This is a genomic window from Labilibaculum sp. (genome assembly GCF_041595635.1).
Lineage (GTDB): Bacteria > Bacteroidota > Bacteroidia > Bacteroidales > Marinifilaceae > Labilibaculum.
This window is the reverse complement of record NZ_JBFHJW010000006.1, coordinates 1-57,671: the sequence shown is the minus strand read 5'-3', so window position 1 is coordinate 57,671 and position 57,671 is coordinate 1. Positions and strand designations below refer to the sequence as shown.

At 35.5% G+C, this 57,671-nt stretch carries 51 protein-coding genes, 1 tRNA gene, 1 pseudogene and 1 riboswitch (1 of these 54 running past the window's edge); of the genes and pseudogenes, 35 read left to right on the top strand and 18 right to left on the bottom strand.

Annotated elements, in window-relative coordinates:
• From ABYT26_RS03260 to ABYT26_RS03240, 5 genes are all read left to right on the top strand, one after another.
• On the top strand, positions 1-238 hold the 3' end of the coding sequence (locus ABYT26_RS03260) for a DUF819 domain-containing protein (protein ID WP_372751462.1). It extends 1,022 nt beyond the left edge of the window; 238 of the gene's 1,260 nt are visible here — the last part of the coding sequence; its start codon lies beyond the left edge, outside the window; it ends in the stop codon at positions 236-238.
• 552 nt (positions 239-790) lie between these two features.
• On the top strand, positions 791-1,483 hold the full coding sequence (locus ABYT26_RS03255; protein ID WP_372751461.1) for an SIMPL domain-containing protein: 693 nt from the start codon (positions 791-793) through the stop codon (positions 1,481-1,483).
• A gap of 155 nt (positions 1,484-1,638) precedes the next feature.
• Positions 1,639-2,373, top strand: coding sequence for a lysophospholipid acyltransferase family protein (locus ABYT26_RS03250; RefSeq protein WP_372751460.1), 735 nt, complete (start codon positions 1,639-1,641; stop codon positions 2,371-2,373).
• A 12-nt stretch (positions 2,374-2,385) separates the two neighbouring features.
• Positions 2,386-3,261 (top strand): patatin family protein, encoded by an 876-nt coding sequence (locus ABYT26_RS03245; protein ID WP_372751459.1) that lies wholly within the window; start codon positions 2,386-2,388, stop codon positions 3,259-3,261.
• Between the two features lie 246 nt (positions 3,262-3,507).
• Positions 3,508-5,970, top strand: a complete 2,463-nt coding sequence (locus ABYT26_RS03240; RefSeq protein WP_372751458.1) for a TonB-dependent receptor domain-containing protein — start codon at positions 3,508-3,510, stop codon at positions 5,968-5,970.
• Positions 5,971-6,034: 64 nt separating this feature from the next.
• Here the strand turns inward: ABYT26_RS03240 and ABYT26_RS03235 are convergent, their stop codons facing one another.
• From ABYT26_RS03235 to ABYT26_RS03220, 4 genes are all read right to left on the bottom strand, one after another.
• Positions 6,035-6,778 carry a sulfite exporter TauE/SafE family protein gene (locus tag ABYT26_RS03235; RefSeq protein WP_372751457.1) on the bottom strand — a complete coding sequence of 248 codons (744 nt, stop codon included), beginning with the start codon at positions 6,776-6,778 and terminating at the stop codon, positions 6,035-6,037.
• A gap of 90 nt (positions 6,779-6,868) precedes the next feature.
• Positions 6,869-7,483 (bottom strand): MarC family protein, encoded by a 615-nt coding sequence (locus ABYT26_RS03230; RefSeq protein WP_372751456.1) that lies wholly within the window; start codon positions 7,481-7,483, stop codon positions 6,869-6,871.
• Between the two features lie 334 nt (positions 7,484-7,817).
• On the bottom strand, positions 7,818-8,267 hold the full coding sequence (locus ABYT26_RS03225; protein WP_372751455.1) for a methionine-R-sulfoxide reductase: 450 nt from the start codon (positions 8,265-8,267) through the stop codon (positions 7,818-7,820).
• Positions 8,268-8,498: 231 nt separating this feature from the next.
• Positions 8,499-8,873 carry a response regulator gene (locus tag ABYT26_RS03220; protein ID WP_372751454.1) on the bottom strand — a complete coding sequence of 125 codons (375 nt, stop codon included), beginning with the start codon at positions 8,871-8,873 and terminating at the stop codon, positions 8,499-8,501.
• A 364-nt stretch (positions 8,874-9,237) separates the two neighbouring features.
• Between ABYT26_RS03220 and ABYT26_RS03215 the strand changes: the two genes are divergently transcribed.
• Together ABYT26_RS03215 and ABYT26_RS03210 are read left to right on the top strand one after the other, a co-directional pair.
• On the top strand, positions 9,238-9,468 hold the full coding sequence (locus tag ABYT26_RS03215; protein ID WP_372751453.1) for a putative signal transducing protein: 231 nt from the start codon (positions 9,238-9,240) through the stop codon (positions 9,466-9,468).
• 11 nt (positions 9,469-9,479) lie between these two features.
• Positions 9,480-10,250 carry a transporter gene (locus ABYT26_RS03210; RefSeq protein WP_372751452.1) on the top strand — a complete coding sequence of 257 codons (771 nt, stop codon included), beginning with the start codon at positions 9,480-9,482 and terminating at the stop codon, positions 10,248-10,250.
• Between the two features lie 128 nt (positions 10,251-10,378).
• Here ABYT26_RS03210 and rarD read toward each other — a convergent pair whose 3' ends face one another.
• Both rarD and ABYT26_RS03200 read right to left on the bottom strand, forming a co-directional pair.
• On the bottom strand, positions 10,379-11,281 hold the full coding sequence (rarD, locus tag ABYT26_RS03205) for an EamA family transporter RarD (RefSeq protein ID WP_372751451.1): 903 nt from the start codon (positions 11,279-11,281) through the stop codon (positions 10,379-10,381).
• Positions 11,282-11,442: 161 nt separating this feature from the next.
• On the bottom strand, positions 11,443-12,123 hold the full coding sequence (locus tag ABYT26_RS03200) for a Crp/Fnr family transcriptional regulator (RefSeq protein ID WP_372751450.1): 681 nt from the start codon (positions 12,121-12,123) through the stop codon (positions 11,443-11,445).
• 417 nt (positions 12,124-12,540) lie between these two features.
• Between ABYT26_RS03200 and ABYT26_RS03195 the strand changes: the two genes are divergently transcribed.
• The 15 genes from ABYT26_RS03195 (at position 12,541) to cbiD (ending at position 30,827) form a co-directional block, all read left to right on the top strand.
• Complete coding sequence (locus tag ABYT26_RS03195) at positions 12,541-13,107, top strand: DsrE/DsrF/DrsH-like family protein (RefSeq protein WP_372751449.1); 567 nt, start codon at positions 12,541-12,543, stop codon at positions 13,105-13,107.
• Positions 13,108-13,143: 36 nt separating this feature from the next.
• Entirely contained in the window at positions 13,144-13,392 is a 249-nt protein-coding gene (locus tag ABYT26_RS03190) for a sulfurtransferase TusA family protein (protein ID WP_372751448.1), read from the top strand.
• Positions 13,393-13,394: 2 nt separating this feature from the next.
• Positions 13,395-13,802: a hydrogenase iron-sulfur subunit gene (locus ABYT26_RS03185; protein ID WP_372751447.1), complete on the top strand. Its 408-nt coding sequence runs from the start codon at positions 13,395-13,397 to the stop codon at positions 13,800-13,802.
• Between the two features lie 5 nt (positions 13,803-13,807).
• On the top strand, positions 13,808-15,109 hold the full coding sequence (locus ABYT26_RS03180) for an FAD-dependent oxidoreductase (protein ID WP_372751446.1): 1,302 nt from the start codon (positions 13,808-13,810) through the stop codon (positions 15,107-15,109).
• Positions 15,106-17,040, top strand: a complete 1,935-nt coding sequence (locus ABYT26_RS03175; RefSeq protein ID WP_372751445.1) for a 4Fe-4S binding protein — start codon at positions 15,106-15,108, stop codon at positions 17,038-17,040. Before ABYT26_RS03180 ends, ABYT26_RS03175 begins: the two co-directional genes overlap by 4 nt.
• 11 nt (positions 17,041-17,051) lie before the next feature.
• The gene (locus ABYT26_RS03170) at positions 17,052-17,342 is read left to right on the top strand and encodes a winged helix-turn-helix domain-containing protein (RefSeq protein WP_372751444.1); all 291 of its coding nucleotides are present in this window, start codon (positions 17,052-17,054) and stop codon (positions 17,340-17,342) included.
• Positions 17,329-18,384, top strand: coding sequence for a 4Fe-4S dicluster domain-containing protein (locus ABYT26_RS03165; RefSeq protein WP_372751443.1), 1,056 nt, complete (start codon positions 17,329-17,331; stop codon positions 18,382-18,384). Before ABYT26_RS03170 ends, ABYT26_RS03165 begins: the two co-directional genes overlap by 14 nt.
• 241 nt (positions 18,385-18,625) lie before the next feature.
• The gene (locus ABYT26_RS03160; RefSeq protein WP_372751442.1) at positions 18,626-18,841 is read left to right on the top strand and encodes a hypothetical protein; all 216 of its coding nucleotides are present in this window, start codon (positions 18,626-18,628) and stop codon (positions 18,839-18,841) included.
• A gap of 127 nt (positions 18,842-18,968) precedes the next feature.
• The gene (locus ABYT26_RS03155) at positions 18,969-20,933 is read left to right on the top strand and encodes an ATP-binding protein (RefSeq protein WP_372751441.1); all 1,965 of its coding nucleotides are present in this window, start codon (positions 18,969-18,971) and stop codon (positions 20,931-20,933) included.
• A gap of 314 nt (positions 20,934-21,247) precedes the next feature.
• Positions 21,248-22,894, top strand: a complete 1,647-nt coding sequence (locus ABYT26_RS03150) for an AMP-binding protein (protein WP_372751440.1) — start codon at positions 21,248-21,250, stop codon at positions 22,892-22,894.
• Positions 22,895-23,122: 228 nt separating this feature from the next.
• A riboswitch (cobalamin riboswitch) is annotated at positions 23,123-23,324 on the top strand.
• A 425-nt stretch (positions 23,325-23,749) separates the two neighbouring features.
• A complete protein-coding gene (cobI, locus tag ABYT26_RS03145) occupies positions 23,750-24,454 on the top strand; it encodes a precorrin-2 C(20)-methyltransferase (RefSeq protein ID WP_372751439.1) in 705 nt (234 codons plus the stop codon).
• 6 nt (positions 24,455-24,460) lie between these two features.
• Entirely contained in the window at positions 24,461-25,864 is a 1,404-nt protein-coding gene (cobJ, locus tag ABYT26_RS03140) for a precorrin-3B C(17)-methyltransferase (RefSeq protein ID WP_372751438.1), read from the top strand.
• Positions 25,857-27,065 carry a precorrin-6y C5,15-methyltransferase (decarboxylating) subunit CbiE gene (gene cbiE, locus ABYT26_RS03135; protein WP_372751437.1) on the top strand — a complete coding sequence of 403 codons (1,209 nt, stop codon included), beginning with the start codon at positions 25,857-25,859 and terminating at the stop codon, positions 27,063-27,065. Before cobJ ends, cbiE begins: the two co-directional genes overlap by 8 nt.
• A gap of 54 nt (positions 27,066-27,119) precedes the next feature.
• A complete protein-coding gene (cobM, locus tag ABYT26_RS03130) occupies positions 27,120-28,949 on the top strand; it encodes a precorrin-4 C(11)-methyltransferase (RefSeq protein WP_372751436.1) in 1,830 nt (609 codons plus the stop codon).
• Between the two features lie 57 nt (positions 28,950-29,006).
• Positions 29,007-30,827, top strand: coding sequence for a cobalt-precorrin-5B (C(1))-methyltransferase CbiD (cbiD, locus tag ABYT26_RS03125; RefSeq protein ID WP_372751435.1), 1,821 nt, complete (start codon positions 29,007-29,009; stop codon positions 30,825-30,827).
• A gap of 110 nt (positions 30,828-30,937) precedes the next feature.
• Here cbiD and ABYT26_RS03120 read toward each other — a convergent pair whose 3' ends face one another.
• Positions 30,938-32,236 carry a glycosyltransferase family 4 protein gene (locus ABYT26_RS03120; protein ID WP_372751434.1) on the bottom strand — a complete coding sequence of 433 codons (1,299 nt, stop codon included), beginning with the start codon at positions 32,234-32,236 and terminating at the stop codon, positions 30,938-30,940.
• Between the two features lie 225 nt (positions 32,237-32,461).
• A tRNA-Arg gene (locus ABYT26_RS03115) sits at positions 32,462-32,535 on the bottom strand.
• Positions 32,536-32,874: 339 nt separating this feature from the next.
• Between ABYT26_RS03115 and ABYT26_RS03110 the strand changes: the two genes are divergently transcribed.
• The 3 genes from ABYT26_RS03110 to ABYT26_RS03100 all read left to right on the top strand — a co-directional run bounded on the left by ABYT26_RS03110 (position 32,875) and on the right by ABYT26_RS03100 (position 35,534).
• Positions 32,875-33,474 (top strand): YceI family protein, encoded by a 600-nt coding sequence (locus tag ABYT26_RS03110; RefSeq protein WP_372751433.1) that lies wholly within the window; start codon positions 32,875-32,877, stop codon positions 33,472-33,474.
• Positions 33,475-33,654: 180 nt separating this feature from the next.
• Complete coding sequence (locus ABYT26_RS03105) at positions 33,655-34,842, top strand: alpha/beta hydrolase-fold protein (RefSeq protein WP_372751432.1); 1,188 nt, start codon at positions 33,655-33,657, stop codon at positions 34,840-34,842.
• Positions 34,843-34,982: 140 nt separating this feature from the next.
• Entirely contained in the window at positions 34,983-35,534 is a 552-nt protein-coding gene (locus ABYT26_RS03100) for a heme NO-binding domain-containing protein (protein ID WP_372751431.1), read from the top strand.
• Here ABYT26_RS03100 and ABYT26_RS03095 read toward each other — a convergent pair.
• The 5 genes from ABYT26_RS03095 to ligA all read right to left on the bottom strand — a co-directional run bounded on the left by ABYT26_RS03095 (position 35,526) and on the right by ligA (position 41,032).
• Positions 35,526-36,947: a COG3014 family protein gene (locus ABYT26_RS03095; protein ID WP_372751430.1), complete on the bottom strand. Its 1,422-nt coding sequence runs from the start codon at positions 36,945-36,947 to the stop codon at positions 35,526-35,528. The two genes, ABYT26_RS03100 and ABYT26_RS03095, sit on opposite strands and share 9 nt — an antisense overlap.
• 56 nt (positions 36,948-37,003) lie before the next feature.
• Positions 37,004-37,588: a penicillin-binding protein activator LpoB gene (locus ABYT26_RS03090; protein WP_372751429.1), complete on the bottom strand. Its 585-nt coding sequence runs from the start codon at positions 37,586-37,588 to the stop codon at positions 37,004-37,006.
• 179 nt (positions 37,589-37,767) lie between these two features.
• Complete coding sequence (locus tag ABYT26_RS03085; RefSeq protein WP_372751428.1) at positions 37,768-38,289, bottom strand: hypothetical protein; 522 nt, start codon at positions 38,287-38,289, stop codon at positions 37,768-37,770.
• Positions 38,290-38,414: 125 nt separating this feature from the next.
• Positions 38,415-39,020: a 3'-5' exonuclease gene (locus tag ABYT26_RS03080; RefSeq protein ID WP_372751427.1), complete on the bottom strand. Its 606-nt coding sequence runs from the start codon at positions 39,018-39,020 to the stop codon at positions 38,415-38,417.
• The gene (gene ligA / locus ABYT26_RS03075) at positions 39,020-41,032 is read right to left on the bottom strand and encodes an NAD-dependent DNA ligase LigA (protein ID WP_372751426.1); all 2,013 of its coding nucleotides are present in this window, start codon (positions 41,030-41,032) and stop codon (positions 39,020-39,022) included. Before ligA ends, ABYT26_RS03080 begins: the two co-directional genes overlap by 1 nt.
• 345 nt (positions 41,033-41,377) lie before the next feature.
• Here ligA and ABYT26_RS03070 point away from each other — a divergent pair, with 345 nt between their 5' ends.
• From ABYT26_RS03070 to ABYT26_RS03040, 7 genes are all read left to right on the top strand, one after another.
• On the top strand, positions 41,378-43,441 hold the full coding sequence (locus tag ABYT26_RS03070) for a PAS domain S-box protein (RefSeq protein ID WP_372751425.1): 2,064 nt from the start codon (positions 41,378-41,380) through the stop codon (positions 43,439-43,441).
• Between the two features lie 213 nt (positions 43,442-43,654).
• A complete protein-coding gene (locus tag ABYT26_RS03065) occupies positions 43,655-43,999 on the top strand; it encodes a hypothetical protein (RefSeq protein WP_372751424.1) in 345 nt (114 codons plus the stop codon).
• 24 nt (positions 44,000-44,023) lie between these two features.
• Positions 44,024-44,737 (top strand): LiaI-LiaF-like domain-containing protein, encoded by a 714-nt coding sequence (locus ABYT26_RS03060; protein ID WP_372751423.1) that lies wholly within the window; start codon positions 44,024-44,026, stop codon positions 44,735-44,737.
• Positions 44,738-44,742: 5 nt separating this feature from the next.
• Positions 44,743-45,795, top strand: coding sequence for a sensor histidine kinase (locus tag ABYT26_RS03055; RefSeq protein WP_372751422.1), 1,053 nt, complete (start codon positions 44,743-44,745; stop codon positions 45,793-45,795).
• Positions 45,796-45,798: 3 nt separating this feature from the next.
• The gene (locus ABYT26_RS03050; RefSeq protein ID WP_372751421.1) at positions 45,799-46,551 is read left to right on the top strand and encodes a LytR/AlgR family response regulator transcription factor; all 753 of its coding nucleotides are present in this window, start codon (positions 45,799-45,801) and stop codon (positions 46,549-46,551) included.
• 165 nt (positions 46,552-46,716) lie between these two features.
• Positions 46,717-46,839, top strand: a complete 123-nt coding sequence (locus tag ABYT26_RS03045) for a hypothetical protein (protein ID WP_372751420.1) — start codon at positions 46,717-46,719, stop codon at positions 46,837-46,839.
• Between the two features lie 63 nt (positions 46,840-46,902).
• On the top strand, positions 46,903-49,302 hold the full coding sequence (locus ABYT26_RS03040; protein ID WP_372751419.1) for a TonB-dependent receptor domain-containing protein: 2,400 nt from the start codon (positions 46,903-46,905) through the stop codon (positions 49,300-49,302).
• Between the two features lie 87 nt (positions 49,303-49,389).
• On the opposite strand, the gene ABYT26_RS03035 is transcribed toward ABYT26_RS03040, so the two are convergent.
• Positions 49,390-51,972, bottom strand: coding sequence for an Ig-like domain-containing protein (locus ABYT26_RS03035; RefSeq protein ID WP_372751418.1), 2,583 nt, complete (start codon positions 51,970-51,972; stop codon positions 49,390-49,392).
• A 354-nt stretch (positions 51,973-52,326) separates the two neighbouring features.
• Between ABYT26_RS03035 and ABYT26_RS03030 the strand changes: the two genes are divergently transcribed.
• Positions 52,327-53,034: a DNA alkylation repair protein gene (locus tag ABYT26_RS03030; RefSeq protein ID WP_372751417.1), complete on the top strand. Its 708-nt coding sequence runs from the start codon at positions 52,327-52,329 to the stop codon at positions 53,032-53,034.
• Complete coding sequence (locus ABYT26_RS03025; RefSeq protein ID WP_372751416.1) at positions 53,028-53,702, top strand: DNA alkylation repair protein; 675 nt, start codon at positions 53,028-53,030, stop codon at positions 53,700-53,702. The genes ABYT26_RS03030 and ABYT26_RS03025 overlap by 7 nt, the downstream gene beginning before the upstream one ends.
• A 170-nt stretch (positions 53,703-53,872) precedes the next feature.
• On the opposite strand, the gene ABYT26_RS03020 is transcribed toward ABYT26_RS03025, so the two are convergent.
• The 4 genes from ABYT26_RS03020 to ABYT26_RS03005 are packed head-to-tail and all read right to left on the bottom strand — an operon-like array spanning position 53,873 to position 57,045.
• A complete protein-coding gene (locus ABYT26_RS03020; RefSeq protein ID WP_372751415.1) occupies positions 53,873-54,823 on the bottom strand; it encodes a succinylglutamate desuccinylase/aspartoacylase family protein in 951 nt (316 codons plus the stop codon).
• Positions 54,816-55,688 carry a 30S ribosomal protein S6--L-glutamate ligase gene (rimK, locus tag ABYT26_RS03015; protein ID WP_372751414.1) on the bottom strand — a complete coding sequence of 291 codons (873 nt, stop codon included), beginning with the start codon at positions 55,686-55,688 and terminating at the stop codon, positions 54,816-54,818. The genes ABYT26_RS03020 and rimK overlap by 8 nt, the downstream gene beginning before the upstream one ends.
• A gap of 24 nt (positions 55,689-55,712) precedes the next feature.
• Positions 55,713-56,162, bottom strand: coding sequence for an ATP-dependent zinc protease (locus ABYT26_RS03010; protein ID WP_372751413.1), 450 nt, complete (start codon positions 56,160-56,162; stop codon positions 55,713-55,715).
• A gap of 49 nt (positions 56,163-56,211) precedes the next feature.
• A complete protein-coding gene (locus ABYT26_RS03005; RefSeq protein ID WP_372751412.1) occupies positions 56,212-57,045 on the bottom strand; it encodes a mechanosensitive ion channel family protein in 834 nt (277 codons plus the stop codon).
• Positions 57,046-57,453: 408 nt separating this feature from the next.
• Here ABYT26_RS03005 and ABYT26_RS03000 point away from each other — a divergent pair.
• A pseudogene (locus tag ABYT26_RS03000) lies at positions 57,454-57,671 on the top strand (MATE family efflux transporter); the annotation flags it as partial.

Here is a 57,671-nt window from a genome sequence, read left to right as displayed (position 1 = left end):
GATGTCCATCCATGTGATATTGTTACTTGTCGTGGGGAAAATTATTAGAGCACCTTTCTTTTTTCTCGCAGTGGGAAGTAAAGCAAACATTGGAGGTGCAGCAAGTGCACCGGTAGTTGCTGCAGCATTTCATCCATCGCTGGCACCTGTGGGTGTTTTACTTGCAGTAATAGGCTACGCATTGGGTACCTATGGGGCTTGGTTGTGTGGTGTTCTTATGCAAGTAGTAGCACATTAAATCAACATAAAATATTTTGTATAAGTAGTAAAGGGCTAGCTCAATAGTAATGAGTTAGCCCTTACTAATTTTCTTAATAAGCTAAAATTTGATAGTTTACCTCCACATTCCAAAGAGCTACTTTCTCATTTCGATTTTTTTTTTCAGAACTAAATAAGCCGATTTTTTATTATAAACATCGGTGTTTATAGGTGTCTTAATAATATTTATACCGCAAATTTGCTTAGAGTGGATCTGCAAATTGATTTTTATTGGTGTAATTATTCTTTTTAGCAGTTGGTAAATGAAATGCTAAAATTTCAATTAGAGAACCTCCGATTTCATTCATTATATGTTAACCAATGCTCGATTTATATCTATAGGTGAATAAAAAGAATAGGTTTATGTTCTTAGACTACCTATAAATTTCTAATTTTAAGAGAGTAAAGTGATTACTGTTTCACTTTTTCTGTTCGATACTTTCTGAAAAATTTGAGGGCAATGCAATTTTTTAGCACGGTATTTGTTTTCATCTGATTTGAAAATAATACTTATACACAAAAATATAAAAACATGAAAAAAAATGCAGTTATACTATTGTTTGTTTTTTTTGCTGCAATATCAGTACAGGCGCAAAAAAACTTTATTGATCAAAATTACATCGAAGTAAAAGGAACCGCGGAACTAGAAGTGGTTCCCGACGAAATTTATTTAAACATTCATTTAGACGAACTGGATACTAAAAATAAGGAAAGCATTGAAGTGCTGGAAAAGCAAATGTTTGTGGCTTTGAAAAAGGCAGGTATTAATCTGGAAAAACAGCTATCCGTTTCCGATTTTAGCAGTAACTTAAGTACTTATTTTATTAGACGTGCCGACGCTAAAAAATCAAAAGATTTTCAGCTACTGGTACACGATTCAAAAACATTGGGCAAAGTCTTTGTCGAATTAGATCAGATTAAAATATCCAATATTAGTATTGTCAAGGTTGACCATTCTGAAATTGAAAAATACCGCCGTCAAGTTAAGGTGAATGCAGTAAAAGAAGGGAAAGAAAAAGCGATAGCTTTGGCTGAGGCCATTGATCAAAAGGTTGGACGAGCTATTTATATGAACGAAATTTCATCTTCGTACGGAGTGAGAATGAACAAAACTAAATTCAGTTTGAAAAGCATTAGTTACGAATCGGATATGGAGATGCCTGAGCTCGATTTTGAGAAAATTAAGCTGGAATATTCGGTCCTCATTAATTTTGCTCTCGAATAAATTCCTCGAATATGAGCTTCCTAATTAAGGAGGCTTTTTTTTTAGATCTGAATATGAGCACATTTACACTCGGTGTTAATAATTTTTTTTGATCAGCTTTTCTCAGCTATTTATTTTTTTGTTCTTTTGTGCAGTAATCAAATTCAAAAAAGTAAATGATCAAGATTTTATCTTATCCACTGAGTGTTATATTTTATATTTTTTTCCTTCTACTGTTGGTAATATTTCACCCGATTCAAGTTGTTTGTGATAAGCTTTTCGGATATCAGGCCCACAAAAAATCTGTGGATGTTCTTAATTTCTTTTTAATGCGTGTGGTTGCTTTGTTGGGGGTTCGAATAGCATCCAGAGTAAAAGTAGATTTGCCTACTGACCGTCCGCTGATTATTGTTTCCAATCATCAGGGAGTTTACGATATTCCTCCCTTGGTGTGGATATTTCGTAAACACCATCCAAAGTTCATTTCAAAAAAGGAACTGTCTAAAAATATTCCCAGCGTATCCTATAATCTTCGTCATTCGGGATCTGCTCTAATCGACCGGAAAAATCGAGCCCAAGCCATTCCTGAAATTTTTAAATTAGGTCAGCTCATTGCAAACAAAAATTATGCAGCCTGCATTTTCCCCGAGGGGACAAGAAGTAGAACTGGAGCGATGAAAAAGTTTAAAGCTGGCGGAATTGAAGCTTTGCTAAAAGCAGCGCCCAATGCGCTTTTGGTTCCTTTTGTGATTGATGGTAACTACAAAATTGAACAGAAAGGAATGTTTCCTTTGTGCTTGGGTGCTAAGGTGGGTTATAAAGTTTTGGATCCTATAGAACCAGCAGGAAGAGATGCTGTTGAGCTAACCGATCAACTCGAATCTGTCATCAGAAAAGAACTCAATCAGTAAAGGCAATTAGTTATGAATCATCGACACGATAAAACGGCTTTAGTTGTAGAAGGAGGTGCCATGCGTGGCATTTTTGCTGCTGGCGTGTTAGACCATTTTATCGAGGCGGAATTCAATCCATTTCAGTTGGTGATTGGGGTTTCTGCCGGATCAGTAAATGCTGCTGCTTATCTTTCGAAACAAAAAGGGCGAAATTTCAAGGTTTTTACCGATTATTCTCTTCGTCCAGAATACATTAGTTGGAAAAAATTTTTAAAAGGTGGCCATTTAATGGATTTAGATTGGTCTTGGGAAATTACATCTCGCGATTTACCTATCGATTTGGATACTTTATTCGCCAGTCGGGTTGATTTTGAAATTGGCGTTACCCGCAATTCCGATGGCCAATCTATTTTTATTCAACCTAATGTTGAAAATATAAGCCATTTGATGAAAGCTAGTTGCACGGTGCCTCTTTTTTACCGCAAATTTCTGAAAATAAACCAGGAAATTGTTTCAGATGGAGGAGTTGCTGCACCTATTCCTGTTCAACGAGCCATCGAGAAGGGAGCTTCAAAAATTATGGTGATTCGTTCTCGTCCTGATTCGTTCCGAATGAAAAAAGGCATGGAATCGAAATTAGGAGCCTTTTTGTTTCGAAAACATCCAGGTTTAGTTGCGGCCTTGCACAATCGCCCTAACACTTATAATGCTTCCATCGATTTGATTCATAATCCTCCACAAAAACTGAAAGTTGTTGATGTTTGTCCGCCCGAGGATTTTAAAACCAAACGATTTACTCAAGATTATCAAACTTTGCTTACTGATTATGAACTTGGCAAGGAAATGGGAAGAATTGCAATTGAGAAATGGAATTTGGTACAAGAAGTTTCCGAAACTCAAATCTAGTAAAGTAATTGTAGACCATTATTTTTCCAAAAAAATGGTCTGGAAATTAAAAAGTCCAAATTAAGTATTTTCTTTTAAACCTTTTGTCTTTTTATGAGTCTATCCATTGGCTGAATGTGTGCTCGGATGTTTCTTCTTATGCTCAAATGTTAATGAATATTTAAAATTCACTAATTGTTGCTGTTTCTCAGTTTGTAGTACTAAGTTTATGTGGACAAAATAAAAAAAAACTCATAATTAACCTAAATGAATCGATTAATTCTTATGATCTACCTTATTTTTACGGCAATGTCTGTAAAGGCGGTAGATCCAGTGGTAAGCCCAGTAGTAAAGGGCGGTGTAATAAAAGGAACCGTAATGGACACTAGTATGGATAGTCCTGTTGAATATGCAACAGTTTCGCTATACTATATGGCCGATTCCAGTTTGGTAGATGGAACTATAACCGATGAGAAAGGTGCTTTTGAATTGGCAAAGTTAAAAGAAGGAGTCTATTTTGTAGAAGTTTCCTTTATTGGTTATAACAAAGCTATCATTAAAAATATTCCTATTAATAGAGATCGTAAATTGGCTGATTTAAAGATCGTGAATTTGCGACAATCCACAGAATCCATAGGCGAAGTGCTTGTAACTACAGAACGTTCGCCGGTGCAATACCAAATTGATAAAAAAGTAATTCCTGTTAGTCGACAAATTACCGCAGCAAGTGGTACTGCTGTAGATGTGCTAGAAAATGTTCCCTCGGTTAGTGTAGATATTGAAGGGAATGTAAGCTTACGTGGAAATTCAAATTTCACGGTTTTGGTCGATGGGAAACCTTCTATTTTAGATGCATCGGATATTTTAGAACAAATGCCAGCCAGTGTGATCGAAAACATCGAAATTATCACCAATCCTTCTGCAAAATACGATCCCGAAGGAACGGCGGGAATCATCAACATCATCACCAAGAAAAATACTGACAAAGGATTGAATGGAGTGACCAATTTTTCCCTTGGTAGTCAGGATAACTTGAGTGCTGATATTCTGATGAATTATCGTAAAAAGAATTGGAACTGGAACTTTGGTCTCGATTACAACAATCGTCAGTTCGAAGGAACAAGCAAGAATGAATACATTACCGTTTCCGATGGATATACTAGTTCGGTGTTATCCGATGGTGATTCGAAAATGAAACGTAAAAGTTATGGTTTTCGAACCGGGTTCGATTACGATATCAACGATAAAAACCAAATATCTTTGGGCTTTCGTTACGGATTTAGAGACATGGAAAGAGGTTCTATTCTCGATTACGAGGAATTTGATAGCAGTAGTGTAGATACAAGCTTTTACGATAGTAAAGATCTTTGGCAAAAAGAAATGGATTATTTGAGTGCGAACTTCTCTTATGTGTTAAAGTTTAATGGCGAGGGACATCAGTTGTCTTCTCAGGTTTCCTATTCGCGTAGGGGAAATGGCGATGAGAGTTCTACCAATGAACTGTACGAGGACGATGTACTTTCTTCAGGTCAGATTTCTACGGAAGATGGATCGGGAAGTAAGATGGAAATTCGCTCTGATTATACATTACCTCTGGCTAATGATGCAAAATTTGAATTTGGCTACCAGGGGCAGTTTAGCTCCAGCGATGCACAAACCGTGCAAGAGGATTATGATACAACTACAGGTCTATATGTGGCTAACGAATTATACAGTCATGATGTAACCTACGATCAAAAGGTTCATGGTTTGTATACAACCTATGCATCTAAAATGGGTTTGTTGGGTTATCAATTGGGTTTCCGATCGGAATATACTAATCGCGAAATTAGTTATGAAGGCGAAACTGATGCTTTTACCATTAAGCGATGGGATTTTTTTCCAACCCTTCATACACAAATGGATTTGGGGTCAAATTCTCAAATAATGGCTAGTTATTCTCGACGTATTCAGCGTCCTCGTGGATATTATTTAGAGCCATTTATTACTTGGACCGATGCGTACAATGTTCGTCAGGGTAATCCTGATTTAAATCCTGAATACATTGATTCCTTCGAAGTTGGTTACATGAAACGATTCGGTGATCAGGCTATTTCGTTAGAAGCTTACTATAAAATGACCGACAACAAAATTGAGCGTGTAAAATATGTTTGGGAAGCAGAAGACAACGTGATGATGAGTACTTTCGAAAATGTTGGTAAAGATTACTCCTTAGGAATCGAAGCTACTCTCAATCTTTCTTATTCAAGTTGGTTGAAGAATGATTTAATAGGTAATTTATATCATTACAAAGAAGAAGGAGATTTTACCATTACAGATTCGTCGGGAGAGGAAGATTATGAAGATTTCTCTACCAATAGTTTCAACTGGAGTTTGAGGAACAATTCAACCTTTATTTTCGATAAAGATACAAGACTTCAGATTACAGCAAATTATCAATCTGAAACAACTTGGGCTCAGGGGAAGCGAAAAGGATATTTTATGAGTTCGGCTGCTTTAAAACGTGAATTTATGAAACGTAAATTATCGGCAACCTTTCAGGTTAGTGATATTTTTGGAACGGCAAAACACGAAACAATCTACGAGGGAGATTCATTTTATAACTTTAGCCAGTTTACTCGAAAATCTCCTACTTTTAATTTGAAACTTAGCTTCAAGATTAACAACTATAAATTGAATCGAGAAAGAGGTTCAAATGGAGGAGTTGATGTGGAAGAGTTTGAAATGTAGTTGATTATAAGAAAAATAAGTTAGCTCGCGGAATTGTTTTCGTGAGCTTTTTTTTTGCTTAATCCTAATTAACAAGAGAAGAGATTACAATAAATGAGCCTGTAATAATATTGATTCCAATCACTATTTTTCTGAATTTATCAGGTTCAATTTTACCCGAAAATTTAGCACCAACATGAGAGCCGAAAAATAGAATCGGCAGACAAAAAAGCGATAAGTTCACCGATTGCATTTCTATCATGCCTTTCATTAAAAAGGCAACAGTAGTAAAAAATGATGAGAAAGTACCGAACCAGGCAAATACACCTCGAAATTTGTCTTTAGGATATCCTTTTCGATTCATGGCTATGACTAGTGGTGGTCCGCCAACCGATATCGAACTGCTTAGAATTCCACTAACAAATCCGGCAAAAACAATGGGAAAGTTTAAAAAGTGCTTGGCTAGTTTAATTTTTCCCAACATTTGAACGGAAAAAAGAATAACTAGAATGCCTGTAATGAGTCGAAGTGTATCGCTGCTTACATATTCAAGAGCATAAACCCCCAAGGGAATTCCTCCCAAGCTCGCAACAAACATAGGAATAAAATAGTAAGCTTTTATTTTTTCCTGTAGTTTAAGAAGAATAACTAAGCTACTTACTAAATTGAATAGACTCATGGCGGGAACTAAAATCTGCATCGGAAAAATGAGCGAGAGAAAAGGAACCGCAAGTAGGGCAAAACCAAAACCGGTCATGCCTTTTATAAATGCTGCCGAAAGAATAACAATACCGCATAGAACAATTTGAATGATACTTATATCATGCATGGCAAATGGTACAATAAGTTTGCTTTGAATGATACAAAAATAGCTTAATTTCTTATGTTTTGTGCTTGAATATTGTTTAAAGTTCTTGCTCTAGGAATGTTGTAAAGCTTCTTTTAAAAAAGGAAAAAGAGTGTGTATTTGAATGGCAACATTCGACATGAAAAGTTTTACCGATATAGCAAGTAATATAATTCCAAATACTTTGCGTAAAATAAGAATTCCTCCTTCACCTAGTATTCTCTCAACGAAATCAGTGGAACGTAAAACCAGGTACACAAACGCCAAGTTCAAAATAATTGCTACAATAATGTTTTCGGTAGCATATTCGGCACGTAAAGATAAAACCGTAGTAAATGAACCTGCTCCGGCAACCAAAGGAAAGGCGATAGGTACAATGGAAACCCCACCTGGGCCATCGTATTTAATAATTTCCACACCCAAAGCCATTTCAACACCCATAATAAATAAAATTATAGAACCAGCGATGGCAAAACTTGAAATGTCTACTCCAAACAAGCCTAGTAAATTATCTCCCAAAAAAGTAAAGATGATTAATACGCAAAGTGCTACCAAAGTAGCCTTTAAGGCTTCTATTTCACCACCTTTTTGTTTTAAATCCACAATAATAGGAATGCCGCCAATAATGTCAATTACTGCAAATAATACGATAGAGGCAGATATGATTTCAAGAAAATTAAAACTCATTTCAATTCAAATTTAGGGTCCTTACTGTTTATGATTTGCTATTAAACTTACTATTTTTTAATTGATTCGATAAAATATCTAGTTCAATATTTTTGCCGATTAAAAGAATTACTGTTAAGAATATTTGTAATTAGATCGACAATGTTAAAAAATGCACAAATAATGATTGTAATTGTTTAATTTTATAATCGACGCGAAGATAGATCTTTTTTTGAATTACCTGCTTTTTTTAGGTGAAAATATTCTAGGTTAGAAAGTTTATACTTTACTTGTTTGTCAATAAAAAAAGACCTTAGCTTAGCTAAGGTCTTCAATTTATGATTTTTACTTTTCTTTACTGATCCGATTTCAGAGGAATAAAATCTAGCGAAATGCTATTTACACAGTGCCGGGTATTTTTGGAGGTGAATCCTTCTCCCAAAAAAACGTGACCAAGATGCCCATCGCAATTGGCACAAACAATTTCGGTTCTTCTACCGTCTGTGTCAGTTATTCGTTTAACGGCTCCTTCTATTTCATCGTCGAAACTTGGCCAACCACAATGTGACTCAAATTTGCTATGGGATAGATAGAGTTCTGCATTGCATTGCTTGCAGGTGTAGACACCAGATGCTTTGTTGTGTAGGTATTTTCCAGTTCCGGGATATTCGGTTCCTTTGTCGATTATTACTCTCTTTTCGTCTGCGGTAAGCTGATTGTATTGATCTTTTTTCATTATTTTTTGCGCCAATAAATTATTGCTAAACAAAAGGATAGTTCCCAGTAAAATAATGTATTTATTCATAGTTTCATCTCCTTATTTTGAATGATTCTAAAGATAATGGAAAAATTAATCAGTTCAAAGTTTTAGGAGTGCTTCTCATTAGGCATTTTGTTATTGAGTTTGCCTTTGAGTGAAGGATTTTGTGAGGGAGGGAATGATACAAATCATTAAAAAATCTTGAAATGTGAAATAACATTTGAGATTGGATTTTTATAATGTTTGATTAGGAAATTTATAGAAGAAAGTGACTTGTTATACCAGATGTTTTTGAATTAATTTAATTAGGTTGTCTTTTTTTACTGGCTTAGAAATGTAATCATCGCAACCATTTTCTAAAGATTTTGTTTTATCGCCAAGAAGAGCAAAAGCGGTTTGTGCAATAATAGGAAGGTTTGGTCGTATTTTTTTGATTTCCTTTGTGGCCTCATATCCATCCATTAATGGCATTTTAATATCCATTAAAACCAAATCAATTTTTTCGTTATCAGTGCAGATTTGAACTGCTTCAATACCATTTTTGGCAACCAAAACATTGCAATGAATTTGGGTTAACAATTCTTCAAAATAAATTCTGTTGAATTCTTCATCCTCTACAACTAGTATTAGTTTGTTTTTTTCATTATTCATATCAGTACGTAAATATGATACCAAATATATGTTATCTTTTCGATCTATTGAAATCAAATATGCATTAAAATCAAAAAAAATGTATATTCTATTTTAAATCATAGTATGCAATTTGCATAAGTGTCCTACTAATAGGTATTTGCGTGCAGTATAGATTTAACTATAAATTAATGTGATTTCGTCTTTACAATTTGGCTTGGATAAATAGTATTGACCTTAAGTAGGGTACTTGCTAAATTACTAGGGTCAACTTTTATGTTTGAAACCTTCTTGGTGTGTGTTTTCACAGATTAAAAAAATAGAATAATCAAAAGTTTTCTATATCTTAGGTTCTGAGGAACATAAATTTTAAAGAAAATCAATTATGGATGATGAAACTGAATTAATCTGTGTTTTTATAGGATCGAAAATCAATGTTCAATTTTATAAGGAAAGATTGGAAGAAAATGGAATCCCTTCTTTATGGAGAGATGATTCTCAATCGGGGAGTATTGTTGGGATGGGGGGAACTCCTGATTCGGTGGAATTACTTGTCGAAAATAAGAATGTTGCTAAAGCACGTGTTTGTATTGAAGAGTTACAGAAAAAACACTAAATAAGATGGGGATGAGACAAAGTGTAACACTTTTATTGTTTGTAATTCTGTTTTTTGGAGGTGCAAGTGCACAGGAAAAGCCAGATATGGTAACTGATCGTCCTGACCAAACTGAATCGGCCAGTCTGATTTCTCCAAAAGGTTTACAAATAGAATCGGGCTTCGCTTTCGAGAAAACGGATGCTGATATCAATAATACTACCTTTAATACAACTTTGTTGCGTTATGGTCTTGTGGATAATATTGAACTTCGCATGGGTTTCTCCTATCAGGGAATACATTCTTCAGAAGAGGAAGATTCTTATACGGAGCGAGGTTTTGGCCCCTTGAGTATTGGTGCTAAATTCCATTTGCTAGAAGATGAAGGGAAACCAAAATTAGCCTTGCTAACTACAATTTCGATTCCACATAGTGGATCAAGTACTTTTGAAAATGAAAATTTAGGTGCTGATATAAGGGTTACGGGTGATTACTTTTTAAATGAAGCAATGTCGTTAGGTATGAATTTGGGTGTTGCCTGGAGTGGAGTAGAGGACGAAGATTATGCCGTAGGGGTTTATACTGCTGTTGTTGGCATTAGTCTGTCGCAGAAATTGGGCGCTTTTGCTGAATTATATGGTTTTCTGCCTAATGAAGGGAAAAATGATCATCGTTGGGATGCTGGTATGACTTATTCGGTAAATGATGATTTGCAGCTAGATTTTTCAACTGGAATCGGATTAAGTGAGGTTTCTCCAGATTTTTTTCTTAGCTTAGGTTTGTCAATTAGAATGCCTTTATAAAAGGTATTGTATACATCAATTCAGAGAAGGCTTGTTTAGGATAACTGAACAGGCTTTTTTCTTGTTTATTCTTTGATGTTTTCTGCTAGCATAGTCGCAGCAATGGTATGGGTTTAGACGATAAAACATTAATTGACTTTTGATTTTAGGATTCTTTTCGTGTTTCGAATCATAGAGAAGGTGTATAGGAAGAGAGCACACCAGATCATTCCAAAGGCAATGGCTTGTTCGTGACGAAATTTTTCTTTGTATATCAATACGCCGATTAATAACATTAGGCTAGGACCTATGTACTGCATAAAGCCCAATGCAGAAAGAGGAATTCGTTGTGCACCTTTAGCGAACCAATAAAGAGGAAAGCTGGTTACAATTCCAGTTAGGATTAAATAAATGTCAGTTAAAAAATTGCCTGCAAAGAAAGCGCTTGTTCCTATCCAAATTTTGTAAATAATAAATACAAATGCCAGAGGTGTTAGAAGTAAAGTTTCTATGCAAAGTGCCGGAATAGCATCGATTCCAGCTGTTTTTTTCACCAAACCATACAAAGCAAATGTGCATGCAAGAAGAATTGAGATCCATGGAAATTTACCGTAATCGATAGTAAGATAAATTACAGCAGTAGAGGCAAGCAGAAGTGCTGCAAATTTTAACTTGTCTAATTTTTCATTTAATACAAGTATTCCAAGAAATACATTCGCAATAGGATTGATATAGTAACCCAAGCTTGCTTCAACAATTTGATTTGTATTTACGGCATAGATAAAGAAGCCCCAATTAACCCCAATTAGTAAGGAAGAAGTGATAAGGCTATTGCGAGTTTTCTTTTGTTTCAGAAGATTGAGTAATTTGCTTTGTCGAGTCCAAAACAAGAAGAAAGCTAGAAAAATGAAGGACCAAAAAATTCGATGAGCAAGTATTTCAAAGGCTGAAACATGAGATAATAATTTCCAAAAGATGGGTAAAATTCCCCATGCGAAAAAAGCTTGCATGGCATATACATAGCCCATTTTATTGTCTTTTGATTTCTCCATTTTTTACCCTTTACTTTTTTTAGATTTGCAAATGTACTTAAAATGTAGAGGGTATTTTTAAAAGTATGAGAATTCTAAAAGGTCTGTAAGTGGCGAGTATTTTCAGGGATGGTTTTCAAAAAGGATTAAATAATTCAGATGAAAAAATAATTCAAAACGCCTTAGCCATTTTTACTAATACCCTTTAAGCGTTCCATATTCAGAATTTCGATAGTTTTTCCTTTAAGAGAAATCACTTTATCATTATTCAAATTAGTAAGAATTCTGGAAACACTTTCACGCGAATTACCTGTTAAATCGCCTAACTCTTGTCTTGATAGAGGAAGTTCAAAGATAGATTCATTAAATATTTTATCTGCGAAGAAGCAGATCCCTTCTGCAATTCGACCCTGACTTTGTTTTTGGACTTGACTTACACAATGATCGAAGTGACCCAATTCATTTTTGCATAATTCTTTAATAATTTCAAAAGCAAAATTGCTGTTGGTAGCTAGGAATTCTTTAAAAGCTGAGAGCTCAACGAAACATACATCAGTTTCTGTTAATGCTGTGGCAGAATAGCGATTGACTTTATCGCCAAAAGTTGTTGGGATTCCTAAATAAGTTGGTCCTTTTACAATTTTTAAAATTTGATCCCGATCAGGTCCATTAATATGAATTTTAACAAGTCCTTTTTTCACATAGATGATGTTCGACGAAAGGGCATATTGTTTAAAAATTACATCACCTTTCATGAATTTAACATTTGAACAACTAGCTTCTAACATTGATAATTCTTTATCCTTAAGCTGTGATGTAGCAGTTGATCTGTTATTGCAATTAATACATGTGATCTGGCTCATATTTCTGCTTTTTTATTAAAGAATTTATTATTCAATAAATAGCGCCTATTTATTGATGTTTTATCTGAGTTCTATATGAATTGCATTCATTTTATTGATGTATTCGTATGCAAATATATAAATATTTCGACAATGTGATATGAATCACACTTAAATATGTTTGAACTCACGCTTAAAATAATAAAAAATATTTTTTACTAATCTATATTTGGATTATGATATTCTTATAAAAGAAATAAGAAACGGAGATTAAATTGAGATATAATAATTTGTCTATCTGGATTTACGGTAAGCATTGGTATAGCTAGAAACTAGAAGCCGGAAAATTAGATTGATTTGACTGATAATATTTTCGGAATAAAATATGTCCTGATATCTGTAGTACACTCCGATATTAATTCATTAAAAAAACAAAAAATGCAACAAGTAACAGAAGTTCAAGCTATTGATTTTCAAATGCAAATGGACGCCTTAACAAAGAGGGTAGCCATGTTGGAAAATATGAATCAAGATCAGCTATCTATAGCGATAGTTTCTGGTGATTTTGATAAGATTTTGGCGGCGATGGTTATTTCTCTGGCAGCAGCAACGATGGATACAGAGGTGAAATTATTCTTTTCATTTTGGTCTCTTGCAGCCTTGCGTGATCCTAAAAAAAGAGCACATGGAAAGAACTTTATTTCTAAGATGTTTGGTGTAATGCTTCCTAGAGGAAAGGAAAAACTGAAGATGTCAAATATGAATATGGGGGGAATGGGACCACGTATGATTAAGTCTATCATGAAAAAACATGGGGTTCTTTCATTAGAAGAGATGTTTAAGCAAGCAGGAGACCTTGGGATTGAAATTACTATCTGTGAGATGTCGATGGATTTAATGGGAATTAAAAAAGAAGAATTGATTGACTATCCGAATATGCGCTTTGCAGGTGCAGTTACGTTTGCAGGAGATATGGGTGAGAGTTCAGCTCAACTTTTTATATAATAGAAATATATTTTTTAATTATTAAAACTTAAGATCATGACACAAGAAGATTTATTGACAATAAAAGCAGATACAAGTGTAGATGCACGTGGAACTTCATGCCCAGGACCATTGTTAGCAGCTAAAAAAGCAATTGGAACTATTGAAAAAGGTCAGATCATGGAAGTTCTTTCAGCTGATGAAGGAACAAGAATTGATATTCCAAAATGGTGCAACAAAAAAGGATTCGAATGTTTAGGTACTCTAGAGGAATCTGGTTTTTATAAAATTTATCTAAAAAAATAAAGATGGAAGCGGAAAAAGTAAATAAAAACCCTAAGATTCTGGTTTTTTCCACGGAAAAAATATCGGATCCAGCCATTGATATGGCGGGTTTATTGAAATTACATTATCCGCCTACAGTTTATACCATTACTGTGCCTTGCTCAAGTGGGATTAAGCCCAAATGGATTTTACATGCTCTTGAGCGAGGTTTTGATGGTGTTTTTATTGCTGCTGATGGCACCGACTGTCCTTATGGTGAATCTTGTGTCGATAAAACAGGGCAGCTTGTAGGTACAATTCAAGAAACTTTAAAAGAAAAAGGAATGGATCCTGCTCGTCTGAAAATGGCGGCTATTTGTTCTGTGTGTAGTGAACCATTCGTAAAACATGTAAGGAGTTTTACTAAGTATTTAATGAATTCTTCAAACTAAGTAGAATGTCGGAAAAAAAAATATTAGAATATGATGTTCTTGTTGTTGGCGGAGGAATTTCTGGCGGAGAAGCGGCTCTTAATTTGGCAAATCTTAATTATAAGGTTTTGGTAGTCGAGAAAGACCTATCTCTAGGTGGAAAAATGATTGCCCTTAGCAAGGTATTCCCAACTCTGGATTGCGCGGCTTGTATTACCACTCCCAAAGTATCCGAAATATCCAGACACCCCAATATTACTATCATGTTTAGCGCTGAAGCTAAAAAAATAGATAAATTGGACGAACATAATTTTGAAGCTCATGTACATCAAAAACCAAGATATGTAAATATCGATGGTTGTACTGCTTGTCAGTTGTGCGAAAAAGCTTGTCCAGTAAGTGTTATCGACCAATATCAGCAAGGATTAATTGGTCGTAAAGCGGCTTTTATTCCATTTAGTATTGCTAGTCCGCGTGCTGCCGCAATCGATATAACTAATTGCACACTTTGTGGTGCTTGCGAAAGAGCCTGCCCAACAGGATGTATTGATTTTACCCAGACCGATAATGATTATGTGGTAAATGCAAAAGCTGTTGTTGTTGCTACTGGCTTTAAATTATTTGATCCAGTAAAAATTCCTCGTTACGGTTACGGAAAATATAAAAATGTAATTACTTCCATGCAAATGGAAAGACAACTCGCTCCAACCAGGCCTTTTAATGCGATTCTAAGACCGGGAGATGGTAAGATGCCTGATAATATTGCCTATGTTTTGTGTACCGGATCAAGGGATAAATCAGTTGGAAATCCTATCTGTTCTCAGGTGTGTTGTATGTATTCCATTAAACAAGGTCAGTTGTTAATGGGGTCGCTTCCTATGGCTGATGTTACCATTTACTATCTGCATATTAGAGCATTTGGTAAAGGGTTTAATGAGTTCTACGAACAGTCCAAAGAGATGGGGGTAGAATTTATTAAAGGAAAAATTGGAAATATAAAGGAAAAGGAGAATGGAAACTTGGTTCTTAGATACGAAGATATAGAAGAAGGTAAAATGAAGGAAGCAGAACATGATATGGTAGTACTTTCTGTTGGTATCATGTCCAATTCTGAAATTTCCGATTCTTTTCAAGGAGAATCATTACTACTGGATGATTATGGTTTTATCAATCAGAATGACATTTTGGCTAGTCCAGCGGAAACAAATATTGAAGGTGTTTTTGTTGCAGGAACCGCAACTGGACCAATGGATATTCCTGATTCAATTTTATCAGCAGGAGCTGCTTCCGCAGAAACTACAAGTTATTTAAGGAGGGATGCTTTATGAAAAAGAAGATAGGTGTTTACGTATGCCATTGTGGTGGTAATATTTCTGATTATGTAGATGTAGAGAAGGTTAGAGAAGAAATTGAGAAAGATGAAGGGGTTTTTTTAGCGAAAACCACCATGTTTGCTTGTGCCGATTCTAACCAAAAGGATATGGTGACTGATATTGCAGAAAAGCAATTAGATGGTGCTGTAGTTGCTTCGTGTTCTCCTAAGTTGCACTTACTTACCTTTAGTGCAGTTGCTGAAAGGGCTGGGTTGAATAAATACAATTACATTCATGCAAATATCAGAGAACAGGCTTCATGGGCGCATTCTGATGATAAAGTTGGAGCAACAGAAAAAGCCATTCAGATTGTGAAAGCGGCGGTTGCTAAAGTGAAAAGATCCAATGCTCTTGTACCCATTCGTGTGAAAGCTACCAATGCTGTTGCCGTTGTTGGTGCTGGCGTATCAGGTCTTCGTTCTGCAATTGAATTAGCAGAATCTGGAGCTTATGTTTATTTAATTGAAAGAGAATTTTTTGTTGGTGGTCGAGTTGCTCAATGGGATGATTTATTTGTTTCAAAAGAGACAGGTAAAGAATTAATTACTCGCTTGTACAATAGAGCAATGAATCATAAAAATATTACTCTTTTTACTGGGGCTGAAATTGTTGAAAATAGTGGTAGTGTAGGTAATATTTCCTTAAAAGTGAGAGTTTCTCCTCGTCATATGAAATTGGATTGTGATGAGGGCAATTTGAAGAAAGCAATTGATATTTGCCCTGTAAAAGTTCTAGATAAGTTTAACTTCAATATCACTACTCGTAAAGCGATATACCACAATTTTCCTGAAGAATATCCTCAATTACCAGTAATTGATATGGAGAATTGTACTCGCTGCGGAGAATGTGAAAAAGTATGTGAAAATGTTGATTTTAGTCAGAAAGAGGAATTTTTAAACATTCAAGTTGGTTCTGTTTTATTAGCAACAGGTTTTGATCCATATGAACCGAAAAAGGATGAATTTGGATATGGAACTGTTGATAATGTAATTACTCTTCCTCAATTTAAACGCTTGGTACATTATTGTGATGACAAACTTGTTTATAAAGGAAAAGAAGTCAAAAACATTGCTTACATCTATTGCGTAGGTAGTCGTCAGGCAAACGGAGAGAATAAGTATTGCTCCAGATATTGTTGTACAGCTACTATTCATGCAGCAATCACAGCCAAAAATAAATACAAAGAGATATATAATTTCCATTTTAATCGGGGTATTCGAACCTACGGGAAACAGGAGATTTTGTATGATGAGTCCTCCAGGAAGGGCGATATTTATTTACAATCATTTGAAGATCATCCGCCGGTTGTATCTATGGATGGCGATAAAACAATTGTTACGATTAAGGATATCCTGACTACCGATAAAACTTTGGAAGTAGAAGCTGATTTGGTTGTTTTGGTTACGGGAATGGTTCCTCGTGAAGACAATTCCATTGGTAGCCTTTTAAAAGTTCCTAAGGGCAGAGATAATTTCTTTAATGAAATTCACATGAAGTTGCGGCCGGTTGAAACTGTAATCGATGGTGTAACTATTGCAGGCGCTTCTCAAGGGCCTAAGAATATTATGGAATCAATGAATTCATCTTTGGCAGCTGCAACTAAGTCTTTTTCATTAATTGCTGCGGGAGAACTTGCTCTTTCACCTACTATTGCCAAAGTTGATGCTGATAATTGCGAATGGTGTGGTAAATGTGATGATGCATGTCCGTTTAGTGCCTTAACAAAAATAGATGTTAACGCCAAACAAATTGCTGTTGTTAACGAGGCTGTTTGTAAAGGTTGCGGTATGTGTATGCCTGTTTGTCCATCTAACGCAATTGAATTAATTGGTTATACTGACGATCAAATAGAAGGTATGATAGATGCTTTAATATCAACTCATTAAAATTACTAGATATGGAAGTTGAAAAAGGTAAAACTGCAAAATACAGGAAGGAAAAGAATCCAGTGGCCAAAGAGGTTATGGAGAATCTCAAATATTTTACAAAAACAAAAAAGAGATTGATGGATGCTTTAAAGGATGGGGACAAAACTGTTCCGCAACTTGCCGAAGCATTAAGTATTCCCGCAGATGAAATTTTATATCAAATAATGAGCTTGTTAAAATATGGTTTTGTTGAAACAGGTAAAATAGACGATATGGATGAATATTTTTATTATAAAATAAAGAACAATGGCAAGGATTAATCCTAAATTCATAACAGAGTTGAAAAGCTATGGTGCATTTGATACAAATGCATGTTACAATTGCGGAAATTGTACTGCTGTATGCTCTTTGTCAGACGAAGACAACTCATTTCCACGGAAAATGGTAAGATATAGTGTCCTTGGCTTGGAGGATGAAATACAGACCTCAATGGAACCATGGCTTTGCTACTATTGTGGTGATTGTAGTGCAACTTGTCCACGAGAAGCGCAACCAGGCGAATTGATGATGACACTTCGAAGGTACCTTACTTCAAAATACGATTGGACAGGTCTATCTGGAATGCTCTATAAATCATTAACCACAAGTGTTATTGCATTTGTTTTAGTAGCGATTGGAGTCATGTGGTTTGCCGCAGATCAAAATTTTATGTTCGAGCGTTTATTGCACTATGGTCATTATTTTGAGATGTTGGCAATTGGCGGAGTATTTTTAGTGATTTTACTCCCTAATCTTATAAGAATGTGGAACATGGCTATTCGTAAATCAGAGGTTAAAGTGCCATTTTCTGCCTATTTTAAATCACTTGGCGAATTAATTGTTCACATGTTTACACAAAAGAGAACATTGGGGTGTGACGATAATCAGACTCGTTGGTTCCAACATCTGATACTGGTAATTGGCTATTTATCATTACTCTTCACTACTGTTTTTCTAGACTGGTTTTCTACTGAGAGTAGTTTTATAATGGTTCTTGGTTACATTGAGAGTGTAATTATTTTATCGGTAACATTCATTTTTATGATTGGACGTTTAAATAAGAAGGCACAGGTGAGTAAAAATTCTCATCCTAGTGACTGGTTTTTTGTTATCTGGTTATTTTTAATGGGATTTAGTGCTTTTGTTGTTCGGGTATTTATTGATTTGGATATTTTGGAAACAAATATTTGGATGTATATGATTCATTTGATTGTTCTTGTTCAGTGGGCTATAATTATTGTGCCTTTCGGAAAATGGACCCATTTCTTATATCGTTCCTTTGCAATGTATTTTGAAAAATTAAAAAGCTTTTCGGTATCCTAAACTAGTATGAGTTTAAATAGAAAATTTAGTTGGATTAGTATAATAAGGTGACTTTGGATTTGACTTTCATTCATTTTACTTTATATGTAGGGATAGTTAATTCAAAATTTATATCAATGAATTTAAAGCCCGAGAGAGTATTAGCACCTCCAATTAGTTTTCTAATTGGAGGTTTTTTATGCTATTTGTTTGTCTGTTTTTTTGAAAATTATTACATTAAAAAGTAAAAATAATGGCACTCATGAAACGAAAACTTGATCAACATATTTTAGATGGCATGAGTAAGGATTTATCGAATTGGCACGGGCCTTTGTATTGCAATCGTAAAGATCCACGATTAATTGTACCGAAATATAATTTTTTAATGGGCTGGACTTTTAATTTTTCAAATCCATATTTATGTGTTTCTTTAATTGCTGTGTTTATCATCATAATTGCCTTTGTGTTATTGTTCTAGAAACTTTATTTTCTCCTGTTTTCAATTAACATAAAAGTGTTTAGTTGGTTAAATATTTATATATGTGCCAAATTATAATTTACAAGCCAAAGAATTATTTTATATTTGTTTCTTAAATAAATATTGAATGATACGATTCCATCTCTGTTTAACGAACTGTTTACTCCTGTGTTGTAGTTTTGTTACTTTTGCTCAATCTGGTTCTAAAAATCACACAGAATTTCTGTCGAAAGAGGAAATAAATCAAAAAGTTAGAGATTTAAGCAATGAGTGTTGGCAATTGCGAGAAATAAATTCTGATAGTGCAATTTTTTTTGGTGAGGAGGCATTGCATCTGGCCTTAGATAATAATTTAGAGAAAGAACTACCTCGAATATACGGCTATCTTAGTGTTGTGCAATTGCATTATCAATACAAAACAAAAGAATCTCTCCCTTATTTACATGCAGCACTCGAATACAGCCTGAAACAAAAAGATTCAACACAACTAGCCTACTCCTATAATAATTTGGGAGATTTATACCTAATAACCGGAAACATTCCTTTGTCTCTGCAATTTTCAGAATATTCTCTCGAATTATTTGAAAAGTTAGGCAACCCTGTTGGCGAATCTTATTCGAATGTGAATGTGGGTTTAGTGTATCGTGCAAAGAAGGATTATAAGTTAGCCTTGGATTATTTAAATAGAGCAAAGCTTCTTCTCGAAAATGAAAACAATGAATTAGGTGTAGGTGCTATTATGCTCGAAATAGCAAGAACTTACGAAGAAAAAGGGAATTTAGATCTTGCGATGGATTTTTATCAGCGAGCCTATAATAAAAGTCAAATCTCTACGAATGTAAGGTATGCAGCATTTTCTTTGAATGGAATGGCTAATATATTTTATTTTCAAAAAGAGTACGAAAAGGCCTTTGCTTACTATCAGAATTCGCTAAAATTAAATGAAGAACGCAATCATGAATATGGCCTTATCAACGATTATATTGGAATGGCTTTGGTGTATGCTCAAAATAAGAAACGTGCGGAAGGTGAAGTTCTTCTTCAGAAGGCTCTGGAAATAGCCAATCGCTTAAGTTTAAATTCTAAGATATTAAATGTTTACAGTTCTTTTGCTACTTTCTATACAATATTGAATGATTATAAAAAGTCTACTGAGAGTTACAACATGTTTTTAACACAGTATGATTCCATTTATTCGATCCAGCAATCCGAGATCATTAACGAAATGCATAACCGATTTGCAATTAGAGAAACACTATCCAATACGGAAAAGGAATTGAATACACGGAAAAATGAAGAGGTGTATTTGGTGGTTATTATCATGCTAATGTTTTTAATTGTAGGTGTTCTTTTATGGCAGTATTATTCCCATCGTAAACTCAATCGTAAACTGGCAAAAATAAATCAGACAAAGGATAAATTGTTTTCTGTAATTTCACACGATTTAAAGAACCCTTTTAATACTTTAATTGGTTTTAGTAATCTTCTTTTGGAAGAAGTTAAAATGAAACAATATGAAAATATTGAAGAATTTACCAACTATATTTATCAATCTGCAACAGAAGGTTTGAAGTTATTGACTAACCTATTGGATTGGTCACGAGCTCAAACAGGAGCAATCGCTTTTCATCCTCAATCAATAAGCATCTCAAACTTATTTGATGAATTAAGTAGTTTTTTTGCATCAGAAGGGAAAAAGTACGATGTGAAAATTGAATTTCAGAATACAATAGACGAAGATTTAAAAGCGGATTCTGATATTTTGCGCACTATTTTGCGAAATTTAATTTCAAATGCGATTAAGTACACCAAAGAGGGAGGTTTAATTCAATTGCAAGCGCAAAGAGAAGATTCGAATGTTGTTATAACTGTAGAAGATGATGGAACAGGAATGTCAGAAGAAATTCAAAATAGCTTGTTTGATGCTACAAAAACAACGAGTAGCATTCGAGGTATTCATGATGAACAGGGAACAGGATTAGGTTTAAGTATTTGTGCAGAATTAATAAAAGTTCACAAAGGATCAATACAGGTGAGTAGTGTTTTGGGTAAAGGAAGTATTTTTACGATTAAGTTTCCTTTTGTTGAGTAAAAAAGTTCCGACTATTTACTGAGAAGTTGCTTAGGAAGAACTTTAAATATGGAAGAATATCTTATCGAAAGAGCTGTAAAAAAGAATTATTTCAGGAATTATTGTCTAAAAACTTTCTTGCAAAAATGGCAGGTTAAACACTTGTAAGTATTTGTTTGTGAGTCGTTTGTTGTTTTTTGTCTATTTTTAGGAACGTGTAATGAGGTGATCTAATTAAGATAAAAGTAACTATAATATTGTTTTTTTTATAACTTGCGTGCGTAGTTTTTGTTAATTCAACCTTAATTTTAAAGCTGCTATAGACGAACAAAACCATGATGAAACAGTATAAAAATTTAACATTTCCTACTCTTTTTACGGAAACAGTGGAGAAATTTGGAAGCTGTAACGCGATGGCCCTTGTAGGTCAAACTCCTTTTACCTATAATGAGGTACATTCCAACATTCAAGCTCTACTTGCATTTTACGAGAAATTAGGAATTAAACCAGGCGATAAAATAGCCGTGTTAAGCACTAACATGCCAAATTGGGGAATGGCATACTATGCAACCACTTTTATGGGAGCTGTTGTTGTTCCAATGTTGCCAGATTTTAGTGAATATGAAATTGAAAACATATTAAGGCATTCGGAAGCAAAAGTTATTTTTGTTTCGAAAGGTTTGGTTTCAAAAATAAAGAATTTAGATATCGATTCTTTGCAAACAAAAATTGCAATTGAAGATTTTAGTGTGCTTTCTTCATCAGAAAATGATGTGAAATTTGATATTACACAAAAACCAAATAGTACTTATGAAGTGAATGAGGACGATTTGGCAGCGATTATCTATACTTCGGGTACTACTGGAAAATCAAAGGGAGTAATGCTTTCGCATAAAAATATTTGTTCTAATGCGATTCGGTCAAAAGTAATTCATCCAATGGATGAAACGGATCGTTTCTTATCAATTCTTCCTTTGTCTCATACTTATGAGAATACCTTAGGATTTGTAATTCCGATGATTGCTGGAGCTTGTATTTACTATTTGGGAAAAACGCCCGTTCCTTCTCTTTTATTGAAAGCATTTAAGGAAGTAAAACCCACGATAATGTTCGCGGTTCCATTGATTATTGAGAAAATTTACCGAAGTAAAATATTGCCATCGATAAACAGCAAAGCAATCACTAGGTTTTTATATAAAATGCCATTTTTCCGTAAGAAGCTAAATGTTATTGCAGGAAAAAAACTGATGGAAACTTTTGGTGGTGAACTAACCTTTTTTGGAATTGGTGGTGCAAAATTGAATTCTCAAGTTGAGTTGTTTTTGCGGGAAGCGAAATTTCCTTACGCCATAGGCTACGGATTAACAGAGACTGCTCCTTTACTAGCAGGATGTGGTCCTGCAATTACAAAATTTCAGTCAACAGGTCCTGCTGTAATTGAAACAGAGTTGAAAATTCACAATCCTGATCCCATAACTCAAATTGGAGAGCTATGGGCAAAATCAGAAAGTATAATGATGGGCTACTATAAAGAACCAGAAATGACTAAAGAGGTTATTACTGAGGATGGATGGTTCAAAACTGGTGATCTTGCTAAATTAGATAAGGATAACTACCTGTCTATAGAAGGTCGCTTAAAAAATATGATTGTGGGTTCTAGTGGAGAAAATATTTATCCAGAAGAAATTGAATCTGTAATCAACAACTTTAAACACGTTGTTGAATCTGTTGTAATAGAGCAAAAAGGACGATTAGTTGCCATGGTTCATTTTAACTATGACGAATTGGGACAACAATATAAAAATGTAAAAAAAGAAATTGGTAATTATGTAGACACTCAAGTAGATGACTTGTTGGCAGAATTACAGGTCTATGTGAATTCAAGAGTTAACAAATTCTCTCAAATTCAATTGGTCGTAGCTCATGTTGATCCGTTTCAAAAAACGGCAACACACAAAATAAAACGATTTTTATATTGCTAAATACAATAAAAGGCTGATTCAATATCAGCCTTTTTTTTTATCCTCTTTTCATTCAATTTTACTACCGGGGTATAGTGCCTTACGGGCTTTTGTTTTTATGTTTCTCGACAGAAAAACTATCTGAGTCAGTGTTGTATGTGTCAGAATATCAGTATTAAAAAATATTTTATCGGATCTTATGCAAAATCTGGATAAAATAGAGCAGTCGTTTCTTAAATTAATAATCATACATTTGTTACGCGATTTGGCAATAGTAGATCTCATGATCTGCTATTAAAGAGGGAATTCGGTTGAAGTCCGAAACTGTACCCGCAGCTGTAATCTCTATACCAAACTCTATTGCAGAATGCCACTGTGTCTTATGGAAGATATGGGAAGGCGCAATCTGAGGGAGAAAGTCAGAAGACCTGCCTTCGAGCAAATTTGTTTTATCGATACTTTCGGGATTAAAAGTAAGATTTGTGATGATATTTTATAGACTAATGCCTAAATGGCATCCGGGTTTTGTATCCCTTATCGGGGAAGGAAAAACTACCTGTAAACCAATTAAGGATGATTCTCTAATCATCTTGTTCTTAAGGCAAAGAGTTCAACTTTATTTGTTTTTTAAGCAAATTGTTCCCGCATTTAAAATTTATTCCCAGTAACTATGCTTTGTAGTTCATTTTGTTGATTTTTTTCGGCAAAAGATTCTATGTATCTCTATTTTGGAGGAGGTATGGATTGATTTTAGTGAGAGTGTAAAATGGGATTTATAAAATTTGAATGTTTCAGGTGCAAATTTTGACAATCTGAAATGATTAAAGTCAACAGATATATAAGGATGTGTAATCACATCATCAATAATAGGAAGATATGAGCGGAAAAGTGTTCGGAGTGGCTTTAGGGCCAGGCGATCCGGAATTAATAACGATAAAGGCACTGAAATGTCTGCAAAATGTAGAGAAGATCTACTATCCATCAACGCAAAGTCCAAAGGGAAATCAGGACAGTTTCTCATTGGTCATTTTAAAGCAACTGGATATAGAAGAGAGCAAATTTGTACCCATTCAGGTACCAATGAGTAAGGATCGATCTCATGCAGAAAAAGCTTACACCGAGCTATCTTTAAAGGTTCAGCAGGATGTGGCAGAAGGAAAGCAGGTGGCTGTGGTGAGTGAGGGCGATATCTCTTTTTTTAGCACATTTTCTTATCTCCTGAATGATTTTCATGCAAAAGGTGTTGATTTTGAGATGATTCCCGGAGTTCCGGCTTTTATATTAGGCGGATCGGCAGGCAAACTGCCATTGGTCACTCAAAACGATAAGCTTTTGGTGGCTCCCGATTTGGAAAATCAGCAGGAGCTAAAGGCTTTACTTGCTCAAAATCAAACGGTGGTGTTAATGAAAATTTCGAAGGTTCGGGAGTGGATCAAGGAATTTATTAAAGAAAGTAGATTACAATTCTTCTATGGTGAGTATTTAGGTACCGGGAAGCAATTCACCTGTACAGATATAGAATGCTTGAAGGATCGGAAAATTCCCTACTTCGCCATCATCATATTTTACGGTAATAAATAAGAAATCATGTCAAATAAATTAGGAAAAATAACTGTTGCAGGCTTAGGACCAGGAAGTCCTGAGATGTTTTTGAATCCAGCCATTAATGCCATTAGTAAAGCCGATGTGGTGATTGGTTACAAATATTATTTTCAATTCATTGAATCTTTTCTGAAGGAGGGAACAGAATGCATGGATACGGGAATGCGCCAGGAAGTGCAGCGTGCAGAAATCGCATTTGAACTGGCAGAGCAAGGTAAGGATGTGGTGGTAATTAGTTCTGGTGATGCTGGAATTTATGGAATGGCATCTTTGGTTTTTGAAATGGCAGAGAAAACAGAATCGAAGGTAGAGCTAATAGTTGTACCTGGTATTTCGGCTTTTCAGGCAGCGGCGGCAAAAATAGGAGCTCCACTAAGCCACGATCTGGTGCTTCTTTCTCTATCGGATTTATTGACTAGTTATGCTTTAATCGAAAAGCGAATTAAGGCAGCAGCCATGGGCGATTTTGTAACCGCTATTTACAATCCGAAAAGCAAGAAAAGATATTGGCAGCTGTATCGCTTAAGGGAACTGTTTTTAGAGGAGAGAGAGGGTACAACTCCGGTTGCCATCGTGCGTCAGGTGGCTCGTGCCGAAGAGCAGATTACCTTAACAAATCTGCGCGATTTCGATCCGGAAATGGTAGATATGTTCTCCATAGTGATTATTGGTAATTCGCAATCCTATATTTCGGGTGATCGTTTTATCACGCCACGTGGCTATTACAGTAAGGAGGAGCAAAAGGGAAGACCTGGACCGCTCATCATGCAGGAAAGTTTCAGAACCATTGCGGCCGAGCTAAAAGGAATGGATTTGCCTTTGGAAACCAAATGGATGATGTTGCATTGCATACATACTTCGGCTGATTTCGAGTTGGCGAAGATTTTAAAAGTACAGAACAATGCCGCTCCAAAATTGAATGAATACTTGCAAAAAGGCGGTGTTATTATTACCGATGTAACTATGGCTCAATCGGGAATTCGTAAGAAAGCCTGCGAGAGAATGGGCGTTGAGGTAAAATGCTACTTGCACGATCCTCGTACCATGGAATTATCCGAAAAAATGGGGATAACCCGAACACAGGCCGGCATTCGTTTGGCGGTTGAAGAACATCCAGATGCTTTGTATGTATTTGGAAATGCACCCACGGCACTGATGGAGTTGACGGAATTGATGAGGAACAAAAACTTTCAGCCTGCAGGAATTATTGCGGCTCCCGTTGGATTTGTAAATGTGAAAGAATCGAAACACCGAGTGAAAAGCTTTACCAAATTACCAGCCGTAATTATCGAAGGACGAAAAGGTGGTTCTACTTTGGCTGCAACTATTGTTAACGCCATTTTAAGTCTGGAAGATGCTTACGATTTAAAACCAGGTAGAGATGTTTGATTTTTACATCATCGGAATTCCCGATCGCATGGAGGTGAGCCTTTCGTCCGAAGTAAAAGAGCTGATGAAGAATCATCGCTATTTTTCGGGCGGAAAGCGGCACAGAGATTTGGTAATTTCCTATTTGCCCGAACATGCGGAGTGGATCGATATTATAGTTCCCCTGGAAGGTACATTTCAGGCCTATGAAAAAATTGAGGAACCTATTGTGGTGATTGCCTCAGGCGATCCTCTGTTTTTTGGCATTGGAAACACAATCAAACGTCGTTTCCCGGAAGCAAAAATGAAAGTATTCTCCTATTTCAATAGCTTGCAGTTGTTGGCTCAGGAATTTCAGCTGGCTTATGGCGAAATGACGATTTGTACCCTAACAGGAAGAGATTGGGTGAATTTGGATCAGGAGTTGATTCGTGGCAAGAAATGCATTGGGGTTTTAACCGATAAGAAAAAAACACCAAGCAGCATTTCCCAACGCATGCTCGATGCTGGTTTTGATAACTATAGAATGATTGTGGGTTCAAAACTAGGTGGGGAAGAGCAAGTTTGTGCAGAAATAAGTCTGCAGGAAGCTGTTGATACAGATTTTGCGCATCCCAATTGCTTGATTTTGGTGCAGCAGAAGGAGATTAAACGGACTTTGGGTATTCACGAAGGCGATTTTTACATTCTCGAAGGGCGACCCAGGATGATTACCAAGCGAAGCATTCGTTTGAATTCCATTTCATTTTTGGATTTGCAGAATGCCAAACACCTTTGGGATGTGGGGTACTGCACAGGTTCGGTTTCCATCGAAGCCAAGCAGTTTGCTCCTCATCTAAAAGTAACTGCTTTCGAGAGAAGAGAAGAGTCGAAAGAACTACTGAAATTGAATCAACGAAAGTTTTGTGTTCCCGGAATTGAAGGCATTCACGATGATTTCTTTCATATCGATTTAGCAAAAATAGAGAGACCCGATCGAATTTTTATTGGTGGACATGGAGGGAAGCTGAAGGAAATGATGCAGAAGTTGTATGCGGTATTGCTCGATGATGGATTGATTGTATTTAATACGGTAAGCGAAGCTACAAAAAAGGATTTTTTGCAAGCTGTAGAGGAACTGAAAATGGAAATTACCGATCAAATGAGCATTCAGCAGGATGATTTTAACCCAATTGTAATTTTTCAGGCTAGAAAAAAGGCGATAGCAAAAAATAATAAGTAAAAGACAAGTAAAAATAGGTACTAGCTGTTGGCTACTACTTAAAAGCAAAAATATATGAGCAATACATACATCATTATCAACAATAGTTTTGCCATGGCAACGGCCGAAAGAATTGCCGCAAAAATGGAAGGAAGCACAATTGTTTCCGTGGCCGGATATCCGGGAAGTGATCAAATTTCTTCTTTGCCAGATTTTCTAACAGAATCTTTTCAAGTTGCTGATCTGCTAATTTTTATTGGTGCCATGGGGATTTGTGTGAGAAGTATTGCTCCTTTTATTCTGGATAAAGCTAGCGATCCGGCAGTAATTAATATGGATTTGCAGGGAAAATATGTGCAATCGGTACTATCGGGACACAAAGGCGGAGCCAACGAATATGCAAAACAAATTGCAAAAATTACCAATGGAAGGGCTATTATTACTACCGCTAGCGATACATTGGAATTGTGGCCTTTGGATATCTTCGGAAGAAAGTACGAATGGACGAATGAGTATCAGAATACCACAGAAAATGAACTGATTGCTGCTTTTGTGAATCAGAAAAAAACAGCTCTTTTGCTAGATGTGAAGAACGAAGGAACTCAAGCTTTGGTGGAATCCTGTCCTGATTTTGTAGAGACTTTTTACCACTACGATCAGATTCAGCAGGAAGATTTTGAGCTGCTGATTGCGGTGACTCCAGGATTATACGAAACAAGTATTCCAAGTTTGTTTTTCCGTCCTAAATGCATTGTGGTGGGAACCGGAGCGCAAAAAGGGATTTCTGTTGATGCTTTCGAGAAGGAATTGAGAGCATGTTTTGCAAGCAATCAGCTGTCTTTTGCATCCTTAAAAAGCATTCATAGTATTACCGTAAAAGCGAACGAAAAAGCCTATAAGCAGTTTAGCGAGACTACGAATTTGACTTTTGTGACCTATTCGGCCGATGAATTGAACGAGAAAGAAAGCGAAGTATCCTATTCTGAAGCGGCACATCGCGAGGTGGGAGCTGTAAATGTATCCGAGGCATCGGCATTAATTGCCAGTGGAGCCAAAAGCTTGCTGCAAACCAAGAGCAAGCATGTGGATGAAAATGGAAAGCATTTTACTTTGGCTTTGGCAATGGATGCTGAGCAGGAGAGAAAAGGAAAAATATTCATAGTAGGTGCTGGTCCGGGTGCACCCGATTTGGTTTCTGTTCGTGGAAAAAAATTATTGAAACAAGCCGATTTAATTCTCTATGCCGGTAGTCTGGTTCCTCGGGAGCTAACCGATTACGGAAAAGCATCCTGTGTGATTCGCAATTCGGCCGACCTGACTTTGGAAGAGCAATTTGATGTGATGAAGGAACACTACGATCGGGGCGGATTGGTGGTGCGCTTGCACACCGGTGATCCATGTATTTATGGTGCCATTCAGGAGCAAATGAATTTCTTCGATCAGCATGAAATGGAGTACCAGATTGTTCCGGGAATTTCTTCATTTCAGGCAGCTGCCGCTCAACTAAAATCTCAATTTACCATTCCCAACAAGGTTCAGTCTATCATCCTGACTCGTGGAGAGGGAAGAACGCCAATGCCTCCAAGAGAGCGACTGGCTGAGTTTGCCAAATTTCAATCGACCATTTGCCTGTTTCTGAGCGTGACCTTGGTGGAAAAATTACAGAAAGATTTACTGGAAGGATATCCGGAAACGACACCCGTAGCTATTTGCCACAAACTGACCTGGAAAGAGGAGAAAATTTGGAGAGGTGAATTGAAAGACCTGGTGAAAATTGTAAAAGAAAACAAGTTGTCCTTAACGGTGATGATTGTGGTGGGAGAAGCCATAGGAAATCGTAAAAACAGATCTCTTTTATACGATCCAAAATTTACTCATGGATGCCGAAAAGGAATTGAAAGTTAGGAAGTAGGAAGGAAAAATACTTAAGCCTGTAGAGGTTGATAGAGAAAATAGATTGCAATGGAAATACTTTTATTCGGGGGAACCACGGAAGGAAAAGCCACTTCTAATTGGTTGGATGATTTGGAGATTTCACATTTCTATTCCACCAAAACAAGTTCGGGAAATTACGATTCGAAATTCGGACAGCGCATTTGTGGTGCTATGGATGTTGAAGAAATTTGTAGTTTCTGTGACGAAAACGAAGTTGATTTGATTATTGATGCTGCTCATCCTTTTGCGGAGGTGTTGCATCATAGTATTGTGGAAGCAGGAGAACAGGCGAAGCTGCCTGTTTTGCGTGTTGAACGCGATGTTGTGCCCAGAATGGAGAGTGAATTCATTCACTATCATAAAAGCTTGGTTTCTATACTAATGGAACTGAAAGCAAGTAAAAAGAGCAAGATTCTTTCCTTACTGGGTGTAAAAGCTTTGCCGGCGATTCATAAAACCATGCCTTCGGTTCCCATTTGGTATCGGATATTGGATTTTCCTTCTTCGCTTGAAATTGCAGAAAAAGCGGGAGTGGAAAGCGATAAGCTGATTGTTTCGGCAGCCTTTGAGGGAATGGAATCATTGGAAGATCTATTGATTGAGGAGCAGATTGAAGCCATGATTACCAAGGAAAGTGGTTATTCGGGTTTGTTGGATCAGAAGATGGAATTGGCTCTAAAGCATCAAATTCCTTTGCATGTAATTGCTCGGCCTACACCTCCGGAATATGATGAAACCATTACCAATCGCGAAACGCTTCAGAAATATTTGAAAAGCAGCTTTGGTGTGGAGCGAAAAGACTTGGCAGCAGGTTTTACTTCGGGAACTTGTGCTTGCATATCCGCGAAAGCGGCTTTGAAATTGTTGTTAGGCAAGGAAATACAACAAAAGGAAAGCCTTGTGCTGGCCGATGGCGGAACCTGCAGCATGCAATTGCATCGGAATAAATTGGGTGAGGATTATGCGATTTGTTCGGTGGTAAAAAATTCGGGCGACGATCCGGATGTTACCGATGGAATGGAAATAGGTGTGAGCCTGAAGTGGAACGACTTAAATTGCATTCGCTTTGTGAAAGGCGAAGGAGTGGGAACGGTTACGCTAAAAGGACTGGGAATTCCGGTGGGAGAACCTGCGGTAAATCCTGTTCCCCGCAAAATGATTATCGATGAGCTGCAGAAAATTCTGGAAGAATACGGGCTTAGTAGAGGTATTGATGTTTCGGTATTTGTACCCCTGGGTAAAAAGTTAGGTGCGAAAACCTTTAATCCGAAATTAGGGATTGTCGACGGCATTTCGATTATTGGTACTACCGGCAGAATTAAGCCTTACTCCTTGGAGGCGTATATGCAGAGTATCAGAAAGCAGGTAGATTTGGCTGTTGAGAATGGATACAAGCATATTGTGGTGAACTCGGGAGGAAGAAGTGAACGATACCTAAAGAGTAAATTTACCGAAATAGACGAATTGGCTTTTCTACAATATGGGAATTTCATTGGAGAAATGCTGACCATTCTTAAAGGTTCGGGTGTTGAAAAAGTAAGCATGGGCATCATGACCGGCAAAGCGGTGAAGTTGGCGGCCGGAAATCTCGATACCCACAGTAGAAAGGTGGTATTAGATCATGACTTTCTGATGAAGCTGGCCAAAGAAGGCAATTATCCTGAGGCGGTGATTCAAAAAATAGGAGAGATGAAAATGGCTCGTGAGCTGGAAGAGCTTTTACCCTTTTTGCAGGAAGAACTATTTTTCAAGCTGCTAAAAAATAAGTGCATGGAGGTTTGTCAGCAGGTAATTGAGAGCTATGATTTCGAGCTTTTGTTAATCAGTAATAGAGGAGAAGTAATATAGGCAAACTATTTGATTGATCTGTATTTCTGGTTCTTTTAAGGAATTTAGTACGCGAATTATAGCAGGATATTGTTCTGCTTCATGTTTTATCTATCTCTGATGTTGGATAGCTAACGTGATGAAGAAACAAATTTGCGATATATCTCAATTAGGTGATTGGCTTGAGTATAAATATTAAATTTACTTTCAACTCCAGATCGGGCATTTTCTGATAATTTTTGCAGTTTTTCATTATTAAGTAAGAGCTTTTTTAAAGCTTTGGCTAATTCTTTTGGTGTGTTTTTTTCGTAGATGACACCACCCTTTGTCTTTTCTACAATTTCGGGAAAAGCACCTAGCTTTGGTTGCACAACCGGTACACCCGAAGCCATACTTTCCAATAAATACAAACCAAAAGCTTCCCCATTTTTAACAGGAACAGAAATCATTTTTACTTTACTAAAGAATTCATGCCTTCCATCACCGTCGAAATCCACATGAAATTCAACTTGATCCATCAGATTTGCTCTCTTTAGCTTTTTTCGCATCTGTTTCAAAATGGACTTGTCGTTACCTGTGTAGCCACCGGTTAGAATCAGTTTAACATCTCTAAGCTCATCATCTTTTTTGAGTTCGATAAACGCATCTACAATGATATCAAAACCATTTGCTTCACACATTCGTGAGATGTAGCCAATGTTTCGTGCTTTCTCGTTTACTGGTGTTAGCTTGTATTCATTCGGGTCTACTCCTAAGTAATTGGTGAATACTTTTTCTTTTTGAAGGTTCATTTTTTGGATGGAAACTTTTGAATAAAAATCACTAACCCCAATAAATCCGTCGACATATTTAGATTTTGTGCTCATAAGATTCCAAATTTTGTCTCTAAATGAGTTTTTCATGGCATCTACCCAAACATCTTCATCCTGTAAAGAACAAATGAGAGAAGTTTTCGGAAACTTTTCTTTTAATTTAGGAGCCAATCCCAATAAGAGTGCATTCGATAAGTGAATTACATCTGGTTTAAGGTATTCGGCCATCCAGCTAACCATTCGGTTCAATTCCTCTTTCTGCTTTCCTTCTTCTCCCATCAACATCGAAATGGTCATTTCTTCCAGACCTTTTGCATTGGTAGAACCAGCCATATTTGCAGCTAACTTTAACATTGGGCGCGAGTTTAAGAGAGAATCGAGCCAGGCAGGAGCTTTTCGAAAAATAGGATATAGCTGCTTTAAATAAATACTGATGGCACCATAAAAAACAGGCATGTCATTTAGATCATGTTCATCGGAAAACAAGGGGAGATACATGGGGATTTTGGTTACCTCATGTCCTTGTTTTTTCATGGCTAGATGAAACTTGTCATCGCGCAAGCAATTGCCACAATAAAAGCTACCACCAGAGCCTGGTATGATTTGCAGGATGTTCATAACGAAAAGTTGAAAGTATGTAAGCTTAAAGATAAAAGTTTTAAACGAAAAAGCACCTAAAGTAATTGAGGATCAATACAAATATCTGGAGGAGAATAAAAATAAATTTTTGTGGTATTTCAAAATTATAGAAAATCTATAAAGCAAAAAATCGCCACCAAATAAATGGAAGCGATTCTTAACTTAGAGGGTGGAAGCCCCTTTGCCTAAGAAAGATTTTAATTGTGAACGCGGAGGGATTCGAACCCCCAACCTCTACGGCCGTAACGTAGTGCACTATCCAGTTATGCTACGCGTCCTTTTTTCTTAATTGCCCTGCAAATATAGGGGTTTTAGAGGTATTTGTCCAAATTATTTAGGGATTATTTATAGATAAAAAGCATACTTTTTTATAAGGACTTTATAGGTAGCTTTTTACAATGAAATATTTTTTTAACATGACCACAAAATTCTCATTTTTTATCCATTATTGGTATGAGTTTGGCAGGAATAATAGAATTTAACGAGCTATTAACAAAATAAAGACATGTAAGTCTGGAATTTTTTGCGTAAATTTAATGGACTAAAAATAAAATTCAGAGAATAGAAATTGCTGATTTCGATGTAAAATCAGTAAAAGCAACTAATATTTAGAAATTATGAAGAGAATTGTATTATTACTAGCAGCCGTTTTTGTTGCTACACTTATTCTTACGCCAAATACAGTATTTTCACAAGAAAATAATTACCAGTTAAAACCCGAAAAAAGCAAGATTGAATGGCTCGGTAAAAAGGTTACAGGAGAACACTCTGGTACCATTTTTATGAAGCAAGGGAATTTAACTTTTGATGCGGATCAATTGCTTGGGGGAAGTTTTGTGGTAGACATGACTACCATTGTGAATACGGATATTGAGGACGAAACCTATAGAGCAAAGTTGGAAGGACATTTAAAATCGGATGACTTTTTTGGCGTGGATAAGTTTCAAGAATCGAAATTTAAAATTACAAGTGCTGAAAAATTGGCAGATGGAAAATTTAAAGTGATAGGAAATCTAACTATTAAAGGAATTACTGAGATAGCAGAATTAATGGTTAATGTGCACAAACACGGCAAAATGCTTCATGTTAATGGAAAAATGATCATCGACCGTACAAAGTATAATGTTCGTTACGGATCGGGTTCCTTCTTTGATAATTTAGGGGATAAAACCATTTATGATGAATTCCAATTGGATTTAGATTTGAATTTTGAATAAAATACGGATGAATTAGAAAGGAAGTCAGGATATTTTATTCTGGCTTTTTTTATGGAACACATTATTGAGTAAAATTTATATGAATAATAGGTGTTTCATTTTTAAAATCTACCTATCTGTTTGAATTTAAAATTAATAGTTGTAATTTGAATGGAGATTAAAATTCAAATCAACATTATTATGATTCGATATTTGTTTTCGACTCTGTTCGCTTTGTTTCTTTTTTCAACAAGTCATGCTGAAGTAAATGTTAAAAATTTGCGAAATTCTCGTGTTTACTCCAAAGTTCTTAAGGAGTATCGCGAAATGAGAGTCTTACTTCCTAACGAATACGATAATACTTATTACAAGTATCCTACGATTTATTTACTAGATGCGGAGACAAATTTTGACATGGGAATTGAAGTGCTCAGTTTTCTAATGGATAATCATTTTATTCCTCCTCACATTGTTGTTGGACTTCCTAATACAGATCGTTTTCGCGATATGACTCCGGTAGATACAGTTATGAATAAGAATATTTACCGAACACGAGGAGGAGCCGATCAATTTATTAAAGCATTAGAAGTAGATATTTTTCCTTTTTTAAACGAGAACTTCAGAATGAATTCGCAACGATTATTGATCGGACATAGTTATAGTGGTCTTTTTGTTTCTTATGCTTTTTACTTTCGCACCGATTTATTTGATAAATACATGGCTTTTAGCCCTATTTTGTGGTGGAATAACAAAGCAATTGTCCACGATATTGATACATTTTTAGAGAATAATTCATCCATACGAAAACAATTGTTTATATCCTTTGCCAAGGAGGCTAGCGAGATGCTTAAGTCTTGCAAATCTTTAATTTCTTCCTTAAAAATCAATGCACCTAGTGATCTCAAATGGAAGTATGAGTGGATGCCTGATGAAAGTCACTACTCTTTATATCGTAAGAGTTTAATGAAAGGTATGGAGTTCATGTTTCTTGATTACAAATATCCAGATGTGCAAGTTTTAGTAGATGAAGGGGCAGGAGTAGCACAATCTTATCAGAAAAATATTTTACTCACTTATGGTAGAAATGAAAAATTGCCTTACTCTTTGCTCGAGAGTGTTTGCTTACAATTAAAAGAGGCAAAAAGATATGATGAGGCCATGAATTTTTTAAAATTTACGGTTTCAAGTTATCCCAATCGTGCTGAATCATTCTTTTATGTGGGGGAAATATACGAGAATAGCAATCAGCTTACAGAGGCCTTAAAATTCTACAAGATTGCACATGAGAAAGATACAGACCGTTGGGAGTACGAGAATAAATGTTTGGAGATGCAAAAATTATTGACTGATATCGAAAAAAACACTCAAACGTTAACTAATTTAGAGTAAGAATGAATCTTTTTGAGGGTGTATCTATTTTTTGTAAGCACAATTACTTTTCTTTTAATTCGTTATAGATTGTATAAAAGTAAAAGATAATTTTTTGTGGTGTTTCAATCAACCACAATGAAAATTAAAGGAGGTATCTAATGAAAGGAATTTTTTTTACGGAGTTGTTAGAGATGACGGAAAAGGAATACGGAATAGATATTACTGAAAAAATAATTGCAGAGTTGGGTGTTGGAAATAATGGTGTTTACGAAGCTACCTATGATTATCCATACACTCAATTTGTTGAAATGTGTGATATTCTGAGTAATGAAGTGAAAAATTCAGTTTCTGATCTTGTAAAAAATTTTGGGGAATATCTTTTTAGTCGTTTGGTTATTTTATTCCGACCGGATTTTGCTGGAAATACTGATGTTTTTGAATTCTTAGGACAAATCGATGATTTTATTCATCATAGCATTCAGGAGCGTTTTACAAAGGTGGAAATTCCTCGTTTTAAAGCCATTCAAATTAACGATTCCACCTTTCAAATAAGTTGTCAAAGCGAAGAAGTACTTATCGATTTAGCCATTGGTCTGTTTATGGGATGTCAACGTTTTTTTAATGAGGAGCTTACCTTAAAAACAGAATTTATCTCGAAAAGAAGTAAGTTGGTTTGTTTTACTCTTTCCAAAAATCATATTTTAGTTTGATTCCATGTGGTGATAGGTATAAAAGCTCGTATTTCCAGCTTTTACATCAAAATTCAATTGCTGATCTGCACTTTGTCCTCCTGGTGAATTTACCCGAAGGGTTACGTTATGTATTCCTTCTTTCATTCTAATTCTTGTGTAGTGAATGGAGTGAGGTAAGGTTTGCCAATTTCGAGTATCTGCTTTTTCGGTTACAGCATTGAAAATACTAATGAGGGTACCAATGTTATCATCCTTACTTCGGGCATAGCTCTCGATTGCTTGTTTGGTGGCAAGTCTGAGTAAAGAGTTTGCCATCTCACGAATCATCCTATCTCTAAGTGTTTTAAAAGCAATGGCGTTAATGTCTTCTCCTTTGTCAAGAGGATAGCTAATGGAATCATTTACTAAAATTCTTGCTTGGCTATAAAATGGAACTCGCTCCTGGTATTTAGGAAATGCAACGCGCACTAAACCCATATTTCCAAAAGAATTTTGGGTTTTCCGATCCATATCACCAATAAAAAAAGGCAGTGTAACATTTTCATCGTTGTTAACCATGGTTAGGTAACCATTGCTACCATTTACAGCCGTGAAATTAATGCTCCATTCAGCTTTCACAGGTCCTAATCCCGATAACCATATAAATACAACATCTCCTTCTCCGGGCTGTGTTTTATCAAAATCGAAGTCAAATTTCTTCTTGTAAAATTCATATTCTTCAAATAGTCCGGTTTGATAGGCTGTACGGAGCAAGTCTTTTTTCAATTGCGAAGGTACTGGAGTGTTGAAATTCTTTAGGTAGTTGTCTTCGTAAATTTTAAATGCATTTCGGTAGGCGATAAAGGCATTGTTCGAGTCTCCCGACGAATCGTAAATCAATCCCATTAAGGTGTGTGCGAAAGCATCATCACTATATCGGTTCTGATGATTTTTAGGGTATTTATCGTTTAAGGCATATAGTTTTTCATTTACTCTTCGGCATTCTACCATAGCGTCTTGAGTGTTGCCCATTTCCAAATAGCTCAATGCTTTGTAGAAATTAAGCATCACGTTCTCAAAATCTTCCGGAACGTAAGGTTTTGTCATAGGATTGGTCAGTACGGCTAGTGCTTCCGATCCAATTTTCTTATGTTGATCTTCGATATATAAATCGGCCTGATTGAAATAATCAGTAGCAGCTGCGTAATCCTGCTGCATCCACGAAAGTGTTCCTTTGTTCAATAAAAATAAAGCTTTGTTTTTATTCCGATTGTTTTTTTTATCCTTGTCGAGTACTTTTTCGGCATTGGCTATATCTCCACGCAAAAAATAGCCGTTGAATGCCTCGTTTTGCATGTAGTAGGTAGCACAACCCGATAGTAGAAGGAATAAACCCAATAGGAATACAGACAATATTTTGCCCAATGTATGTAAGGATAACTTTAGCTTCATCGAAAATGGAATAAAGAAATTCAGGAAGCCAAAAACTGACTTCCTGTGGGTACTAATTATTTGTTAACGTACTTTTTGATTTTTTTATCACCCATCCAAACGAGTTCGCTAGTTTCAAGGTTGGTAAGGTCCATATTTAACTGATAGTATCTAACATTTTCTTTTTTATAACTATCAATTATCGAAGAAATATCACCTTGGAGCATAAAGTCGGCACCTAATTCTTGTCCCCATTTTTTAAGCGTCTCTTTCGATGCAAAATCTTGTTGATCTGCACGTTCCTGGCGAAGATTTTCTCTTTTTGCTCCTGCCTGAACTAGGCGAACGCGTCCATCATTTAAAATAGCTTTCTCAATGTCTTTGATATAGGTGTCCGAATCGATATGTTCTGAACTCTTGTTGGTTATTAATCCAACAATAACTACAGGTTTACGATTGAATTCTTGCTCATAATTTGCAATCCAATTTTGATTGAGAAGTTGCTCAATTAAAGCTTCTGCAGTAAGTTTAGAATCGGTGTCGTTCCAACGCCCGCTTAAATCAATTTGCTGATCGGGAGAAACTCTGGTTACTTGTCTTGAACAAGAAGATCCAACTACTATCGCAAGAGCGAAAACAAATAGACGAAGTGAATATTTCATAATGTTTTTCATTTTTGTTAAAATAATATTCTAAATAAGTAAGGTAAACTATTTCAAACAAACACAATTTTTATGCCAAAATACTTATGCTATTTTATGCATTTTTGATTGATTTTTAAAAAATAGGTGAGGAATCAGAACAAGCTACAAATGCTGATGTTTTTATTGTTTCCTCGTTTCTATTTCTTTATTTGTGACAAATAATTTAAGCTTTCGCTGATGAGTTTTTCAATACTATAATTTTTACCCTGATCAATCATTAAATCTAAATGATCGCAATTGCCTTTTAGTGAGCCTACTTTACAAGATGCTAACGAAACTTGAGTAATGTATTTTATCGAAAGATGCTCTGAATTGCTAAGAACAAAAAGTAAGTCAAATTTATTTGTAATAAAATCGTTCAGTTCAGGTATGTTAGGCTCACCGCTCCATTTAATATCTTTATTGGTATATAATAATATTTTTTGAGCAATTCCGAAATCAGGAAGTTCATTGGCATTTATCCATCCTACAGTTTGCACCTTATAGCCTTTTTGCTGCAAATCTTCCGAGAAATTTTTAACCACCGAGAAGTTTTTTTGATCGAGTGTATCGAAAAGAATTCCAATGCTTTTTGCACTTGTTAAATTGTGAAATTCTTTTTTTCGAGTATTCTTTTTTGTCTTGCTCTTTCGTTTTATACCTGCAAGTTGATTGATCATATTTTGGAAAAAACTCATTTTATAGTCTATCGTTAAGTTGTAGGGTAACAATTAAAGAGGCATGGCCTTAATCAATTGCAATTACAAGTTATTAAAATTTTTATTTTAGAATTTATAAATTAAGCTTATTTAATTTTTTTTGGCGCTTTATAGCTATTTGCCTTTAGTTTTCCCGGGGCGATGCGTATTTCCTGAGCCAATTCAATAAGGTTATTTACATTCATTACTTCACAGGCTTTAATGGCGATTTTGGCACATGCCAAAGTGTCTTCCAAGGCATCGTGATGTTTTAAGGGAATGTCGAATAAATGTGCAAGAGTATTCAGTTTGTGATTTGGCAGGTTGGGCCAAATGCAACGACTAATTTGAATGGTGCATAAGTAATCAAACTCTGGAAAAGCAATGCCATAAGTTTTCAGACAAGCGCGAAGAACCGATACATCAAAACTAGCATTGTGAGCGATCACGATCTCACCTTGTAAATAATTTTCAATTTCATCCCAAAGGTAATTAAAGCTTGGTTTACTCATTACATCCTCTTCGGTAATGCCGTGTATGCTTACGTTTATGGGATGAAAGTACATTTCAGGAGGCGATATCAACCAGTCTTTGCACTCTACTATTTTTCCATTTCTAACACGAACCAAACCTAAGGAGCAAGCCGAATTTCTTTGTCCGTTAGCCGTTTCAAAATCTAGTGCTGTAAAATTCATTTCTAATGTATTTCTCATTATTTATTTCCGATCATCAACAAAAACTCATCTTCTGTTTTCATTTCGATACCTAGTTTTTCGACTTTTTCTAACTTACTAGGTCCGATTTTTTCTCCTGCCAGCAAAAAACTTGTTTTTTTAGAAATAGAACTCACATTTTTACCACCATGCAACTCAATCATATTTTTTAGTTCATCTCGAGAGTATTTACTAAAGCTACCCGAAATAACAATCGATAAACCTTCTAAAATGGTACTTGCCTCGGGGTTATCGATAATTTCTTTCTCCATTTGCAAGCCAAAATCTTTTAGTTGAGCAATTAAATTTTGATGATATTCGCTTGAGAAGTATTCCACGATGCTTTCTGCAATTTTGCCACCAATTTCATCTATTTCAATCAGATCCTCTAGAGAGGTAGTCGCTAATTTATCGATGGAAGGAATGGCCTTGGCTAATTTTTTTGCTACGGTAATGCCTACATATCTAATTCCTAAAGCATATAATACTCTTTCGTAGGGAACCTGTTTAGAATTTTCGATACTGCCTAAAATTCGTTCTGCCGATTTATCTGCCATTCTTTCTAAGCGAACAATATCCTCTTTTTGTAGGCGATAAAGATCAGCCACATCCTTAAGCATATTGTTCTGAAAAAACAGATCAATCGTTTCTTCTCCCAAGCCATCTAAATCCATAGCACGCCTGCTAATGAAATGTTCTATTCGGCCTTTTATTTGTGGGGGACAGCTCATGTCATTTGGACAGTAATGATTGGCTTCGCCCTCTTTACGTACTAGAGGAGTGCCGCACTCAGGGCATTTATCGATGTATTGAATGGCTTTTGCTTGCGCAGATCTTTCCGATAGTTCAACTCCAACAATCTTAGGAATAATTTCACCGCCTTTTTCTACATAAACAGTGTCGTTTTCGTGTAGATCTAAATTTTGAATGATATCCGCATTGTGCAAGGATGCTCTTTTTACTATTGTGCCAGCCAATTGTACTGCATCCAGGTTAGCAACCGGAGTAATCGATCCAGTTCTCCCAACTTGATAGGTTACCATTTTCAGTTTTGTAGATACTCGTTCAGCTTTGTATTTATAGGAAATTGCCCAACGAGGTGATTTGGCCGTATAACCAAGTTCTTCCTGCATGTCGAGTGAGTTCACCTTAATTACAATTCCATCTATGGGAACGGGAAGTTCTTCGCGTTTATGGTCCCATTCTTTGATAAAGGCAATAACCTCTTCGATATTTTTACAGCGCTTGGTATTAGCCGGAATTTTAAATCCCCAGTCTTTGGCTGCTTGTAAATTGGCAAAATGAGTTCTAGCAGGAATTTCTTTGCCTAATAGGTAGTATAAGTAACAATCTAACTTGCGCTTGGCTACTACAGATGAATTTTGCATTTTTAGTGTTCCCGATGCCGCATTTCTAGGATTGGCAAATGGGCTTTCTCCAATTTCCTCACGTTCTTCGTTTAAACTATTGAATACATCAAAAGGCATTAGTATTTCTCCCCGAATCTCAAATTCTTCGGGATAGCCGGTTCCGCTTAACTGCAAGGGAATCGAGCGTATGGTTTTTACATTGGCTGTTACATCATCGCCTTTAACACCATCGCCACGAGTGACTGCCTGAATTAATTTTCCATTTTTATAGCTTAAGGAGATGGAGGTTCCATCGTATTTTAATTCGCAAACATATTCTACATCGCCGTCGATTAATTTTTTGATTCGGCCTTCGAAATCACGAATTTCTTCTTCCGAGTAGGTGTTGCCCAACGAAAGCATGGGATATCTGTGCTCAACTTGTTTAAAATCAAGATTGATATCGCTACCCACGCGTTGAGTTGGTGAAGATTCATCTTTAAATTCTGGAAACTGTTTTTCCAAATCGATCAATTCATTCAAAAGCATATCAAAATCGTAATCGCTAATGCTCGGTTGCGATAAAACGTAGTAATTGTGATTGTATGTATGTAATTGTTCGCGCAATTCAGTAATGCGAAGCTTGGCTTTTGCTTGATTCATAGTTGTAAAAGTCTATGGTTGTGTGAATAGATAATCTGTGTAAGCTTTGGTAAACCCAAATGGTAAAAATACTAAAGCTTTCGCTGATATTACAAGCTCTGAACCTGATTTTTTTATAAAGAATAAATGAAGAATTAGATACTCTGGTTTAGAGAAACTCTTTTTCGGTGTCCTATTTTTTATTGATTCGACAATATTCTTCAGAAGGGGGGCTTATGTAGAATTATTTTAAATTGACCAATTTTTTATGTATATTCTTATTTGAAAATTAAGTGGTATTCCAGTTTTATTTTTTTCGGACTGACATTTAAACTTGTTTTTTTTAATCGCGATTACTATTAGGTTATGATACGGCACCATGAAAAATCCAGGGAAGAATTAGTAATAGAGTTAAATCAATTGCAACAAAGGTTTACCTCTTTAAAGGAATCTTCTGACCAAAATCTAATTATTCATAAGCGCACCGAAGAAGCCTTAAGAAATAGTGAAGAGAGATTTAAGTTGGCAATGGAGGCATCGAATGATGGTTTGTATGATTGGAATCTTGACTCTCAAAAGATTTACTATTCACCAGGATGGAAAAAAATGCTTGGTTATGAGGAACATGAATTAAAAAATGAAGTAAGTATATGGGAAGATTTAACTGATCCCGAGGATGTTAGTAAAACGTGGGGATTGCTGAATGATTTAATGACAAGAAAAAAAAATCGTTTTGTTTTGGAGTTTAAAATGCGTCATAAGCAGGGACATTGGGTTGATGTTCTTTCGCGTGGAGAGGCATTTTATGATGATGCAGGAAAAGCAATTCGAATTATAGGAACTCATTCTGATATTTCGGAGCGTAAGTTGGCAGAATTAACATTACGTAATGAGAAAGAGCAAATACGAACAATCCTCGATTTGGTGGGCGATCCTATTTTTGTTAAGGATAATGATCATCGCATAACGATGGCTAATAGTGCTTTTTACAATATTTTTAACTTAAACCAAGAAGAGGTTATTGGATCAACTCTGGTCGAATCGGTTCCTAGTAACGAGAAACAAGATTTTCTTGCAGCTGATCGAAAGGTGCTGGATACCGGAGTGCCTGATTTACGTGAAGAAAAATTGACGGTTGGGGATACTACGAGAACCATAATCACAAGAAAAATACGTTTTATTGACGCAGCAGGAAATAAGTTTTTGGTGGGCTCGATTCATGATATAACCGAACAGAATAATATCTTAAAAGCTTTAGCTAAAAGTGAACATCGATTAAGTTTAGCATTAGAAACTGGTATGATTGGAGCATGGGATCTAAATTTGTTTGATAATTCTTCACGTAGAACTTTAATTCATGATCAAATATTTGGGTATGACCATTTGTTGCCAGAATGGACTTATGATATGTTTTTGAACCATGTTTTTCCTGATGATAAAAATTATGTGGATGAGGCTTTTAATAGAGCAATAGAATCCGTTTCTGATTGGAATTTTGAGTGTCGAATAAATCGTTTTATTGATGGTGAGATTCGTTGGATAAAAGCAACAGGAAGGCATGTTTTAAATTCTGAGGGAAATCCAATTTACCTCACGGGGATAGTTCAGGATATTACGGAACAAAAAATCGCAGAAATTGAATTGAATATAGCAAAAGAAAAGGCCGAAGAAAGTGATCGATTAAAATCTGCTTTTTTGGCAAATATGAGTCACGAGATTCGTACGCCAATGAATAGCATTATTGGGTTTTCAGAGCTCTTAAGTAATAGTAATTTGACTTTAGTGAAAAAAGAAAAATATTTGGGTGTAATAATAAAAAGTGGGAAGCGAATGCTCAATATTATTGATGATATTATGGACATATCAAAAATTGAAGCTGGTCTTATGACTTTAGAGCTTGAAAAAATTAATATCAATGAACAGATTGATTACTTATACGATATTTTTAATTCAGAAGTGGAGGCTAAAGGAATTGCTTTTTCATTTAAAAAAGGATTATTAGAAAAAGAAATAGTAATTCGAACTGATAAAGATAAATTCATTGCAATACTTTCAAAATTAATCAAAAACGCAATTAAATATACCGATGAAGGTAGTATTGAATTTGGTTATGAATTAATAGTGAAAAATCATGAGCCAATGTTTAAATTTTTTGTGAAGGATAGTGGTATAGGAATTTCAGAAGACCGACAAGAGGCTATCTTCGAACGATTTATTCAGGCCGACATACAGGATGTGATGGCTAGAGAAGGTGCCGGATTAGGTCTTTCAATAGCCAAATCGCATATCGAAATGCTTAATGGAGAAATTTGGCTGGATAGTAAAGAAGGAGAAGGTTCTACATTTTATTTTACATTGCCTTATGCATCCAAATCTAATTCAAGCAACAAAACTAGTGGTTCTATTGAAACTAATAAACTTAGTATCTGATAGAATAGAGGCAAAGTATCAGTTTACTAAATTATCTTAGTAGAACTAGTATTCTATTTTTAATTGTTTACAGATCACTTTAGGGTGATCTTTTTTTGTTACCATTTACCGACTTCAGAACACATTTAACCGATTAGAACAAGTAATTTTCGGCTTAGAGTTTTACTTTAGTCATAGAAATAAAAGAGGAATTTAACTGTAAATTGTAATAGCATGGATAAAAGTAAGAAAAATAGGAATTTGTTTGTAGGACTTGGATTAATTATCGTAGGAGTCGTAATTGCCTTAGAAAGACTAAATTTCCAGTCTGATTTTATAGTGCACTATTTATATAGGTGGGAGGCAATACTTATTCTGGTTGGTGTATTGCAGGTTGTTGTTCGTCGTCGAATTTTTGGTGGAATAATGGCTATTGCTGGAGGATTGTATTTTCTAATGGACGAATTCTATTTTTTACCAGAGAATTGGGATATCTGGTTTTTCCCAATACTTCTAATTGTTGGTGGCATAGCATTCATATTTGCTCCCGATTCACCTTATTGTTCAAAAAATAAATAAATTCATACTGTAAAATATAAAATTATGAGATCAGATCGTCAATCCAATACCAATAATCGTGCTATATTCGGTATTTTTCTAATACTTTTTGGGTGCTTACTAGTTCTTAAAAATCTTGATTTTATTCCCTACGAATTTAGGCATATCATTTTTTCATGGCCAGCTTTACTTTTGGGTTTAGGTACACTTTTCTTTTTTGGGAAAGAAGATAAAACAACAGGAATTGCACTAATGGCTGTTGGAGGTTTGTTTTTACTCCCTATGATATTCAATTGGAGCTTTAATTGGCGAGGATTATTTTGGCCCATTATTCTTATTGTTATAGGTGTTGTGGTTATTCGTAAACGAAATATGGGTGATCTTAACAGTAAAGCTGGATCTGGTGAGAGTACCGATTACATTGATGAGCTAAATATTTTTGGCGGAGGAGAGAAGGTAATCAACAACAAAAATTTTAAAGGCGGAAAAATTACTTGTGTTTTTGGAGGGACTGAATTAAACCTTACCAATGCTGAACTCGCGGAAGGTATTAATGTGATAGATGTATTTACCATGTTTGGAGGTTGCGTTCTGGTTGTTCCTTCTGATTGGGATGTGCAAGTAGAAGTGTCTGCTATTTTGGGTGGCGTATCTGATAAGAGAATGGTGACCAAAAATTATATTGTAGAGCCCAAAAAGGAACTAATTATTAAAGGAATTGTTGCTTTGGGTGGTTGCGAAATTAAATCCTATAAATAGATTCAATGCAGCATCCTATTAGTAAGAATAAATACGGATTTCTAGTTTTTTTAGCAGGTTGGTTATTCTTTGTAACCATGCTATTTACTATCGCCTGGTATTTCGAAGAAAGAACGGCCTATCAGGCTTTTACTAATTCCATGAGTTTCTGTTTGCCTTTGTTAATCTTAGCACCTTGTATTTGGTTTGTGGTGGTTTACACAAGTTTTGAAAATAGTGGTGTTTTTGGTTTTATATTGAACCATATTGGATCTTTGGTGATTGTTACGGCCATTTGGTTATCGGTTTCTTATCATTTACACAATTTTTTGTGGGGACAAGAGGAGATTGATGGTGTAGATTTGATTATTCCATTGCATTGGCAGATTTTTTTGGCCTTTTTTACTTACGATTACATCGTGATGGTTTATTATTTAATTATTTACTATCGAAATTTTAAAGACAAGTTAGTGCGTGAAACGGAGTTAAAGGACTTGGTTAAGGAGGCAGAATTAAGTGCCTTAAAATCTCAAATAAATCCTCATTTCTTATTTAATAGCCTAAATTCAGTGAGTTCTCTAACGATATCAAAACCTGAATTGTCGCGTGAAATGTTGGTGAAGCTATCTACTTTTTTGCGTTATTCGCTGGCACAAGATGTTAAGGAATTAAATAGCTTGACTAATGAGTTGAGTAACGTTCGCTTGTATATGGAAATAGAAAAGGTGCGTTTTGGAGATCGTTTGCAAATGGATTTTGACTTGTCGGAGGTTTGCGAGCCACTTAAGATTCCAAATTTAATTTTGCAGCCTCTGTACGAAAATGCAATTAAATATGGTGTTCATGAAAGTTTGGAGCCGGTAAGCGTAAAAACAAAGTGTAGTTTCGAAAATGGATTTCTAAAAATAAGTATTGGCAACAATTTTGATTCGGAATCTATTCCGCCAAAAGGCAATGGAATTGGCTTACATAACATTCAGGAGCGCTTACGATTAATATATGCACGCACCGATTTAATGAAAATAGTAAGGAGTGAAAATTATTTTACCGTAAATCTGGAATTTCCACAAAACCTATAAACAATGAATACAATCAAGGCAATAATTATTGATGATGAAAGTTTGGCGAGAGATCTTGTGAGAAACTATTTACAAATAGATACAGAAATTGAAATTATGGGAGAATTTTCTGACGGTTTTCAGGGGATAAAAGCCATAAATAAATTGCAGCCTGATTTGGTGTTTTTGGATATTCAAATGCCTAAATTAACAGGTTTTGAGATGTTGGATTTACTCGATAAGCCTTGTAATATAGTATTTACAACAGCTTATAACGAATATGCTATAAAAGCATTCGAGCACAATGCAATTGATTACTTATTAAAACCATTTTCGAACGAACGATTTCAAGATGCACTGCGAAAGGCAAAAGAGCGTATAGTAAATTCGGGGAATAGCAACTTGGAAATCGAAAAAATTAAGAAACATAATGATTCCTCAGATGAGATGTTGACTCGGGTGGTGGTGAAATCGAGAAATAAAATTGATATAATTGCCGTAGATAAAATTAAGTATTTTGAAGCTCAGGATGATTACGTGATGATTTATACTGAGGAAGGACATTTTTTGAAGCAAAAAACCATGAAATACTTTGAAAAACATCTGGCTCCTGATAAGTTTTGTAGAATTCATAGAACTTATCTAGTAAAAATTGATGAGATTTCACAGCTAGAACCTTATGAAAAAGATCATTGGATAGTGATTTTAAAGAGCGGCGAAAGCCTGAAAGTAAGTAGAGCTGGCTTTAAACTTTTGAGGCAGCAGTTGGAGATATAAATTAGTATTTACAGAGGAACTGTAAACATCATTTTATGTAAGATGATGTTTTTTTTTGGAATAAATCTATTTGTGTTTTGCTTTTAGGGGGAGTTAGAAAATTGCTATGGAAGGGTGAGTTTATTATTTTGTTAACTATTATTTTTTTCAAAAAAAATTGTTTTCATGTTTGTTTTTACTTCCGTAATTGTAATTGGTTTTTATCGTGAACAGATGGAATATGTTGATAAATTAATTGTTTATGATTGTAAAGATGCTTGGAATATTTTTATTGGTTTTCTTGCTTGATAACATAAATTATCTACTTTTGTAACACCCTTATTTTTTATACTAACTAATTCTTTTATATTAATGAATTTAAAATTCAATAAAAGAGAGAGTGTCCTCTATGTTTTTCTCTTATTATTGGGCTCTTCATTTGCATCTTTAGCCCAAAACAATACAAAAATTCTTTCCAATTCGTCTTTAAAAGGAATTGTTGTTGATAATGAGAATCACAAGACACTAGAGTACGCAACGGTGTCTTTGTATTCCTTGCCAGATTCTTCTATGCTTAAAGGGACTTTGACCAATCGAAAGGGAGAGTTTACTATCGATAATCTTAAAGCTTCAACTTATTTTTATAAGGTAGATTTTCTTGGTTTTAATACACATACGAGTGATTATTTTATTCTGAATGAAGATGAAAATAAAATTTTATCCAATCCTATTGTTTTATCTGTTGATAGTAAAGAAATTTCTCAAGTAGAAGTGATAGGTAACCGTGATTTTGCCAAATTAGAATTAGATAGAACGGTTTACAATGTATCAAAATCACCAGTTTCCGATGGTGGAACCATTAACGATGTTTTGGCTACCATCCCTAAATTAAATGTAAATGCTGATGGCGATATTCAATTTAGAGGTAGTTCCAATGTAAAAGTACTAATCGACGGCAAAATGAGTGGCTTGCTTGGAATGAGCCCATCTGATGTTTTGAGTAATATGCCTGCAGCCGAAGTCGATCGAGTTGAATTAATTACTAGCCCATCTTCTAAATACGATGCTTCTGGTTCTGCAGGAATTATCAATATTATCATGAAAAAAGAGCGTGCAAAAGGATTCAATGGAAATGCTTCTGCGACTATAGGTACAATCAACAAGCACTCTGGTCAAACGGCTCTAAATTTACGAACCGGGAAGTTAAATTTTACTGGATCCTATAGCTATAAAGACGATTGGTCTGGTCGGGATTATTCCTTGTCTCGCTCGGTTGAGATGGACGATTATACTCAATATTTAACAACTAGTGCAGATGTTGATTTTGGTAATCGTAGTCATATTGGTCAATTCGGTATGGATTATTTGATTAATGAACAGAATACTTTAAGTTTCTCATTTACTCATCGAAACATAAAGCAAAATTCAAATGGTATTTATGACTATGACTATCGGTATGCCTTGGAAGGCATTAGTCAAGAGATTCCTACGGATAGCGAAAGTACACGAAATAGTGAAGTTGATATTGATATGACTTCATGGAATTACAATGCTTCCTATATTCGAAAGTTTGCTAAAGAAGGACAAGAATTATCTTTTGATGCAGCTTATACCAATAACGATGCTATTAATTCGGGTAAGTATGAGCAAGATGGAATAGAGAGTGATGATCTATACAATTCAGATCGAAAAGAGGCGTTTATTCAGATGGATTATACGCAACCAGTAGGAAATGCCTCTATCGAAACAGGTTACATGTTCCGGAGCAATAAAATTAATTATGACGAAGGGATTGATTTATCTACGGCTTTTAATTACAAAGAGAATATTCAAGCTTTGTATATTCAATATAGAGGGAGTAAAGGTAAGTTGAGTTACCAGTTGGGTTTACGTTCTGAGTATTCAGATATCAATACCAATCAGGATTTTAATGAGGATTATTTGGATTTTTTCCCTAGTGTTCATTTATCCTATAATTTATCTGCGAATAATCAAGTTAACTTGAGTTATTCTAAAATGATTTATCGTCCCGACTCTAGAATGTTGAATCCTTTTCAGAATTTACAAGATGTCGAAAATCAAAGAATAGGTTTGCAGGATTTAGAGGCCTACTATACTCATATTCCTGAGTTGACTTTTGTTTTTAAACGCGATAAGATAACCTTTACAACAAATTTATATTACCTGTTTACTGATAACATTATCAGTCAGTACCGTTCGGTTACCAGTGAAGATGAAACCATTGTTACCTATGAAAATTTAGGTGGAAAGCATTACACGGGAATTGATTTTAATATTGCCACTAAATTTAATAAATGGTGGAGTATTAATTCATATGTTTCAGGTATTTATCAGAAATATACCTCTTCCGAGGATTTGGATTATTCGGGAAATGATGATTTTGGTTTTTTTGCCAAATTAATTTCTACTATGCGAATACCTAAATGGTTTACATTTCAGTCTATCTTTCGATATGATACTGATATGCCAGTGGCACAAGGTGAATACGATCAATCATTTCAAATGGATTTAGCATTTGGTAAACGAATTATGAAAGGAAAGGCGAGCTTGTCTTTATGGGTTTTTGATGCTCTTAATACGAGTAAATACAATGTGAATACTTCGGGAGATCGATTCTCTCAGCGTACGGAGTTTAAATTCGAAAATCAAGTAGCTAATTTAACTTTCCGCTACTATTTTGGGAAAAAGTACAATGTACTTAAGAACCACAAAAAAGATAGTGAATCTCATCACTCCGAAAAAGATATTTAATAAAACTCTCAAAACAAAAAGGCTGCCGAAAACAAGATATTGTATCTTTCTTTTCGGCAGCCTATTTTTGTATTTAAAAGTTTTAGCTTAATCAATAATAATTTTCCTACGTACTAAATCTTTGCTTGTTTGAATGGTTAATAGGTAAACTCCTTTAGAAAGGTAATGAACATCGATAACATGTTTGGAGCTACTAATTTGTTTTTCGTAAATAATAGATCCTTTTAAGTTGAAAATTCGAATTAAGCTCTCATCATCACTGGGTAATTCGATATTTAAATACGAGCGAGCCGGATTTGGATAAATACTAACAGTCAAGTTTTCCTCTTCAAAATCATCAATACCTGTAATGGTTGCAATATCAATGCTGACCGTAGTTTTTATGGAGTATCCTCCATCGTCAAAAGCTCGATAGGTGAAAGAATCCTCTCCACTGTAACCTGTATCGGGGATGTATTCAAAAGAACCATCTTCCTCTAAAAAAACAAATCCATTTTCGGTAAAACTAGATAATTCGGCATACATCGAGTTGCCATCAAAATCAAAGTCATTGGCCAGCAGACCTTCATCGACTTCCACTACTAAACTTTCGTCTTCGTTTACTTCATAGTAATCTGTGTAAGCAATGGGAGCGTTGTTGAATTCGGTCAATCCATCTTGGGTAATGTAATAGGATTGTTTTTTAACTTCCACATAATTCTCAGGAAATCCCCAGCCCCAAAGAAAGCGATTACTTCCTTCCATCAGAACGTTATTGTGAAGAATGCTGATGGTAATTCCATCTGAAATGGCCTCTTCTGTTGTGTCTGTGGTCGATCGATCATCATTCATTACTTTAGTATTGGCAGGATCAGTAACTTGCAGTAAAGACCAAGGCAGTAAAATATCAATTGAATCATTTGATATTACCACTGCATCCAGACTTGATGAAGGTAGTTCTGAACGCCTTGTTTTTAAATTACCAACGTACTGAATTTCGTAGTTTTCATCGTTATTTTTCCATCGAACCAGATTCCAGGGAGCTCCGTCGGTAGCTGTTGAATGGTATAGTTGTTCGTCTGAAGAAACACCATGCCAGATTCCAAATAAATCGTAGGCTTCTGTCACAAATAGTTCTGCTGAGTAATTGGTGATTCTTAGTGCAAATTCTGCTCTGTTTGTAATAGTATCTCCGCTAGGTAAAATCGATTCTCCCAATGTGGCGTCGTAAGTGTCAATTGCCATCCAAATGGTATCGATATTTGAAAGTTCACTTTCTAGAGAGAGACGCAGTTTAAAATAGTCGAAATCGGCTGCAGCCTGAACTTTAGTAATTGGCTGATCGTCGCCAAAATTTTCCAATTCTGTGTAAGTTGTTTCTTCGGGACGAAAGGCGATTAATCCGTAATTTTGCTCGGCGGCTGTAATGTTATGCCATAAAATTCGTGCTTCTGCATTAAAATCAAAGGGATTGGTAATCCAAGTTTGTTTAAACCACTCATCAATCCAGGAAAAACCAATTCCTCCTGCACAGTTGGCTTCTTCAATATTATCGAGCAATCGCAGAAAATTTAAGCCTTGTGCCACTTCTGAATTTCCACCATGGTGCATTCCGCTGGAAGCATAATGAGCTATTCCCCAACTTGAAGGTGTTCCTGTTTCGGCAATCAGTACGGGGAAGTTTGGGTAATGATTTTTTAGGTCAGTAATGTATCCCAAATAACTATTGGATCCCAATGCATCAAAATATTGTTGGTAGGTAGGATCTTCACTAACAAAATCGGGGTAGTATGGATAGGCGTGATAGCTGGCAAAATAACCAGCAGGAGCATTTGAAAAATCTAAATCGGCAAGATCAAGACTTTGCGTATCTTCATCAGTTCCGGTTTCGGTGGGATGGGTCAAGGGATCCAAAGTAGGCCAACTAGTGATACTGACCGGGCGTTCTGTGTCGTAATTTGTGCGTTCATAACTTACCAGATAATTTAATTTCGAAGTAGCCCAAACTTCCGAAGGAGTTCCAGTGCTTAGTTTAAAAATTTCGCCCGAATAAGACGTTTCGTCGCTATTTTTCTCATTGGTTTCCTCAATTTCGGCAGGATGAATTTCCCGGGCAATAATGTAGGCCATGATCCATGGTGACACATCTGAAGTAAAGCTACCGTATGCTTTCCCGTAGCGATGGTCTATGCTGTTGTTGCCATGAACACAATCAATAACATCTTCTATTTCTTCATTGAAAACTGTATTTAATTCGTGCAAGTCGTTGGTGTAATCATCCACTTCTTCTTCTAGCCAAACTCCTTGTATTATATATATCGGATTGGCAGGATTTGCATCGTTAAACTCTTTTAAGGCTTCATAAAAACGTGGATAATGAAGTGTGTAGGTTCGAATGCAATTGAAACCAACATCTTGAATGTCGGCAATCCAGTTTTGGTACTGTTCTTTTGTTGCAGCTAATTCGCCAGGAAAAGTGCCAGGAATAGAAACGCCTAAATTGATTCCTTTAATGAAAAAAGGAACATAATCTTCACCATTCCAAACCGTCAGATTTTTAGTGTCTACCGAAAATGGAACTTGAAGTTTGTTGGCATCGGTATCCTGTGCTATTGCTGAGAAAGGCAGAGATAAGACCTTGAATAAAAGAATGAAAATGGATAGTTTACAAAGAGTGTAGATTTTTACCATAGATTATTTTTTACGAATTTTAAAATCAAAGATAAGAATAAAACCGGATTTAGATGTGTGTGAAACCTACTTGTTATTTACATAAAGCTATATTAAGTGCGAGGGTGAAACGAACTCGAACCAATTCGAGATGATCGATTAATCAAAATAAGTGTGTATTGATTAAATTTAAGTTCTCTGCCTATTGACATTGAATTTGATCTTTCTTATTTTTTAACCTATTGTAGCTTGGGAATGAAGTGGAGTAGAATGTATTTCTTAAGCTTGACAAATGACTCGAGGAAATTAAATTAGTGATTATTTGTGGGTATTTTGGATGAATTAGTATCAGTGTTATTATAAAACACTTTTAATATGACTAAAGATGAGGTGATTAGAGAATTAGAATTGTATGGTAATCCAGATACTAAAAGGATATTGATGATACATGGAGCTTGTGAACCTTTTTATGGAATAAAGGTTCAGGATTTAAAGAAGATTGCAAAGAAAGTTAAGCAGGATTACCAGCTTTCCCTAGATCTATTTGAGACAGGAAATTCTGATGCCATGTATTTGGCTGGATTAATTGCAGATGCAGAACGAATGACAAAAGACGATTTACAGAATTGGGCACAAAAAGCCTATTGGTATATGATTAGTGAGTACACAGTTGCTTGGATTGCTGCAGAAAGTAATTTTGGTTTTGAATTGGCTTTGAAATGGATTGATTCAAAACAGGAAAATATTGCTTCTACGGGCTGGTCTACACTTTCATCTTTAGTAGCAATTAAAGAAGATGAGTATTTTGATATGGGTAAGCTAAAAGAATTACTTTCTAGGGTTAAGAGTAAAATTCAATTGGCTCCCAATAGAGTCAAATATACGATGAATGGGTATGTGATTTCTTTAGGGGCTTCAATTGTATCCCTAACTGAAGAATCTATGTGTGTGGCAAAACATATTGGGAAAGTTCATGTTGATATGGGTGAGACCGCTTGTAATGTACCCTTCGCACCCGAATATTTACAGAAAATAATCGATAAAGGTAGAGTGGGTAAAAAACGAAAAACTGCAAGATGTTGAAGAGTACAGTAGAAACAAATCTTGAAATGCTTTTGGATGCATTTCGGAAAAATGCCAATCGTGAGCAAGCTATCCGAATGGAAGCCTATTTAAAGAATAAGTTTCCATTTCTAGGGCTTCGAAAACCAGTACGAGTACTTCTGGATAAATCATTCTTGAGGGATGCATGTCAAAGCAAATATATCGATTGGGAAATGGTATTTTATTTGTTTGAATTAGAAGAACGTGAATTTCATCATTTAGCTCTGGAATATTTACAGAAGATGCAGGAAAAACTAAAAAAACAAGATATAATTCATCTTGAAAGGCTTATTTTATGTAAATCATGGTGGGATTCTGTTGATGCATTGTCTCCTCTGGTAGGTGTTTTGTGTCGGAAAAATCCAGTATTGAAGAAAGAGGTATTGGAACATTGGATGTTGAGCTCAAATATCTGGTTAAAAAGGGTAAGTATTACCTTTCAGTTAAAGTATAAAAATCAGACTGATAGTAAATTTCTTGAAAAAGCCATTCTTGCCAATCACCTGAGTAAGGAATTTTTTGTTAATAAAGCCATAGGTTGGGCTTTGCGACAGTATTCAAAATTTAATGCTGCTTGGGTAAGAAATTTTATTGCAACCCACTCCTTATCTCCATTAAGTGTGAGGGAAGGTAGTAAGTACTTATAACTTCTTTTTGGGAAGGTAATTAATAATCTACCTTAGATAGAACTAGGCAAAGGGTTTTTATGTGGATGTTTTAAAGTGAAAATCAGTAAATGAAATTCTTTTGTTTTGAGGATGTTGACTACCTATTTTTCAGTATTGGAGAAAGAATAGGTAGTTTTTCTTGTTGTGTTTTAGGAATCGATACTTACATGAAATAACGCATCGCCTTTGTTAACGATAGGTGCTGTGTTCACGCAAAACACATAACAATCGAAAGGAGCGACTACCTTTTTTTCGTATGATCCATACGGATCTGTGATTTCACCTAGTATTTGTTTTTTTGTAACCCTACTTCCATTTTCAACGCGAAGCTGGAACATTCCCGATGAAGGTGCTCTGAGCCACTTCGATTCTGGTACGACTATAGAAGGGGCGTTTATTTCAGGTTCTCCTTCATGAAATCCCAAATGTTTCATAACGTTTAAGGCTCCTGTTACTCCCGAATCAATCACATCCTGGTTAAGATCGTTTGATTTTCCTCCCTCGAACAAAAGAATGGTTTTTCCTAATTTTCGAATGGTATCGCGAACCGATTTACTGATGTATTCAGAATTTAAAATATAGGGGGCATTAAAAATTTTGGCCAATTCAAGAGACTTCTTTTCGCTTGTTACACACCTAATTTGAGGGTAATTGGAACGATCAGCACCTCCAGAGTGGAAATCAATCACATAATCCACTATGGGAGCAATTTCCTGGGTGAAACGATGTGCGAACTGACTTGCCAGAGAACCGTTGGAAAATCCCGGAAACATGCGGTTTAGATCTCTACCGTCAGGGAACTCTCTTCGTAAGTTCAAAAAGCCAAACACGTTAAAAACCGGAATGCAAATTATGGTTCCCCTAAATGGTTTGTTGTATTTCTTGCGAATGATGTTGCGAACAATGGCAATGCCATTCACTTCATCACCATGAACTCCTCCCATGAGCAGTAGAGTAGGGCCGTCTTTTTTGCCCCTCTCTACAATAACGGGCACTTTTATGGTGTTTCGGGTATGCAATTTTGCAACCTCTAACTCTAAAAATGCGCGTTCTCCTTTCTTTATTTCATTCCCAAGAATGATCAATTTGTGATTAGACATGTTGTTCGATATATCTGATGATTTGTTTGGCAATATCTGTTTGTGTGGCTTCTTCTATGCCTTCCAAACCGGGTGAAGAATTTACTTCCAAAATTAGTGGACCGCTATCCGATTGAAGCATGTCTACTCCTGCCACACCTAAGCCCATTGCTCGGGCAGCTTTAATGGCCGTGTTCTCTTCTTCATCGCTTAATTCGATAACTGTAGCACTTCCTCCTCGGTGAAGATTGGAACGAAATTCTCCTTTTACTCCTTGACGTTTCATAGCGCCAACCACCGTACCATCAACTACAAAAACACGAATATCAGCTCCTTTTGATTCACTGATGAATTCCTGAGCAATTACACGAGCTTTTAATCCATTAAATGCCTCGATAACCGAGGTAGCTGCATTTTTTGTTTCGGCTAACACCACACCAAGTCCTTGTGTTCCTTCCAGTAATTTTAATACCAATGGTGTTCCACCTACTGATTTAATTACATGATTTACATCTTTTGTATAATTGGTGAAAACGGTTCTGGGCAATCCAACACCAGCGCGGGATAATACCTGAAGACTTCTTAGTTTATCTCTGGATTTAATTAGAGCTTCTGATCCTACAGCTGTAAAAACCTTCATCATTTCGAATTGACGAATAACTGATGAACCATAAAAGGTAACGGAAGCACCAATCCGTGGAATTACAGCGTCTACATTTTCTAGATATTCACCGTTGTAAAAAATTTTAGGTTTTTTCTTTTCAATTTCAATAATGCACTTTAAATGATCAATAACCAAAACTTCGTGTCCTCTGGTTTCTGCTGCTTCTACTAATCTTTTGGTTGAGTAAAGTTTAGGATTTCTTGATAGTATTACAATTTTCATATATGTGATATAATTTTTTACAATTTATTTTGATTGGGAATTTTTACTTTTTTGTTTGAAGGAAATATTGCTTTTTGTTGTGTCTACAATAAATTTACCGTTCAGCAATTTTCGGCCAATTAAAATTGGATACTTCATTTCGCTTCTTTCGCTGAGCGATAATTCAATTTCATAGGTATTATTAAAGATATGAATGAGGGTTTTAATTATATATCGGTATTCCGATTTCCCAAATGAGTTCTTAATTCTTTTGCGATTATAATTTTTTACCACAAATTCTTTTTCATTGTAATTTAGATGAGAAGGATCTAATAATTTAAACTTAATGTGGTTGATGCCATTTATTGAACATTCTGTTATTTCATGGCAATGGATGGAAGAGGTATAAGCTCCGGTATCCACTTTTAGAGCAATGTCGTTCAATAGTAGTTCCGGGAAATCAGCTTTATCAATTCTTCCTATGATTATTTTCATGTGATTTTTGTTTTATGCACTCTGCTAGTTTTTTATGTCTGTAGTCAATTTATTCTTTTTTCACATGAACATCCATTTGAGGAAAGGGAATTACAATTTTTCTTTCTTCAAATTTTTGGTTAATAATGCGACGAATATCACTTTTTACCTTTCCTATTCGAAAGATATTTTTACTGAAAAACAAAAGCTGAAAGTCTAGAGATGAGTTTCCAAAATTGATAAGTCGGGCTTCGACTGATTGTCTTTCGTCAATACCAGGATGTTCAAAAGCGCTTTCTTCCAGGGCTTTAATGACCTCTTCAACATTACTTCCGTATGCAACACCAATGTCAATTCTAAAACGTGTTTTTTCCGATTGATGACTCCAGTTAATAACCTTATTAGTAGTGATTAATGAATTGGGAATGATAATCGATATGTCATCTCGATTCAAACCTTTGGAGGTTCTCAATCCGATACTTTCAATTTTTACAACATCTCCATCAATTTCCAGAACATCATTAATTCTAATCGATCGTTCCGATAGGAGAATAATCCCCGATACAATATCGTTGAATGTTTGTTGTAAGCCCAGACCAACACCAACTAATAAGGCGGCTGAACCTGCAATCAGTACAGTTACTTTTACGTTTATGGTTTCCAGAATTAAACCGATGGCCATTACCCAAATCACGTATTTAATGATCTGAAATAAGGCATAGCTATTTCCATCATCAAGATTCGAAATTGAATTTTTACGAAAGAGTGCTTTTTTTATTAGGTATAGGGCGATTCGGGTTAAAATATAAATGATAAAAATACTTAGTAGTGTAAAGACTCTAATTTTATAATTTGCAATGCTTAACAGTTCAAATTCAAGTATTTTGGTAATGGCTTCTATCATTTTAGTTTTTATTTAGGATGCTCGTTGGGAGACTTAATTTATGTCGAAATACGATGTCGCAAAAGAAGTATTTATTTCCATATAAATTGCATATATATCGTAATTATTAAAACTAATAAATAATTCGAAAGATGAAGAATTTTATAAAAGGGAATACGATACAATCTTGTTAAAGATATATATTTTGGATATTCCATGATAAATTGTTCATAAAATGTAGCTATTCTGCGATTTTATTAATTTTTCTAAGCTTATTTTTTCTTAGAAAGAAGTTAGAGACTCTATTTTCCCTTAATTAAGTATGGTTTATCGAAGAATAGGGCAGGTTGACCTATTTTTCTGATTTTTTTGTAGGTCAGGTGGTCGGAACGCATCTTAATTGGTACATTTGTCTCACGAGAATCGCATATGGATAGGAATAAAAAAAATGTACAGGATCTGGAGAGTGCAAGCGTAAAAAGTTTGTTGTGGAAATATTTTCTACCTGCTTTTACAGGGGTAGTGATCAATTCTCTCTACAATGTGGTAGATCGAATTTTTATTGGTCAGGGAGTAGGAGCAATTGCCTTGTCTGGTTTGAGTGCTATTTTTCCCATCATGCTTATCATGATGGCTTTTGGAATGTT

Coding starts and splice junctions, on each gene's coding strand:
- ABYT26_RS03190 (WP_372751448.1), top strand. CDS start 13,144: ATGACACAAGAAGATTTATTGACAATAAAAGCAGATACAAGTGTAGAT.
- ABYT26_RS03250 (WP_372751460.1), top strand. CDS start 1,639: ATGATCAAGATTTTATCTTATCCACTGAGTGTTATATTTTATATTTTT.
- ABYT26_RS03155 (WP_372751441.1), top strand. CDS start 18,969: ATGATACGATTCCATCTCTGTTTAACGAACTGTTTACTCCTGTGTTGT.
- cobJ (WP_372751438.1), top strand. CDS start 24,461: ATGTCAAATAAATTAGGAAAAATAACTGTTGCAGGCTTAGGACCAGGA.
- ABYT26_RS03095 (WP_372751430.1), bottom strand. CDS start 36,947: ATGAAGCTAAAGTTATCCTTACATACATTGGGCAAAATATTGTCTGTA.
- ABYT26_RS03240 (WP_372751458.1), top strand. CDS start 3,508: ATGAATCGATTAATTCTTATGATCTACCTTATTTTTACGGCAATGTCT.
- ABYT26_RS03025 (WP_372751416.1), top strand. CDS start 53,028: ATGTTGAAGAGTACAGTAGAAACAAATCTTGAAATGCTTTTGGATGCA.
- cbiD (WP_372751435.1), top strand. CDS start 29,007: ATGGAAATACTTTTATTCGGGGGAACCACGGAAGGAAAAGCCACTTCT.
- ABYT26_RS03020 (WP_372751415.1), bottom strand. CDS start 54,823: ATGTCTAATCACAAATTGATCATTCTTGGGAATGAAATAAAGAAAGGA.
- ABYT26_RS03200 (WP_372751450.1), bottom strand. CDS start 12,123: ATGAGCCAGATCACATGTATTAATTGCAATAACAGATCAACTGCTACA.
- ABYT26_RS03050 (WP_372751421.1), top strand. CDS start 45,799: ATGAATACAATCAAGGCAATAATTATTGATGATGAAAGTTTGGCGAGA.
- ABYT26_RS03080 (WP_372751427.1), bottom strand. CDS start 39,020: ATGAGAAATACATTAGAAATGAATTTTACAGCACTAGATTTTGAAACG.
- ABYT26_RS03105 (WP_372751432.1), top strand. CDS start 33,655: ATGATTCGATATTTGTTTTCGACTCTGTTCGCTTTGTTTCTTTTTTCA.
- cobI (WP_372751439.1), top strand. CDS start 23,750: ATGAGCGGAAAAGTGTTCGGAGTGGCTTTAGGGCCAGGCGATCCGGAA.
- ABYT26_RS03100 (WP_372751431.1), top strand. CDS start 34,983: ATGAAAGGAATTTTTTTTACGGAGTTGTTAGAGATGACGGAAAAGGAA.
- ABYT26_RS03245 (WP_372751459.1), top strand. CDS start 2,386: ATGAATCATCGACACGATAAAACGGCTTTAGTTGTAGAAGGAGGTGCC.
- ABYT26_RS03230 (WP_372751456.1), bottom strand. CDS start 7,483: ATGAGTTTTAATTTTCTTGAAATCATATCTGCCTCTATCGTATTATTT.
- ABYT26_RS03110 (WP_372751433.1), top strand. CDS start 32,875: ATGAAGAGAATTGTATTATTACTAGCAGCCGTTTTTGTTGCTACACTT.
- ABYT26_RS03065 (WP_372751424.1), top strand. CDS start 43,655: ATGGATAAAAGTAAGAAAAATAGGAATTTGTTTGTAGGACTTGGATTA.
- ABYT26_RS03225 (WP_372751455.1), bottom strand. CDS start 8,267: ATGAATAAATACATTATTTTACTGGGAACTATCCTTTTGTTTAGCAAT.
- ABYT26_RS03055 (WP_372751422.1), top strand. CDS start 44,743: ATGCAGCATCCTATTAGTAAGAATAAATACGGATTTCTAGTTTTTTTA.
- ABYT26_RS03030 (WP_372751417.1), top strand. CDS start 52,327: ATGACTAAAGATGAGGTGATTAGAGAATTAGAATTGTATGGTAATCCA.
- ABYT26_RS03165 (WP_372751443.1), top strand. CDS start 17,329: ATGGCAAGGATTAATCCTAAATTCATAACAGAGTTGAAAAGCTATGGT.
- cbiE (WP_372751437.1), top strand. CDS start 25,857: ATGTTTGATTTTTACATCATCGGAATTCCCGATCGCATGGAGGTGAGC.
- rimK (WP_372751414.1), bottom strand. CDS start 55,688: ATGAAAATTGTAATACTATCAAGAAATCCTAAACTTTACTCAACCAAA.
- ABYT26_RS03160 (WP_372751442.1), top strand. CDS start 18,626: ATGAAACGAAAACTTGATCAACATATTTTAGATGGCATGAGTAAGGAT.
- ABYT26_RS03045 (WP_372751420.1), top strand. CDS start 46,717: ATGTTTGTTTTTACTTCCGTAATTGTAATTGGTTTTTATCGTGAACAG.
- rarD (WP_372751451.1), bottom strand. CDS start 11,281: ATGGAGAAATCAAAAGACAATAAAATGGGCTATGTATATGCCATGCAA.
- ABYT26_RS03195 (WP_372751449.1), top strand. CDS start 12,541: ATGCAACAAGTAACAGAAGTTCAAGCTATTGATTTTCAAATGCAAATG.
- ABYT26_RS03175 (WP_372751445.1), top strand. CDS start 15,106: ATGAAAAAGAAGATAGGTGTTTACGTATGCCATTGTGGTGGTAATATT.
- ABYT26_RS03185 (WP_372751447.1), top strand. CDS start 13,395: ATGGAAGCGGAAAAAGTAAATAAAAACCCTAAGATTCTGGTTTTTTCC.
- ABYT26_RS03220 (WP_372751454.1), bottom strand. CDS start 8,873: ATGAATAATGAAAAAAACAAACTAATACTAGTTGTAGAGGATGAAGAA.
- ligA (WP_372751426.1), bottom strand. CDS start 41,032: ATGAATCAAGCAAAAGCCAAGCTTCGCATTACTGAATTGCGCGAACAA.
- ABYT26_RS03085 (WP_372751428.1), bottom strand. CDS start 38,289: ATGATCAATCAACTTGCAGGTATAAAACGAAAGAGCAAGACAAAAAAG.
- ABYT26_RS03235 (WP_372751457.1), bottom strand. CDS start 6,778: ATGCATGATATAAGTATCATTCAAATTGTTCTATGCGGTATTGTTATT.
- ABYT26_RS03035 (WP_372751418.1), bottom strand. CDS start 51,972: ATGGTAAAAATCTACACTCTTTGTAAACTATCCATTTTCATTCTTTTA.
- cobM (WP_372751436.1), top strand. CDS start 27,120: ATGAGCAATACATACATCATTATCAACAATAGTTTTGCCATGGCAACG.
- ABYT26_RS03180 (WP_372751446.1), top strand. CDS start 13,808: ATGTCGGAAAAAAAAATATTAGAATATGATGTTCTTGTTGTTGGCGGA.
- ABYT26_RS03210 (WP_372751452.1), top strand. CDS start 9,480: ATGAGACAAAGTGTAACACTTTTATTGTTTGTAATTCTGTTTTTTGGA.
- ABYT26_RS03005 (WP_372751412.1), bottom strand. CDS start 57,045: ATGATAGAAGCCATTACCAAAATACTTGAATTTGAACTGTTAAGCATT.
- ABYT26_RS03070 (WP_372751425.1), top strand. CDS start 41,378: ATGATACGGCACCATGAAAAATCCAGGGAAGAATTAGTAATAGAGTTA.
- ABYT26_RS03170 (WP_372751444.1), top strand. CDS start 17,052: ATGGAAGTTGAAAAAGGTAAAACTGCAAAATACAGGAAGGAAAAGAAT.
- ABYT26_RS03040 (WP_372751419.1), top strand. CDS start 46,903: ATGAATTTAAAATTCAATAAAAGAGAGAGTGTCCTCTATGTTTTTCTC.
- ABYT26_RS03215 (WP_372751453.1), top strand. CDS start 9,238: ATGGATGATGAAACTGAATTAATCTGTGTTTTTATAGGATCGAAAATC.
- ABYT26_RS03010 (WP_372751413.1), bottom strand. CDS start 56,162: ATGAAAATAATCATAGGAAGAATTGATAAAGCTGATTTCCCGGAACTA.
- ABYT26_RS03255 (WP_372751461.1), top strand. CDS start 791: ATGAAAAAAAATGCAGTTATACTATTGTTTGTTTTTTTTGCTGCAATA.
- ABYT26_RS03090 (WP_372751429.1), bottom strand. CDS start 37,588: ATGAAATATTCACTTCGTCTATTTGTTTTCGCTCTTGCGATAGTAGTT.
- ABYT26_RS03120 (WP_372751434.1), bottom strand. CDS start 32,236: ATGAACATCCTGCAAATCATACCAGGCTCTGGTGGTAGCTTTTATTGT.
- ABYT26_RS03150 (WP_372751440.1), top strand. CDS start 21,248: ATGATGAAACAGTATAAAAATTTAACATTTCCTACTCTTTTTACGGAA.
- ABYT26_RS03060 (WP_372751423.1), top strand. CDS start 44,024: ATGAGATCAGATCGTCAATCCAATACCAATAATCGTGCTATATTCGGT.